At 57.1% G+C, this 57,671-nt stretch carries 50 protein-coding genes (2 of these 50 cut by a window edge); 36 read left to right on the top strand and 14 right to left on the bottom strand.

All coding sequences use genetic code 11. From position 1 onward, the window contains the following. A protein-coding gene (locus ADG72_RS00855; RefSeq protein WP_048711517.1) for a TrkH family potassium uptake protein crosses the window boundary here: on the bottom strand, positions 1-1,091 show its 5' portion. It extends 457 nt beyond the left edge of the window; only the first 1,091 of its 1,548 coding nucleotides appear in the window; it begins with the start codon at positions 1,089-1,091; the stop codon falls past the left edge of the window. A gap of 189 nt (positions 1,092-1,280) precedes the next feature. On the opposite strand from ADG72_RS00855, the gene ADG72_RS00850 reads away from it, so the two are divergent. The 3 genes from ADG72_RS00850 (at position 1,281) to ADG72_RS00845 (ending at position 2,461) form a co-directional block, all read left to right on the top strand. Beyond that, positions 1,281-1,499 (top strand): helix-turn-helix domain-containing protein, encoded by a 219-nt coding sequence (locus tag ADG72_RS00850; protein ID WP_009408561.1) that lies wholly within the window; start codon positions 1,281-1,283, stop codon positions 1,497-1,499. Positions 1,500-1,581: 82 nt separating this feature from the next. Then, positions 1,582-1,680, top strand: coding sequence for a 30S ribosomal protein bS22 (locus tag ADG72_RS08480; protein ID WP_003792170.1), 99 nt, complete (start codon positions 1,582-1,584; stop codon positions 1,678-1,680). A 115-nt stretch (positions 1,681-1,795) separates the two neighbouring features. Continuing rightward, positions 1,796-2,461, top strand: a complete 666-nt coding sequence (locus ADG72_RS00845; protein WP_048711454.1) for a histidine phosphatase family protein — start codon at positions 1,796-1,798, stop codon at positions 2,459-2,461. On the opposite strand, the gene ADG72_RS00840 is transcribed toward ADG72_RS00845, so the two are convergent. The 3 genes from ADG72_RS00840 to ADG72_RS00830 are packed head-to-tail and all read right to left on the bottom strand — an operon-like array spanning position 2,458 to position 5,112. Next, on the bottom strand, positions 2,458-2,841 hold the full coding sequence (locus ADG72_RS00840; protein WP_048711452.1) for a phospholipase: 384 nt from the start codon (positions 2,839-2,841) through the stop codon (positions 2,458-2,460). The genes ADG72_RS00845 and ADG72_RS00840 overlap by 4 nt on opposite strands. A 22-nt stretch (positions 2,842-2,863) precedes the next feature. Further along, on the bottom strand, positions 2,864-3,787 hold the full coding sequence (locus ADG72_RS00835; RefSeq protein WP_048711516.1) for a 1,4-dihydroxy-2-naphthoate polyprenyltransferase: 924 nt from the start codon (positions 3,785-3,787) through the stop codon (positions 2,864-2,866). Next, positions 3,784-5,112, bottom strand: coding sequence for an AMP-binding protein (locus ADG72_RS00830; RefSeq protein ID WP_048711450.1), 1,329 nt, complete (start codon positions 5,110-5,112; stop codon positions 3,784-3,786). Before ADG72_RS00830 ends, ADG72_RS00835 begins: the two co-directional genes overlap by 4 nt. Positions 5,113-5,274: 162 nt before the next feature. On the opposite strand from ADG72_RS00830, the gene ADG72_RS00825 reads away from it, so the two are divergent. Next, entirely contained in the window at positions 5,275-6,720 is a 1,446-nt protein-coding gene (locus tag ADG72_RS00825) for a L,D-transpeptidase family protein (RefSeq protein WP_065427137.1), read from the top strand. A gap of 18 nt (positions 6,721-6,738) precedes the next feature. Here ADG72_RS00825 and ADG72_RS00820 read toward each other — a convergent pair whose 3' ends face one another. Beyond that, positions 6,739-6,999 (bottom strand): helix-turn-helix domain-containing protein, encoded by a 261-nt coding sequence (locus ADG72_RS00820; RefSeq protein WP_009408567.1) that lies wholly within the window; start codon positions 6,997-6,999, stop codon positions 6,739-6,741. 212 nt (positions 7,000-7,211) lie between these two features. Between ADG72_RS00820 and fbaA the strand changes: the two genes are divergently transcribed. Next, positions 7,212-8,237 (top strand): class II fructose-bisphosphate aldolase, encoded by a 1,026-nt coding sequence (gene fbaA / locus ADG72_RS00815; RefSeq protein ID WP_019126915.1) that lies wholly within the window; start codon positions 7,212-7,214, stop codon positions 8,235-8,237. Between the two features lie 153 nt (positions 8,238-8,390). Further along, positions 8,391-9,578: a hypothetical protein gene (locus tag ADG72_RS00810; protein ID WP_048711448.1), complete on the top strand. Its 1,188-nt coding sequence runs from the start codon at positions 8,391-8,393 to the stop codon at positions 9,576-9,578. A gap of 177 nt (positions 9,579-9,755) precedes the next feature. On the opposite strand, the gene ADG72_RS00805 is transcribed toward ADG72_RS00810, so the two are convergent. Together ADG72_RS00805 and ADG72_RS00800 are read right to left on the bottom strand one after the other, a co-directional pair. Next, positions 9,756-11,411, bottom strand: coding sequence for a hypothetical protein (locus tag ADG72_RS00805; RefSeq protein WP_048711446.1), 1,656 nt, complete (start codon positions 11,409-11,411; stop codon positions 9,756-9,758). 223 nt (positions 11,412-11,634) lie between these two features. Next, positions 11,635-12,612: a 1,4-dihydroxy-2-naphthoyl-CoA synthase gene (locus ADG72_RS00800; protein WP_048711443.1), complete on the bottom strand. Its 978-nt coding sequence runs from the start codon at positions 12,610-12,612 to the stop codon at positions 11,635-11,637. A 93-nt stretch (positions 12,613-12,705) separates the two neighbouring features. Between ADG72_RS00800 and ADG72_RS00795 the strand changes: the two genes are divergently transcribed. Then, positions 12,706-14,070 (top strand): family 20 glycosylhydrolase, encoded by a 1,365-nt coding sequence (locus ADG72_RS00795; RefSeq protein ID WP_239667610.1) that lies wholly within the window; start codon positions 12,706-12,708, stop codon positions 14,068-14,070. 101 nt (positions 14,071-14,171) lie between these two features. Here the strand turns inward: ADG72_RS00795 and ADG72_RS00790 are convergent, their stop codons facing one another. Genes ADG72_RS00790 through ADG72_RS00775 form a run of 4 tightly spaced genes read right to left on the bottom strand, consistent with a single transcriptional unit; the run spans position 14,172 to position 17,743 of the window. Next, a complete protein-coding gene (locus ADG72_RS00790; RefSeq protein WP_048711439.1) occupies positions 14,172-15,008 on the bottom strand; it encodes a class II fructose-bisphosphate aldolase in 837 nt (278 codons plus the stop codon). Between the two features lie 22 nt (positions 15,009-15,030). Continuing rightward, positions 15,031-15,957 carry a 1-phosphofructokinase family hexose kinase gene (locus ADG72_RS00785; RefSeq protein ID WP_048711437.1) on the bottom strand — a complete coding sequence of 309 codons (927 nt, stop codon included), beginning with the start codon at positions 15,955-15,957 and terminating at the stop codon, positions 15,031-15,033. Further along, positions 15,954-16,874, bottom strand: a complete 921-nt coding sequence (locus tag ADG72_RS00780; protein WP_048711435.1) for an ROK family protein — start codon at positions 16,872-16,874, stop codon at positions 15,954-15,956. Before ADG72_RS00780 ends, ADG72_RS00785 begins: the two co-directional genes overlap by 4 nt. After that, positions 16,871-17,743 carry an SIS domain-containing protein gene (locus ADG72_RS00775; RefSeq protein ID WP_034251475.1) on the bottom strand — a complete coding sequence of 291 codons (873 nt, stop codon included), beginning with the start codon at positions 17,741-17,743 and terminating at the stop codon, positions 16,871-16,873. Before ADG72_RS00775 ends, ADG72_RS00780 begins: the two co-directional genes overlap by 4 nt. Before the next feature lie 150 nt (positions 17,744-17,893). Between ADG72_RS00775 and gnpA the strand changes: the two genes are divergently transcribed. The 8 genes from gnpA (at position 17,894) to ADG72_RS00735 (ending at position 30,108) form a co-directional block, all read left to right on the top strand. Beyond that, positions 17,894-20,188 carry a 1,3-beta-galactosyl-N-acetylhexosamine phosphorylase gene (gene gnpA, locus ADG72_RS00770; RefSeq protein WP_048711433.1) on the top strand — a complete coding sequence of 765 codons (2,295 nt, stop codon included), beginning with the start codon at positions 17,894-17,896 and terminating at the stop codon, positions 20,186-20,188. Positions 20,189-20,339: 151 nt separating this feature from the next. Continuing rightward, entirely contained in the window at positions 20,340-21,668 is a 1,329-nt protein-coding gene (locus ADG72_RS00765) for an ABC transporter substrate-binding protein (protein WP_048711431.1), read from the top strand. Between the two features lie 98 nt (positions 21,669-21,766). After that, the gene (locus ADG72_RS00760; protein ID WP_048711429.1) at positions 21,767-22,699 is read left to right on the top strand and encodes a carbohydrate ABC transporter permease; all 933 of its coding nucleotides are present in this window, start codon (positions 21,767-21,769) and stop codon (positions 22,697-22,699) included. Beyond that, positions 22,696-23,604 (top strand): carbohydrate ABC transporter permease, encoded by a 909-nt coding sequence (locus tag ADG72_RS00755; protein WP_048711427.1) that lies wholly within the window; start codon positions 22,696-22,698, stop codon positions 23,602-23,604. Before ADG72_RS00760 ends, ADG72_RS00755 begins: the two co-directional genes overlap by 4 nt. A gap of 46 nt (positions 23,605-23,650) precedes the next feature. Then, positions 23,651-25,810: a beta-galactosidase gene (locus ADG72_RS00750; RefSeq protein WP_048711426.1), complete on the top strand. Its 2,160-nt coding sequence runs from the start codon at positions 23,651-23,653 to the stop codon at positions 25,808-25,810. Positions 25,811-25,820: 10 nt separating this feature from the next. Then, positions 25,821-26,882, top strand: a complete 1,062-nt coding sequence (locus tag ADG72_RS00745) for an o-succinylbenzoate synthase (protein WP_048711425.1) — start codon at positions 25,821-25,823, stop codon at positions 26,880-26,882. 23 nt (positions 26,883-26,905) lie between these two features. Continuing rightward, positions 26,906-28,630 carry a 2-succinyl-5-enolpyruvyl-6-hydroxy-3-cyclohexene-1-carboxylic-acid synthase gene (gene menD / locus ADG72_RS00740; protein ID WP_048711423.1) on the top strand — a complete coding sequence of 575 codons (1,725 nt, stop codon included), beginning with the start codon at positions 26,906-26,908 and terminating at the stop codon, positions 28,628-28,630. Positions 28,631-28,674: 44 nt separating this feature from the next. Beyond that, on the top strand, positions 28,675-30,108 hold the full coding sequence (locus ADG72_RS00735; RefSeq protein WP_048711422.1) for a S1C family serine protease: 1,434 nt from the start codon (positions 28,675-28,677) through the stop codon (positions 30,106-30,108). A gap of 1 nt (position 30,109) precedes the next feature. Here the strand turns inward: ADG72_RS00735 and ADG72_RS00730 are convergent, their stop codons facing one another. Continuing rightward, entirely contained in the window at positions 30,110-31,402 is a 1,293-nt protein-coding gene (locus ADG72_RS00730; protein ID WP_048711420.1) for an isochorismate synthase, read from the bottom strand. A gap of 74 nt (positions 31,403-31,476) precedes the next feature. Here ADG72_RS00730 and ADG72_RS00725 point away from each other — a divergent pair, with 74 nt between their 5' ends. Then, positions 31,477-32,193, top strand: coding sequence for a class I SAM-dependent methyltransferase (locus ADG72_RS00725; RefSeq protein ID WP_019126933.1), 717 nt, complete (start codon positions 31,477-31,479; stop codon positions 32,191-32,193). A 130-nt stretch (positions 32,194-32,323) separates the two neighbouring features. Further along, the gene (locus ADG72_RS00720; RefSeq protein ID WP_080978615.1) at positions 32,324-33,505 is read left to right on the top strand and encodes a Gfo/Idh/MocA family protein; all 1,182 of its coding nucleotides are present in this window, start codon (positions 32,324-32,326) and stop codon (positions 33,503-33,505) included. A 62-nt stretch (positions 33,506-33,567) separates the two neighbouring features. Here ADG72_RS00720 and ADG72_RS00715 read toward each other — a convergent pair whose 3' ends face one another. Next, complete coding sequence (locus ADG72_RS00715; protein ID WP_048711418.1) at positions 33,568-34,728, bottom strand: ROK family transcriptional regulator; 1,161 nt, start codon at positions 34,726-34,728, stop codon at positions 33,568-33,570. A 114-nt stretch (positions 34,729-34,842) separates the two neighbouring features. Continuing rightward, positions 34,843-36,540 carry a DUF4832 domain-containing protein gene (locus tag ADG72_RS00710; RefSeq protein ID WP_048711416.1) on the bottom strand — a complete coding sequence of 566 codons (1,698 nt, stop codon included), beginning with the start codon at positions 36,538-36,540 and terminating at the stop codon, positions 34,843-34,845. Positions 36,541-36,687: 147 nt separating this feature from the next. Between ADG72_RS00710 and ADG72_RS00705 the strand changes: the two genes are divergently transcribed. From ADG72_RS00705 to nuoN, 19 genes are all read left to right on the top strand, one after another. Then, a complete protein-coding gene (locus ADG72_RS00705; protein ID WP_239667609.1) occupies positions 36,688-37,695 on the top strand; it encodes a carbohydrate ABC transporter permease in 1,008 nt (335 codons plus the stop codon). A gap of 11 nt (positions 37,696-37,706) precedes the next feature. After that, positions 37,707-38,585: a carbohydrate ABC transporter permease gene (locus tag ADG72_RS00700; RefSeq protein WP_019126938.1), complete on the top strand. Its 879-nt coding sequence runs from the start codon at positions 37,707-37,709 to the stop codon at positions 38,583-38,585. A gap of 31 nt (positions 38,586-38,616) precedes the next feature. Next, entirely contained in the window at positions 38,617-39,972 is a 1,356-nt protein-coding gene (locus tag ADG72_RS00695) for an ABC transporter substrate-binding protein (RefSeq protein WP_048711413.1), read from the top strand. A 131-nt stretch (positions 39,973-40,103) separates the two neighbouring features. Next, positions 40,104-41,600, top strand: coding sequence for a glycoside hydrolase family 36 protein (locus ADG72_RS00690; protein ID WP_048711412.1), 1,497 nt, complete (start codon positions 40,104-40,106; stop codon positions 41,598-41,600). A gap of 186 nt (positions 41,601-41,786) precedes the next feature. Beyond that, positions 41,787-43,067: a geranylgeranyl reductase family protein gene (locus ADG72_RS00685; RefSeq protein WP_048711410.1), complete on the top strand. Its 1,281-nt coding sequence runs from the start codon at positions 41,787-41,789 to the stop codon at positions 43,065-43,067. A 34-nt stretch (positions 43,068-43,101) separates the two neighbouring features. Beyond that, positions 43,102-43,461 carry an NADH-quinone oxidoreductase subunit A gene (locus ADG72_RS00680; protein ID WP_048711408.1) on the top strand — a complete coding sequence of 120 codons (360 nt, stop codon included), beginning with the start codon at positions 43,102-43,104 and terminating at the stop codon, positions 43,459-43,461. Positions 43,462-43,476: 15 nt separating this feature from the next. Further along, a complete protein-coding gene (locus tag ADG72_RS00675) occupies positions 43,477-44,031 on the top strand; it encodes an NADH-quinone oxidoreductase subunit B (protein WP_009408599.1) in 555 nt (184 codons plus the stop codon). Next, positions 44,028-44,723, top strand: a complete 696-nt coding sequence (locus ADG72_RS00670; protein ID WP_048711406.1) for an NADH-quinone oxidoreductase subunit C — start codon at positions 44,028-44,030, stop codon at positions 44,721-44,723. Before ADG72_RS00675 ends, ADG72_RS00670 begins: the two co-directional genes overlap by 4 nt. After that, positions 44,723-46,072: an NADH-quinone oxidoreductase subunit D gene (locus ADG72_RS00665; protein ID WP_048711405.1), complete on the top strand. Its 1,350-nt coding sequence runs from the start codon at positions 44,723-44,725 to the stop codon at positions 46,070-46,072. Before ADG72_RS00670 ends, ADG72_RS00665 begins: the two co-directional genes overlap by 1 nt. Then, complete coding sequence (nuoE, locus tag ADG72_RS00660; protein WP_048711403.1) at positions 46,069-46,767, top strand: NADH-quinone oxidoreductase subunit NuoE; 699 nt, start codon at positions 46,069-46,071, stop codon at positions 46,765-46,767. Before ADG72_RS00665 ends, nuoE begins: the two co-directional genes overlap by 4 nt. Beyond that, the gene (gene nuoF, locus ADG72_RS00655) at positions 46,760-48,055 is read left to right on the top strand and encodes an NADH-quinone oxidoreductase subunit NuoF (protein ID WP_048711401.1); all 1,296 of its coding nucleotides are present in this window, start codon (positions 46,760-46,762) and stop codon (positions 48,053-48,055) included. The genes nuoE and nuoF overlap by 8 nt, the downstream gene beginning before the upstream one ends. Further along, the gene (locus ADG72_RS00650) at positions 48,052-50,616 is read left to right on the top strand and encodes an NADH-quinone oxidoreductase subunit G (protein ID WP_048711399.1); all 2,565 of its coding nucleotides are present in this window, start codon (positions 48,052-48,054) and stop codon (positions 50,614-50,616) included. Before nuoF ends, ADG72_RS00650 begins: the two co-directional genes overlap by 4 nt. Beyond that, the gene (gene nuoH, locus ADG72_RS00645; RefSeq protein ID WP_019126948.1) at positions 50,613-51,935 is read left to right on the top strand and encodes an NADH-quinone oxidoreductase subunit NuoH; all 1,323 of its coding nucleotides are present in this window, start codon (positions 50,613-50,615) and stop codon (positions 51,933-51,935) included. The genes ADG72_RS00650 and nuoH overlap by 4 nt, the downstream gene beginning before the upstream one ends. Next, positions 51,928-52,587 (top strand): NADH-quinone oxidoreductase subunit NuoI, encoded by a 660-nt coding sequence (gene nuoI, locus ADG72_RS00640; protein WP_019126949.1) that lies wholly within the window; start codon positions 51,928-51,930, stop codon positions 52,585-52,587. The genes nuoH and nuoI overlap by 8 nt, the downstream gene beginning before the upstream one ends. Continuing rightward, positions 52,584-53,531 carry an NADH-quinone oxidoreductase subunit J gene (locus tag ADG72_RS00635; RefSeq protein ID WP_048711398.1) on the top strand — a complete coding sequence of 316 codons (948 nt, stop codon included), beginning with the start codon at positions 52,584-52,586 and terminating at the stop codon, positions 53,529-53,531. The genes nuoI and ADG72_RS00635 overlap by 4 nt, the downstream gene beginning before the upstream one ends. Next, positions 53,528-53,827 (top strand): NADH-quinone oxidoreductase subunit NuoK, encoded by a 300-nt coding sequence (gene nuoK / locus ADG72_RS00630; RefSeq protein WP_009408608.1) that lies wholly within the window; start codon positions 53,528-53,530, stop codon positions 53,825-53,827. Before ADG72_RS00635 ends, nuoK begins: the two co-directional genes overlap by 4 nt. 13 nt (positions 53,828-53,840) lie before the next feature. Next, the gene (gene nuoL, locus ADG72_RS00625; protein ID WP_048711396.1) at positions 53,841-55,817 is read left to right on the top strand and encodes an NADH-quinone oxidoreductase subunit L; all 1,977 of its coding nucleotides are present in this window, start codon (positions 53,841-53,843) and stop codon (positions 55,815-55,817) included. 29 nt (positions 55,818-55,846) lie between these two features. Then, positions 55,847-57,385 (top strand): NADH-quinone oxidoreductase subunit M, encoded by a 1,539-nt coding sequence (locus tag ADG72_RS00620; RefSeq protein ID WP_048711511.1) that lies wholly within the window; start codon positions 55,847-55,849, stop codon positions 57,383-57,385. Further along, positions 57,382-57,671, top strand: the 5' end (the start) of a protein-coding gene (gene nuoN / locus ADG72_RS00615; RefSeq protein ID WP_048711395.1) for an NADH-quinone oxidoreductase subunit NuoN. The gene runs 1,282 nt beyond the window's last position; only the first 290 of its 1,572 coding nucleotides appear in the window; its start codon is at positions 57,382-57,384; its stop codon lies off the right edge, out of view. Before ADG72_RS00620 ends, nuoN begins: the two co-directional genes overlap by 4 nt.

Genomic DNA, 57,671 nt, shown 5'->3' with positions numbered 1-57,671 from the left:
AAGTGGGTCTGGGGGCGCATATTCGCCACGTCCAAAGAGGACAGACCCGAGGAGCGGGTGTTGACCCCTGCCAGGAGGGAGTTCAAAAGTCGTGAGGAAATATCAAGATCACCTAGGGTTGCCGAATTCGTCCATTCGGTGAAAGCAAAAGCGATGGTGCCAAAGAAAACCAGAAGAATGTATGTCGAAAGCGTGAGCTTCGTATGCAGGGCCCATCTAGCGGGAGTGCGCCAGTGTTGTGAGAGGTCGGAGATGACAGGAAAACCGATTGCTCCGACAAAGGTTCCCAGAATAATGGGACTGAGCATCCACCAGTCGGTGTGGTAAGGGACCAAGCCGCCGCTCAAAATGACAAAACCGGCATTATTGAACACCGAGATTGCCATGAAGGCCGCATGGAAGAGCGATTCCCATACTGTCTCATGGCCCAGGGTGAGGAAGCGGGGAACGAAGGCGATGGTGAGCAAAATCTGAGCGGTCAATGAGGTTCCGATGACCGCCTTCAGTAGCGCGGTCAGCCGCCCCATGCCGCTGGATTTCGTCTCAACAGTTGCCAGCATTCGCTGTGTCAGCCCAAGCTGCCGAGAAACGGCGTAGCTCAAAATGGTTGCCAGGGTAACAACACCTAGGCCACCGATAAAGATGCCCATAGCAATGACGGTTTGGCCAAAAACTGACCAATATGTCGCGGTATCAACAACGGTCAGGCCGGTCACGCAGACCGCGGAAATTGCAGTAAAGAGGATGTCGACGAAAGGCGCGCGTTCATCAGCTGCTGTTGAGATGGGGAGTGCAAGAAGACAAGTGATGAATGCAATAAGCATGATGAAGACGATAAGCACCAGTCGCGCGGGTGAAAAACGAGCTATGTGTGCAAACCAGATGCGGAAGCGAGTCCACAATCCGGAATCTTCAAGGTTGTAGGGCTTGACTCCGGCGGGATAGACAACGGCAGGTGACGGTCGATCTTCCGAGATAGCTGTTTGTCCGTAGCCTCGGCTTGAGTGAGCGAGTGCGCGACGATGCGACGCAGAGGAATGCTGATCGGATGCCCGACCTGGCGTGCTAGAACGCCGATTTCTACGAGCCATGTCACCTCCAGAATCACTCGCAAGCTTCATCCTAATGCCCTGAAAGTCTATTGGCTGAAACGTATGTGAATAACGTGACACAGGGGACAGCAGTGATTGAAGAAAATTGAAGTGGAGAAAGTTGCCAAATGGGGGGATCTTTCCAGTATCATGAGACGGAATTAATCTTTGCACGTCTGGGAGTCATCAATGGATCAGCACTCTGCCCCGCGTTTTATGACGGTATCTGAGGTGGCGGACATTATGCGCGTCTCGAAGATGACTGTTTATCGTTTGATTCACAGTGGAGAGATGCCGGCGATTCGCGTTGGTAAGAGCTTCCGAGTTCCCGAGTCTGCGGTCGGCCAGCTGATCCGCGCCGGTCTGACTGATCACATCGATGAACGCGTTGCGGGGATTAACGGGTAATATAAACCTGCTGTGCCTTTTGGCACCTGACGTCAGGCGGTAGTCACCTCTGCCGCACCTACACACTCGAGGGAGGAACCCCATGGGCTCCGTCATTAAGAAGCGCCGCAAGCGCATGGCGAAGAAGAAGCACCGCAAGCTGCTGCGCAAGACGCGTCACCAGCGTCGCAACAAGAAGTGATCTTCTTGAAGGGTCCCTCCAATGGTGGGGCCCTTCGGCATATCTCTCGCAACGCATGCGCTGAATACATCGCAGTAGTGCCTCAGCGCAGTGGTACCTCCAGAAAGGCACTGTCATGAAGACTGTTATTCACGTGATGCGCCACGGTGAAGTTGATAATCCCGATGGTATTTTGTACGGCCGCCTACCCGGTTATGGCTTAACGGACCTTGGAATTGAGATGGCCGAGGCCGTCGCTGAGTATTTTGTCGACAGCGGCGCTGATATTACCCACGTCGTTGCCTCGCCCCTGTTGCGTGCCCAGATGAGTGCAGCGCCGACCGCGCTTGCCTACGAGCTTGAGATTGAACATGATCACAACCTCATTGAGGCTGAATCGGTTTTTGAAGGTGTTGCGGTCAATGCGAATCCGTGGGTTCTTGCACGCCCCGAATACTGGCGTTACTACGTGAATCCTTTGCGCCCCTCTTGGGGAGAGTCCTACGCCCATGCTGCTCAGCGCATGACCCGTGCGGTTGCTCGCGCATTGCGTGAGGCGCGAGGACATGAAGCGCTGCTGGTTTCGCACCAAATGCCCATCGTTTCACTTCAGCGTTTGGTCCGTCACCAGCCCCTGGGACACTCACCGCTGTCAAGGCAGTGCTCTCTTGCTTCGCTGACCTCACTCATTTTTGATGATGACGTGCTGGTTGGAATGACCTATAACGAGCCGGCTGCGCACCTGCTGTCTAAGGCCTCGGATATGGTTCCTGGGGTTTCTGAAGCCCAGCTCAAGCGCTAGTTCTTCGTTTGGCCTTCTTCGGGCCCATCCCCTTCATCCTCAGTGGTGGAGGGGTTTTCTTTATTCTTCCGTTCTTCTTCGCGCTTACGCTTCATCTGAAGATCGCGCTCTAAACGGAAAAGGAATTCGGGATCATCGTCTGGGGCGGTTGGGGCTTTGGGAGCGGATTGTGCCTGATGGTCCTCGGCATTTGCGACCATCTTGAGGACGATCCACGCAATTGCTCCAAGAGAAACGAATGGGACTGTCACGACCAAGATGATCAGCCAGGTCATTCGAGAAAGCTTCATAGGCATTCTGTCGGCCGGCGTTGTTGCCCAATCTGAAATTGCATAAATCGATGCGGCGAACCATGCGACGATGAACAGAATACGTACCATGATTTGAGTTTAGAGCAGTTGCTCAGGCAAATGTACTTGAGACCAAGAGAGCGCTAACGAAGAGCGCCCACCCCAAGGTTAAAAAGCCGGTGTGCTTGAGGACAATGATGAGGTCCTTTCCCTTCACTCCGCTCAACACCAAGTAGACCGGCTGGAAGATTGCCAGAATCCACGCAAGCGACGCCAAAATGCAGATGATGACATGGGTGCCGATTGCCGCGGGAAGCGCAAAGAAGACGGAGAGTGGGGCCAATAGGCACAGGGAAAAGAGGATTCGAGAAGCTCGCTGCCCCAAGCGAACAGCCACGGTCTTTTTCCCGGTAGCGCTATCGGTAGGGATGTCGCGGATGTTGTTGACCATGAGCATCGCCACCGACATCAGACCCAAGCATGAGGCCATAAGCCACAGCCACCAAGGTGCTGAAGGGATATGTGTCCATGTCGTTCCAACGGTCGCCATCAGTCCGAAGAAAACGAAGACAAAGACTTCAGATAGGCCGATTCCCATATAGCCGTAGGGGTGTTTCCCGCCCGTGTAGAACCAGGCTGCTGCAACCGCAGCAATACCCGCGGCGATCAGAGGCCAGGTTCCACTGATTGCAACAAGGATCAACCCAAGGACGCCGGCTGCGGCGAAGCAGCCCAGTGCCGCCTTTAAAACAGTACGAGGCCGTGCGAGTCCAGAACCCGTCAAACGTTGGGGACCGCTTCGCTGGTCATCCGTCCCACGGATACCATCGGAGTAGTCGTTGGAGTAGTTCACGCCGACTTGAAGCAATAGAGCGACAAGAAGCGCCAGGACTGAGCGTGCAGGATGAACAGCTCCCAAGGCGAAAGCCGCGGAGGCGCCGACGAAGACTGGAGCCGCAGCAGCAGGAAGGGTGCGCAGCCTAGCGCCTTCAATCCAATCGCCCAGGCTTGCTTGTCGCCTATTTTCAGTGCTCATCGGCGCCACTCAGACTCTGTCCCGGTGAGAGATTCAGCGAGCTGGCGTGCGGCAATGCGATCGACCTTGCCGGAAGAAAGCTGCGGAATCGAAGAAACGAAGATCACGCGACGCGGTGCCTGTGGGCGACCGATCTGGGAAGAAACGGCCTCGCGAATGCGATGCCCCTGTTCCTCAACAAACTCAGGCGGGGGAGGGAAGGAAGGAGCATCCTCGGGGACAACAAGGCAGGACAATGCCTGTCCCCACTTTTCGTCGTCCAAGCCCAGCGCCCACGCGTCCTTGATGCCCGTGACGTTCTTCAGAGCATCCTCGACTCGGATCGGCGGAATGTTGAGCCCTCCGGAAATGATCATGTCGTCGGCGCGCCCCAGAACTTTCAAACGACCACCGGCGTCGATTACACCGGTATCCCCGCTGATAAACCAACGGGTACCGGCCTCGTCGTGGAATGGGGTGTCGCCGACAAGGTAGCGCGTCAGCAAAACGGGGCCGGCGATAGCGATACGGGTGGCGCCCTCCCAATCGAGGGTACGGACCATAACTCCGGGAAGCGGGACTCCGTCATATACGCAGCCGCCGCAGGTTTCGGTCATTCCAAAAGACTCGACGATGGTGAGTCCTGCATCCTCGGCACGTTGGCGCAGCGCGGGATCAAGACGAGTGCCGCCGATCAAGATGGTGTGGAGGCGCGCCAAGGCGCTCACGACTTCCTCGCCGGCGTTCAGGCAATCAACCAATTGGGTGGGGACTAGAGAGAGGTAGCCCGGCAGAGAAGGATCGGAGGTTGCCCCCGCAATCGCGGGAAGCAGATCCTTTGGATTGAAACCATGGGAACAATCAACGATCTGGGGCGAAATTTCGGTCGCGGCAGCGCGCATGAGTACTTGAGCACCTGCGATGTGGTGGGAACTCAGCGCCAAGATCCAGCGCCCCGGTCCTCCTAGAACGGAATGCGTCGCCTTGACCGAGGCCATCAGAGCGTCGATGGAGAGGCCAACTAGCCGCGGTTCGCCAGATGAACCAGAGGAGGCCAAAACCAGATCGACGTCGTCGAAAAGAGCCGGGTCGTCGATGCGCTCGGCAAGCTCTGGGTAGAGCTCGGGTGGGAAGGCTTCACGTGGTGTGGTCGCGGCTGTGCGCAAACTCGATGGGGGAACAAGCTCGGGGTCGCGAATAACAACAACGGTGTGCGGCGCGGGGTGATCGGGGTCTGCCTGACGCTCTTCATACAGCTCTGCGAGCTTGTGTAGCGAGGCATGAGCCATCGCTACAGATGCCGGGGAAGTGCCCCCCGGAACGACAAGAAGACGAAGGTCACTCACGTTTATCCCTCCTGGGGTCCGCCTGCTTTAACGGTACCCCCGACCAGTTGGAATAGGGTAACAGGAAACAATCTTGGCTGTCTGAAGATATGCGGGTCACATAGGTGCGTGCAATCTGTGAATTTCAAGCAAAAATGATGTGAAATCAGTAGGATGGAGGGGATGTCTGAACATAAATCTTCACGGTCACGTAAGCCGCTTGTGATTGGCGTAACGCTTGGATGCGTCCTGATTGCTCTGTGTGCGGCTGGGGTTGCTTATGCCCTGCACTATTCTGCGCGCGCGCTGCCCAATGTCAGTGTGGCTGGCCAGTCGGTATCGGGAATGACCCGGGATGAAATCGCGCAGATGGTTGATCAGCGCGCGAAGGCGATGCAGGTCAATGTTGTAGTCGAGGGGCATTCGACGCCCCTGACGCTTTCCGATATGGGAATAACCGTTGATCCGCAGGGGAGCGCAGACCAAGCGCTCGCCGCGAATTCGAACCTGTTTAATCGGTTCAAGGCGATTTTTGTTCACAATGACGTACCAGCTGCGATCAGTGTCGATGATCTGAAGATGAAGGATGTATCGAACTCGATCGCATCCTCGCTGGGAACTCCGGTTGTTGACGCTACTGTTCGTCCAGCCGAGGATCAAGAGTCCTTTGTTTCAACCAAGTCTCAGGCTGGGCGTGGCGTTCCCTATGACGCCCTTCGCAATTCCTTGGACGAGGCCGCGCGGATGCTCCGCGGGGGAGAAGTGCAGTTGAGCGCAACTAACCTTCTTCCCGTGGTTGATGATGCGAGCGCGCAGACCATCGCCGAGGCCGCAAATAAGCTTGCGCAGATTCCCGTTGAGATTTCCGACGGTGAAGACACGATCGAGGCCAGCTCGAAGGATCGGGTTGGATGGGTGAAGATTGCTCTGGCCGACGATGGTTCCTTGAAGCAGCCTGCGATTGATGAAGAGCGCGTCCGTGAGTGGGTGCGTTCTCAGGGCGAAGAAACCAATCGTGATCCTGTGAATGGTCGCCACAACGTCAACTCTGCTGGCGATATCGTTCAGACTCCGAAGAAGGCTGTTGATGGCCGAAAGGTCAAGGACCTTGATGCGCTCGCGGCCTCGGTGATTACCTCACTCAAGGACAACAAGAAGTTTGAGGGGAACTTCAGCTACGACGTCACTCCGGCTACCTATGAACGCAAGCTCATTGCTGACGGTGCTGAAAATTTGGTTTATCAGGCCGCTCCGGGTGAGAAGTGGCTTGAGATCAATCTGGGAAACAACTCTGTCACCGCCTATGAGGGCGCCACAGTTGTCCACGGTCCGGTCGCGATTGTCCCCGGTTCACCTGGTCATGAGACTGTCACGGGACTCTACAACGTTTACCTCAAGTATCAGGCCCAGGATATGGGGTGCACTCCAGATTGGCCTTACTGTGCGAAGGGAGTGCCGTGGGTGACCTACTGGACTGGCTCCTACGCATTCCATGGTGCCCCTTGGCAGGATTCATTCGGCTGGAGTGGACCCGGTGGTTCACACGGCTGCATCAATATGCCAGTTGAAGAGGCGCATTGGGTGTATCAGTGGTCGGAGATTGGCACTCCGGTCATGTCGCACTACTAAATCGCTGGAGTTTTTAGTTTAGAGTCCAGCCTCGGCAAGGAGCGCAGAGACGCTCATGCCGAGCGCTTGTGCAATGCCGCTGAGTGTTGTCATGCGTGGGTTGGAAGCGCGGGTTTCGCCTTTGCGTCCCGAAGCGCGTCCTGATTCCAGTAGTTGAATTTGGTTTTTCGTTACGCCAGAACGGTAGGCCAGGGTTTCTTGTGAGAGTTCGTGCTCCTCACGAAGTCTGCGGAGAGTGAAGCCAAATTCGCGCGCGTTTGAATCGTTCCAAAAAACCACCCACCTATATTGAGAAAAGGGACAAGAAGAGTACACCCTATATAAAAGGCGTATTTTAGTAGGTCTAAAATTGCTCCCTGATCAGCGTTGAGCAGGGGCAATGATGGGTTCTTCAAAGGACTTTGATCTGAGGGCCAATAGTCCAGTGATGTTCTTCTGCAAATGTGGGACAATATGAAGCGACAAATGTTGTCATCAATTAGGAGGCTCCTGTGCCCATCGCAACCCCTGAGGTTTACAACGAAATGCTCAACCGTGCGCGTGACGGAAAGTTCGCGTACCCGGCAATTAACGTGACCTCTTCTCAGACTCTGAGCGCTGCACTGCGCGGTTTCGCCGATGCCGAATCTGACGGCATCATCCAGGTTTCCGTGGGTGGCGCTGAATACTGGTCAGGTTCCACCGTCAAGGACCGTATCGCCGGCTCGTTGGCAATGGCTGCCTACGCCCGTGAGGTCGCAAAGAACTACGACGTCACCATTGCTCTGCACACCGACCACTGCGCAAAGCAGAACCTGGATTCCTGGACCGAGCAGCTCATGCACATGGAGGCCGAGGAAGTTAAGGCTGGTCGTCTTCCCTGGTTCCAGTCCCACATGTGGGATGGCTCCGCCATTCCGTTGGATGAGAACCTTGAGATCGCAAAGCGCCTGCTGCAGCTTGCCGTTGACTCTCACACCGTCCTCGAGATCGAGGTTGGCGCTGTGGGTGGCGAAGAAGACGGTGTCGTTGGTGAAATCAACGAGAAGCTGTACACCTCGACCGCAGATGCCATCAAGACCGTTGAGGCCCTGGGCCTCGGCGAAAAGGGCCGTTACATCACCGCTCTGACCTTCGGTAACGTGCACGGTGCGTACAAGCCCGGTCACGTCAAGCTGCGTCCTGAGCTCCTGGGCACCATCCAGGAAGAGGTTGCTGCTCACTACGGTCTGGATCACCGCCCCTTCGACCTGGTCATGCACGGCGGCTCCGGCTCCACCGACGAAGAGATCGCACTGGCAGTTGCCAACGGCGTCATCAAGATGAACGTTGACACCGACACCCAGTACGCCTTCACCCGCCCCGTGGTCAACTGGATGATGACCAACTACGAGGGTGTCCTCAAGATCGACGGCGAGGTCGGCAACAAGAAGAAGTACGATCCTCGCGCTTGGGGCAAGGAAGCTGAAGCCGGTATGGCTGCACGCGTTGTTGAGGCTGCTGAGCGTCTGGGCTCGGTCGGCACCAAGATGCGCTGATCGCTTCTGAAACTACTTCAGTAGCACTGAAAGGTGAGGGCACCCAAATGGGTGCCCTCACCTTTTCTGTTGTGATGTGCCTATCGATCGGAAGGACAGGCTAAACTTGTAGCTAGTCGAAGGACGATTCTCAGGGTCTTCGGAAGGATGACAATGATGACTGATACGACATGGACCCGCGTTGAGGGAATGATGATTGCCTCCCAGCTTGATCCCGATCAAGTTGCGCACGTGCTCCGTGAGAGTTCCGTTTTGGCCCAATTGGAGTGGTTTGAGGCAACTCCTCAGCTTCTGGGCCTCAATATTGCGGTCGAGAACGGGCGAGTCGCGACCCTTGCTGAAGGTGCTCAGGATGCGCAAGCAGGAATTACGGTCAGCGAGCTTGCTTCTCAGTTAGCGTCGCACTTCAAAGCAGAGGTGCGTCTGGGCGGAGAACATATCGATGCTCTTCCTCAGGGTGATAGCCCCCTGGCAGATTTCCTTCCCGAAGAGGTCGAAGAGTCAGAGTCGGGAGTTCGCGTCGTCGAGATTGGTCGTACCCCCGCATCTTCGGTTCCTCTCTTGGCCGCACTTGAGGGCGTCGATGTCGCAGATGTCGAGCTGAACAATGGGTATCGCGCACTCTTGGCTGAAATTCCCGAAGACAAGTCAGGATGGAACTTCGGTGATCTTCCGCTGGTTTCCTTGGCGATGACCGATGGTGATTTGCATCTGTACTTGGTGACCGATGATCATCTCGAGCATGTGCTGACCCATAACTGGGGAATGACAACGCGTATCGTGACCGGTTCCGCTTCTGCTGAGTCCGTAGATCCTTCGGTCGTCGACTTAGTGGGAGATCGCCCTGCCCTGCGTGAAATCGCGGCACACGTCCCGGGTGCTGATGTTGAGGCATTGTTGGCCGCTCAGGACCTTAACGGAGTTCATGCGATTACAGCCGTCGTGAAGGCTCTTGCGCTGCCTCACGGTGTTGCAGAGTTCCTCCAGGGTTCGATTGAAGCCGGGGATGTTGAAGGCGCGGTTCTTCACAATGCGCGCGGCATCTCGAACGCCATCGGTCGTAGCGTTGACATCATGATGACCGGGAACAAGGAAGAAGATCCCAGCGCTATTCAGAAGGCCTACATGGCGGTTGTCTCAGACCGTCCGTGGATTCTTTCAGCTCTCGCTTCTATCGAAGCAGCGGCCGGTGCGGCACTGCTGGTTTCTGCGGTGAAGGCTGCGAAGCCGCGTTCGGGATGGAAGATTTTCTCGGGTGTTTTCGGCGGCGCTCTTCTGGTGGATGCCTTCGCTGAACTTGCCTTGGCGCGTGTGATGCGTGCGAAGTTTGGACGCCGCTAAGGTCATTTGAAACGACACAAGCGCTGGGCTGCATCGTCAGCCCAGCGCTTCTTTATCGTCTTGCTCCGGCGCTATTTGCAAGGACACCGTGAAAGAGCGTGCAGAGCTCTTTCGAATGCAAAAGGAAAACTGGCACCTATCAAGTGATAGGCACCAGCGAAAATCAGAGAAAGTATTTCACTTGCCCTTGTGGAAGGTTGCCAGTGCGCCGGCACCGGCAGTGACGAGCAGTGCAGCAACCGCAACCGCGCTATTGGCTTCGACGTCACTCATCAAGCCGCCACGGCGACCGTTCGCGTTGAAACCATAGCTGGAATCAGCCAGCTGCGGGTTGTCTTGGTTCTCTGCAGGAGCCTGTGAAACAACAGGAGTGGCATCGCTGTTCGAGTGAGTGGGAGCGGCGGGTGCGGCATTATTGCGTTGGGCCGCAGCGTTTGCGTTCTGCTGTTGGCGAGCAGCTGCCTGAGCCTGTCGAGCAGCAGCACTGCGACGCGCTGCTTCCTGAGCCGTGGGACGGTTTGGTGAACCGGGAGCGAAGACTTGTACTCGACGAGCCGGGGCAGGCGCAGGACGAGCCTCGTTTTGCCTGCGCCGAGGCTGAACATTCGACTGGCTTTGGTTGATATGCCGGGTCGGAGTTGCCGTCGGTAGGGGCTTTGCCGTCGCAGAACGCGTCTGATCATCACTTGAAGGCGCGGTAGATGTAGGAGTAGGGGACGGAGTTACTGAAGGCGTTGCCGTGGGCGTGGGAGCTGCGCTTGCGCAGGCGATCTTCCCTGTTAGCTCAAGATCAGTCTGCTTTGATTTGTCCGCACCCAAGCGTTTCCAGCTGAAACGGGTAGTTGTCTCGCTGACGGCATCGGGGGTGCACTGAGCGATTGTTTGGCGAAGCTGAGCGGTGATCGTGATCGTGGAGCCCTTTGGCATGTTGATCACGGAATGGAAGGGCGAGAACTCGGGCTTGTCCTGAGTGAGAGTAACGGATTCTGCATACCCATCGGCGCGCTCGGGGCAGGTAGCTCCGCCCTTAACGGAACACTGGAGGCTCCAAATGACCGTACTACTACCGGGGACCTTGCTGGAGAAAACGCCCTCGATCTCGATGTCCTTCGCATCCTTGCCGACATTGGTCAGCTCGAATGTCATGGTACGAATTTGTCCGTTTTGGACCAGGATCTCAGGGGTCGCAAGCGAAGAATCGATGGCGGGAATGCCCTTTTCCTGCAACTCATCGAGAGTTTTAACATCCTGCTCATCGCCTTGCAATTGAGCAATTGAGGTGGCGTTGGCGGAAGGTGTTGCGTTGCTCTCAACCCACACCGCACCTTCGTGACCCTTTAGGTCATTCAAAGAAGGCGTATCGTCGTTGGATGCGGGCTCGGGTTCAAGCTGCTCGAAGGTGACCGCCGGAGTCTGATTGGACAGTGTCGTTTCAGGTGCGAATTCAGCACCTTCAACAATGACCTCTGCCTTTTCATAAGGCGTGTGGACAAACTTCTTTGCCAGCGGGGAACCGCTTTCAAGTACAAGGCGGTCGGGAGTCGACTGCAGATCCTTGACACTGTGAGTTGGGTCCGCGCTGGGAGCTTCAGCCGTAGCGTGTACATCTAGGCTGCCACCGACGTCGTCTAGATGATCAAGGGGATCAGTGGAAACGGTTGTAACGGGCGTTGTGTCTGGATGCGCAGATGCGGATGACCAGGGCAGAGCCAAGAGCGTAAAAGACCCGCCAATCGCGGCAGTTGTGAGAAGAATTAGGGCGCGCGAAACCTTGGAGCCCTGTCGATACGACAGCACCCTTTGGGAGCTTTGCGATCCTAAGCGAATTCTCACATAGGCCCTTTCTTTGAACGCAATTCGTGTGATGGGAGCACGTATTGCTGGAGAGTTCCTGCAGCTGATGGCACTTATAGTTTATAGGTTTTGTCAAGCTAATGGGATACAGAAGTGTATCTTATGGACACTTTTCCCTGATATTTCTGCAGAAATGTCATACAAAGTAACCATGGGTCGAGCTGTGACAAAGCTGATCGACTCCTGAAAGCCAAATTAATAGTTAGAAATAATACGGGAAAGAAGACCAATCTGGCGAGCGGTGTTCAATGAATGCGTCGCGACCTTCCTGAGCCTCATCCGTCATGTATGCCATGCGCGTTGCCTCCCCGGCAAAAACCTGTTGGCCAGCCAAGCCGTCATCGGCCAAGTTGAAAGCAAATTTCAGCATACGGATAGCCTGTGGAGACTTCGTTGCAATGATCCGAGCCCACTCCAACGCGGTTTCCTCCAGCTGAGCATGGGGAACGGCCTCGTTAATGACGCCCCAGCGCTCCGCGGTATCAGCGTCATAGCGCCTGGCAAGGAAGAAAATCTCACGTGCACGCTTATCGCCTGCTTGGCGTGCGAGCAGCGCAGAGCCATAACCGGCATCAAAAGAACCAACATTTGCATCGGTCTGCATGAACGCGGCATGCTCACGAGAAGCAATCGAGAGATCGCACACAACATTCAAGCTGTGGCCGCCACCAGCTGCCCAACCGGGAACCGCTGCAATAACGACCTTCGGCATGGTGCGGATCAGGCGCTGGACCTCCAAAATATGAAGGCGTCCCGCGCGTGCGGGGTCAATTTGCTCGCGTCGCTGTTCCACTCCCGCCGAGGCCTCGCTGCCCTCCACCTCGTAGTGGTAGCCGTCTTTTCCTCGGATCCTCTGGTCGCCACCCGAACAGAAGGAATAACCACCGTCGCGAGGGGATGGCCCGTTTCCCGTCAAAATAACCGCAGCGACATCGCTGGTCATTCGCGCGTGGTCCAGGCAGCGATAGAGCTCATCAACGGTATGTGGACGGAACGCATTGCGAATTTCTGGACGATCAAAAGCAATACGGACCACGGGCAGGTCCGCGCCCTTCTCGGCTCCGTCGCCGGGGCCTCGGGAAATCCCGCGGTGGTAGGTCATATCGGTTAGCTCGAAACCTTCAACCTCACGCCATCGCGAAGGATCAAAGGTATCGGAAACGAAATTCAGTGCGCTCATAGTCCCAACAATAGCGGCCGATGACCACTTGTTGCCCAGAGGGCTAGGATAGGGATGTTCATACAGTTGATGACTAAGCAAAGGAGCTCATCGATGTCCTCCTCTCTGTCCACGATTCCCGGACTTCTTCCACTTCCGGTCTTCATTGAAGAGGCCGATGCGCATCCCGAAGAAGCCACTTGGGCAGAAATTAGCCCCTCTGTTGTACTGAAGACTCCTGAGGAATTTTCGGCGGCAATTGCACCCCTAGCAATCCCCGAGGAATGGCAGTTCGCAGAGGCCTACATCTTGACTATTTCCGCTGGAAGCGCGCAGGTAACTGCTGCTAGCGAATTAGGGCTGTCTCGAGGCCTGCGTCGCCTCAACACATTGGCCATCGCGAATCACAGCCGGGCTCCCATTGCAGTGAAGATCATCGACTACCCCGCTTATAGGCACCGCGGCTTGCATATCGATGTTGCCCGCCATTTCTTCGCCGTTCCCACAATCCTTCGCGTTATGGATGCGATGAGCGAAGTGGGTTTGAATATCTTGCACCTGCACCTGAGTGATGATCAGGGATGGCGCATTGAAATCCCGCAATTCCCCGAACTCATTGAACGCTCATCCGATTGCGCAGTCGGCGGAGAAGAAGGCGGGTACTACACTCTTGATGACTATCAGACCCTGGTCGAGGGAGCGCGCTCGCGGATGATTGCGATCATCCCCGAAATTGATATCCCCGGACACGTCAATGCTGCGCTCCATGCGATTGAAGGACTCAACCCCGATGGGGTCTGTCCGCCCCTTTACGAAGGAACTGAAGTCGGCTTCTCGACCCTCTCAACCAAGGCGCCTGCAACCCAGGCCTTCCTCGAGGCCGTCGTCGAGACCCTTGCTCCCTTCTCTCCGGCCGGTATCCACATCGGTGGCGATGAATCCTTCTCAACAGCCGAAGGTGATTACCCCGCGATTGTCGGAAGCCAAATTGAGCGTATTCATGCCCGTGGGACGCGCGCTGTGGCGTGGGAAGAAGCTGCAGATCTGCTTGGGGATGGCGATCTTGTTCAGGTCTGGCATGACGATCTTGAAGGAGACTCGATCGCTCGTGCCGTCGGACGCGGAGTGAAAGCGATCATGTCGCCCGGTCCGAAGGCCTACTTCGATATGAAGGAATACCCAGAACAAAAGCTCGGCATCACCTGGGCCGGAATCCTTCCTTTGAAGAAAGCCTGGGATTGGGATCCCGAGAGCATCTGTGAGGGCGTGGACCGTAAGGGGATTGAAGGCGTCGAGGCCTGCTTGTGGAGTGAAACCCTGCGCCGAGAGAAGGACGTCTGGGAGATGCTGCTGCCGCGCCTAGCGGGTCTTGCAGAAGTTGCCTGGGCGGGAGGCCCTCGCGGAAGCTGGGAAGACTTCCAAGAACGTTTGGCGGGTCTCGAAGGCCTGTGGCGAGGCCGAGGCTGGTACGTCAAATAAATAGCTGCAGATGAAAAGCCCTCCCACGCGGAAGCGGGGGAGGGCTGCGTGCTACCTCATCGCATTAAAACAAATTGGCAGCGAATGGAGTTCGTTGAGCATTAAGCCTGGGCGTAGAGGCGCATCAGGCGTTCAACTTCTTCCTGGACCAAATGAGTTGCAGGGCCGACATACTTTCGCGGATCAACGATCTTCGGGTTTTCATCAAGAATCTGACGAACGCCCTGGGTGAAGACGACATTCAAGTGCGTCGATACGTTGATCTTGGTCATTCCGGCTTGAATTGCCGCGACCATACCCTCGTCGGGAACGCCGGAAGAGCCGTGCAAAACCAGCGGGACAGGGACGAGCTCATGGATTGCAGCAATCAGCTGATTGTCCAAAACTGCCTCGCGAGTTGCCATCGCGTGAGAAGAACCCACAGCAACGGCAAGCAGATCAACGCCAGTATCTGCGACAAACTGGGCCGCATCTTCAGGATTGGTGCGTGCTGAGGGGTCGTGGACCCCGTTCTTTCCGCCAACTTCACCCAGTTCAGCCTCGACGCTGACACCGTGCTCATGAGCGAAAGCGGTGATCTTAGCGGTAGTCTCACGGTTCTGCGCATCTGGAAGCTTTGAACCGTCGTACATGATCGAGGTAAAACCGAGCTCGACAGCCTCACGGCACAAATCGGTGGATTCAGCGTGATCAAGGTGAACAGAAACGGGAACGGTGGAGGCCTCGGCAAGCTCGATAAGCGCGCGCCCCAGGGGACGCAGACGGCCACCGTGGTACTTCACAGCGTTTTGGGATAGCTGGAGGACCAAGGGTAAACCGGTGTTTTCGGCGGCATCGATAAACGCTTCAGCGTGATCAAGGAGGACCACGTTAAAAGCCGCAAGACCAACCTTGCGGGCGGCGCAATCGCGTGCAAGCACAGCGGTGTCAGCAAGCATAGCGACCTACTTTCTTGACAAATTAGGACAGGCGAACAGGAGAAATACGGGAAAGAAGCTCCTCGCGTAGGGGAAGGTCAATCTCCCCGGCGACGGGCATCGTCACCGCGGCCGCAGAGGTTGCGACGGCCTCGGCAATGGCAGTAGGAATCTCTGACTCAAGGTCATCCCCAGCCTGAGCAAGTGAGCGAGCAAGGGAGGCAACGCAGGCATCGCCGGCACCGGTGGGATTGCCCTGAAGGACAACTCCGGCCTCGGCGTGCCAATGGCTCTCGCGAGAAAAGAGGTCCATTCCCTCTTCGCCTCGCGATACGCACACCCAGCTTGGTCCCTGCTCGATAAGGGCACGCGCGCCCTCTTCGATGGAGGATGCACCCGTAGCGTCGAGAAGCTCCAAGTGATTGGGCTTGAGGACATCGGCCCACGCTGCGCACTCAACCAAGGAGGGACCTGAGGTATCCAGAATGATGCGGCAACCGATCTGACGGACACGGCGCAACACCGGCTCGAGAACCTCAAAAGTGCTACTTCCGGGAAGAGAACCCGAAACCACCAAGAGGTCATCCGCATTCAGGTGGCTTCCCAAAAGATCAGCCATCTGCTTCCAGGAATCAGGATCCAGGGCATGACCGGACTCGTTGTATACCGTGGCGGTATCGTCAATCATTGCGATTGAGCGTCGCGTTTGGAAGGGAACCTCAACCCACTCTGGCGTCACCAGAGAAGTCATTTCCTTCATCAGCGAGGCGATCACACTGCCGGTTGCACCCCCCAAGAAACCTGTTGCATGGCTTGGGACTCCGAGCTGGTCCAAGACGCGAGAGACATTCAGTCCCTTTCCTCCCGGACGCTGGGAATACTCCGTGATGCGGTGAACCTGACCGCGGGTTTGGTCAGGTGCCTGCCACGTAATATCCAGAGCCGGATTGGGAGTGAAGGTCCAGATCATGATTCAACCTCGATTCCGTGGCTCTGGAATGCCAAAGCTGCGGCGCCCAGTGCCTGAGACGAGGAACCCAAAGCAGCGGAGAACAGTGCAGGCGCGGGCATGACTGTGCAGCCTGATTCCAAGCCTTTACGCAGGGGATCGTAAACAAGCGAGCCACCTTTACAGAGGCCACCTCCCAGAACGACGGGAAGCGAGCCAACCTGGTGGCACACCGTTGCAAGAATCCCGCCCAGGAGACTCATCGAGGTCTCAAGGATCTCGCGTGCCTTTCGAGCGTTCTCGCTGGATGAAAGGGCAAGTTCCTCAACTTCGCGGGCCCCGGATCCTTCGGGGATGATTCCGGCCTCGATTGCCCGGCGTGCAATACCGCTGGCCGAGGCAACCTGCTCCACCGGAACAACCTCATAGGGGCGATCGGGGTGCGGAACGGGAACCTGTCCGATCTCACCAGCCCACGGCGGTGCCGGCGCGAGGCGCGAATTGATCACAACACCCGAGGCGATCCCGGTCCCTACTGCCACATACAGGCAGGAGGGACGGCGAACGCCCCACAGGGCCTCGGCAAGAGCGCCCGAGCGGACATCGTGTCCCAGGGGGACGAAGGAACCCAGGGCTTCGGAAAGCTTTTCGCTTAGAGGAGCGTCTTTCCAGCCCAGATTGGCGGAGAAAATGCCAATTCCATGTTCTTCGTCAATAATTCCAGGAACGCACACGCCGACGGGCGCATCGACCGAAGCCTCGCGAAGAGTTCGGGCCAGACGCACGACCGCAGAAACGACATCATCAGCGCCGGTCTGGGGGGTGGCGACGGCCTCGGAAGAGGTAATCACAGTGCCGCGGGTGTCAGCGAGCACCCCCTTGATGGTGGTGCCGCCGACATCGATCCCGATAGCGAGCTTCTGGTCCGAGTTGCTCACTTGAGGATCACCGAGCGGGTCAGGTGGCGCGGGGTATCGGGGTTGAGACCGCGAGCCTCAGCGCGGGCAACGGCGAGGCGCTGTGCGACGACGAGGTGAGCCATGGGGTCACCGTCGAAAGTCACCAATTCGGCGCCAGTTGCGGCAACCTGATCGGCCATGCCCTCGGGAACCGGGCCGAAAACCCAGGTCAGGCGGCCGGGCTGAGCGATAGAGATCGGGCCGTGGCGGTATTCCATTGCAGGGTAGACCTCAGTCCACGACTGGGATGCTTCACGCAGCTTCAGGCCAGCTTCGTTAGCCAGACCAATGGTCCATGCGGTGCCCAGGAAGGTGATCTGGTCGGCATCAACCCAACGCTGGGGGATTTCGAGCTCGAGGGCGCGCTGTGCGTCATCCGCGGCTGCAGCGATATCGTCGCCCAAGCTGTGACGGAAGTATGCAAGAGCAGTGGTTGCAAAACGGGTCTGGACAACGGATTCTTCATCGGCGAAGTCCAGAACAACCTCAACATCTGCGTAGGGGGTTGCGGGACCATTGCCCACAGCGGTGATCAAGACGTTGGGGATGCCGCGATCCTTCAGGCCGTGCAGGATGTCAATAATTTCAGTTGTCGTGCCCGAACGGGAAAGGCACACGACGCGGTCGTAGTGGCGATCCCAGGGGAATTCGGTGGCGGTGAAGGCATCAGAGAGACCCTTGCCCTGGCGCTCGCGGGCAACGGTGTATGCCTGCGCGATAAACCATGATGTTCCACACCCGATGACGGCAATTGCCTCACCATCTTTGGGAAGTGCATCAGTGGGAACGTCAAGAACTCGACGCCACAGCTCAGGTTGGCTGTTAATTTCTTCAGAAGTAAGGGACATCGGTGTCTCCATTGTTATCGGGAATGCATCACCACCTCGGTGTGCTTGTACTATCGTACCAAGAAGGAAATAACTTAGGACTAGCTGGATAAGTGCCCGAAGTTGTCTACCTCTTTGCAATGACGCTGAAATCAACACATCGGAGTGACAATGACTGACAAATCGACCAAGCCAGGTCGTCTTACCCTTCCCATTGAGCGTGGAATTGATGCCGAAGTGCGCGCTCTTGTTGAGCGCCTTGGTGCGGACGCAGTGCGAAATTCCGATGGAACAGAACTTCCCGAATGGGTCGACCGAGCATTTGCCAAGGTGTACTCCACGTATTTTCCTGCGCGTGGTGATGAAGATTGGGCCGACCAGAGCGAAGGCGAGCGCATCCACCAATACCTTTCGTCAAACCCTCATACGGCGCCAGAAAGTGGGCCTTTGAGTATCAATGTCATGGAGGGATGGTTCCAAGCTCAATTCCGTCCTGATACCCAATGCGATACCTCCCGCTGGTGGCAGGTTATTGATCGGACCAGCGGGCAGGCTTTGGATCCCTCGGAGTGGAACGTTCAGGAGGTTGAGCCCTCACCCGTCGTTGATCCCGTGCCGATCGTTGGAGAGCTACCTCCCACCGCGTCGAGCGCGGTGGTGACAATTCACAAGCCGATTCCCTTCCACGTGTACACCGTGAACTTCTTTGCCGTGCAGATGTGGGATTCCACCCAGATGTACAACTACCTGACGAACGACTGGGCGCTTGAAGAAGGCCGCGTGAAGGAGCGCCCCTTCGATGTGGCATTCCCGCGGACCTGGGAGCACGTCAAGGATGCCTTGGCGATCTGGCTTCAGGCCAACCCTCAAGTGGACGTGGTTCGTTTTACGACCTTCTTCTACCACTTCACCTTGGCCTTTGATTCCCGAGGCCGCGAACGCTACGTTGACTGGTTTGGATACTCGGCCTCGGTGTCGATCCCGGCGATGGAAGAGTTCGAAAAGGAATACGGCTATGCGCTGACTCCCGAGGACTTTGTGGATGGCGGCTGGTACAACTGCCCCTTCCGTACACCCACTCCGGTCTTCAGAGACTGGATCGATTTCACCTCCAAGCGAGTTGCCCAAAAGGCGGGAGAACTGGTTCGCAAGGTCCACGAGGAGGGTCGCGAGGCCATGATGTTCCTCGGCGATAACTGGATCGGTATGGAACCCTACGGACCCTACTTCCCTTCGATCAAGATGGATGCGGTTGTTGGATCCGTCGGTTCGGCAGCTACCTGCCGCATGATCTCCGATATTCCCGGTGTGCGCTACACCGAGGGGCGCTTCCTTCCCTACTTCTTCCCAGATGTCTTCCGTGAGGGTGGAGATCCCCTGGGTGAGGCCAACGAATCGTGGCGCACCGCTCGTCGTGCAATCGTCCGTAGTCCCTTGGATCGTATGGGCTATGGCGGCTACCTTTCCTTGGCTTTGCAATTCCCGGAATTTATTGACCGCGTGGAGGAAATCCTTGCAGAATTCCGTTCCCTTCACGAGGCCACGGGCGGGGAAAAGCCCGCGTGTGCACCAGTACGCGTTGCCGTTTTGAATGCATGGGGAAAGCTGCGCACGTGGCAGACCCATATGGTTGCCCATGCCCTGTGGTACAAGCAGATTCATACCTACTTGGGGGTTATCGAAGCCCTTGCAGGACTTCCTTTTGACGTGCGTTTCATGTCTTTCGATGAGGTCATCAATGGGGGAGATTCCTCTTTGGGTGATGTTGACGTGGTCATCAACGCCGGCGCCGCGAATACTGCCTTCTCCGGAGGGGAAGTGTGGGAGGACCTACGACTGCAAGACACTCTGCGTCGCTTTGTCGCCCGCGGTGGAGGTTTCATTGGGGTTGGCCAGCCCACGGCCTCGTTGGGAACTCAAGGACAAGCGGATAGAGGCGGCATCTGCCGCGGAAGCATTTTTGCGCTCGCGGACGTCTTGGGTGTGGATCAAGAAATCTCTTGGTCGCTGTCCAAGGATCGCTATGACGAGGTTGTGCCAGAGCATTTCATTACTGCTGACCTTGATGGAGACTACGTTTTCGGTGAAGACCCCGGAGATGTCGTAGTTACGGATCCTGACACTTCTGTGCTTGTCATGGAGCGGGGGAGTGTGCGAGCCTCGGCGCATGATTTCTGCTCGGGTAGGGGCGTTTACCTTGCTGGACTGACCTGGTCGACTGCCAATAGCAGGCTTTTGCACCGCGCGATTATGTGGGCGGCGCACCGAGAAGATCAATGGGATTGTGTCCTTGCGTCATCCAATCCTGATGTTGAGGTCGCTTGGTATCCCAAGTCGCAACTTGCCTTTATTTACAATGATTCTGATGCTCCATCTTCGAGCGTCATCACTGGTTTTGGACTGGAATGCACCGTGGATCTAGCTCCCGGAGAAGGGCGTTGGACCCAGTGGAAGAAGGAAGATTAAGGCTAGTTATCAAATCGTGACCAAATAGTTGCATTCTCACAGGCCAAAATGTCATCAGACATCTTCTCTGTGAGATAGCATAAAAGAGCAATGAATAAAGCTGACAAAAGGTGTCAACTTTGTAAACGTCCCACAACGGAGAGGGAATAACATGCACATGTCACGCCGCTCCATGAGCGTTGTTGCGCTCATGTCAGTTGCTGCGATGGGTCTGACTGCGTGCTCGGGTTCGGGCGCGAAGACTGACAGCACCGCAAGCTCTTCGGCATCTGCCGATAAGGGCGCAACCATCACGTACCTGCACCGTCTGCCCGACGGTGAGGGAATGACCAAGATCTCGGCTCTCGCTGAGCAGTGGAACAAGGAGCACCCTGATACTCAGGTTCAGGCGGTCAAGTTCGATGGCAAGGCCAACGAAATGATCAAGAAGCTTGAGACCGACGTTAAGGCCGGTTCCGGACCTTGCTTGGCACAGCTGGGCTATGCAGAAATCCCTGAGATGTTCACCAAGGGCCTGCTGGAGGACGTGACACAGTACGCGACCCAGTACAAGGCCAACTACTCCGCTGGCGCCTTCTCGCAGGTTGGCGTGGGTGGAAAGTACTACGGCCTGCCCCAGGACACCGGCCCGCTTGTCTACTACTACAACAAGGCTGAGTTCGAGAAGCTGGGAATCAAGGTTCCCACCAACCTCGAAGAGTTCAAGGCCGCTGCCAAGACCGCAGCAGCTCAGGGCAAGTACATCTCTGCTTTCCAGGCTGACGAGTCGCGCTACAGCCTGTCCGCTCAGGCAGCTGCAGCAGGCGGTGTTTGGTACAAGGCTGAAAACGATAAGTGGACCGTCAAGATCGACGATGCGTCCGCCAAGACCGTGGCAGACTTCTGGCAGTCGATGCTCGATGACAAGACCACTCTCGTCGCCGAGCGCTGGGGAGATTCCTTCACTAAGGCTCTGACCGACAAGACCCTGATCGGCACCATCGGTGCCGCATGGGAAGCACCGCTTATCTCCGGTGATCTGGAGAAGACCGACAACAAGGGTGAATGGGCAGTTGCTCAGCTTCCCGACTTCGGCAAGGGCGCGCTGACCGGCCCCGACGGCGGTTCCGGCGTTGCAGTCATGAAGGGCTGCGCGAACCCCAAGGGCGCCATGGAGTTCAACAACTGGCTGAACACCCAGGTTGACGCTCTGGTCTCCCAGGGCCTGGTCGTTGCAACCACGACCGGCACCATGAAGACCCCGGATTCGGTCAAGGAATTCTACGGTGGACAGGATGTCTTCGCTGAACTGTCGAAGGCAAACGCCAACCTGGCCCCCGACTTCCCCTACATCCCCTTCTTCTCGACCCTCGGCGATCCCATGGCCAAGGCTGCAACCGCAGCTGGTGATGGCTCCGGCAAGGTGATCGACATCTTCAAGGCTGCTCAGACGCAGTCCGTAAAGGCGCTCAAGGATGGAAACCTTCCCGTCGCTGAGTAAGCGCTAATCGCGGAGGGGGTGTGGTTTCTCCGCTGAGGAACCACACCCCTACCGTGTTTAAAGTCCACAATCTGCCAGCAATCGAGGGTGATTGATACATGCAGTCAGACATTCAAAACCGGCGTATCAGAGAGCGGCACGATGCGCGTACCGGATGGGCCTTCATGGCCCCCTTCTTCATCATGTTTCTTCTGGTTTTTGCCGTTCCGATCTGCGTGGCAATCTACCAGTCCTTCTTCCGTCAGGTCGCAAGTGGCGGAGGCCTGTACGGCGGCGGCGAACTTAAAAATCAATTCGTCGGCCTCGAAAACTTCACCATGGTGATCACATCCGGACAATTCTGGTCCGGCATGGGGCGAGTCGTTGTTTATGCGGCCTTCCAGATCCCGATCATGATCATCTCGGCTCTTGTTCTGGCTCTTGTTTTGGACTCATTCCTGATCCGTCGCGTTGGTTTCTTCCGACTGAGCTACTTCCTGCCATTTGCAATCCCCGGCATTGTTGCCGCAATGGTCTGGCTCTACATCTACACCCCTGAGCTTTCCCCGATCGTTAAGTTCTTTGATTCCCTTGGAATCCACATTGACTTCATGGCCGCAGGCGCCCCAATCCTCGCCTCGATGGCAAATATGACGACGTGGACCTACACCGGTTACAACATGCTGATCTTCCTGGCAGCGCTGCAAGCAGTGCCCCATGAGCTGTACGAGGCCGCACGTCTCGACGGCGCTTCCTCGTGGCAGATTGTGCGCCAAATTAAGATCCCCATGGTCTCCGGAGCTGCCCTCCTGGCAGTCTTGCTCTCCATCATCGGCACAATTCAGCTCTTCAATGAACCCGCAGTTATGCAGTCTGCAAATGGGTGGATGGGCAATGCCTACACGCCGATGATGATGGCTTACAACACCATGTTCGGAACTATCTCGCCCGGTGGCGATGGCCCGGCCTCGGCAATCTCAATCGTGATGGCATTGGTTGCTGGTGGACTTGCCGTGATCTACGCGCTCTTGCAAAGGAAGACTCTGCGATGACAACTCCCACTCGCACACTGCCTGACGGACGCGAATACCGCGTTTCGATTGAAGGAATGCCCCCGCGCACCCTTGCTCCCAAGAAACTTGCTCGGATCGTCACCATCGTTGCGCTGACGATCACCATGGTTTACTTCATTCTGCCGATCATCTGGGTGATGTTCTCGGCAACGAAGTCGAACGCAGATCTCGTCTCTACTAATGGCTTCTGGTTTGGTCACTTTGAGCTGGCGGAAAACTACACGAAGCTCATGGGATGGACCCAAGGTCTGTTCTGGCGCTGGGTGCTCAACTCCCTCTTCTATTCAACAGCAGCAGGGATCATCGGAACTTTGATTTCGGTCGCAGCGGGTTATGCAATGGCGAAATTCGTTTTCCCGGGGCGAAATGTCTCCATGGCCATGATCATGGCAGGCCTGCTCATGCCGGTCGCCCTGCTCACGATTCCCCTGTACGTGGTCTTCCATAACTTGGGTCTGACCGATACGGTCTGGGCGATCCTCATTCCCAGCTGCGTGTCTCCCTTCGGTGTGTTCCTTGGCCGGGTCTATGCGGATTCTTCGGTTCCGACAGAGCTCATCGAGGCCGCGCGCATCGATGGGGCCTCAGAAGCTCGAGTCTTTTTCACGATTGTCTTGCGTCTACTGGCGCCGGCAATGGTGACGATCTTCCTCTTCATCTTCGTGGCAACCTGGAACAACTTCCTCTTGCCCTTGATGATGGTATCCACTGCCGAACTCAAGCCCGTCACTCTGGGCTTGTACGGAATGATGAGTTACTTTACTCCTCAAAAGGGCGCAGTCATGCTGGGCGCGCTCTTGGGTGTTTTGCCACTCATCGTGCTATTCCTTGGCTTGCAGAAGTACTGGCAATCGGGCCTGGCTGCTGGCTCTGTGAAGGGATAGTCAGCCCGCTGTTGAGCAACCTTGAGGTGCTGGGAAGGATACGGATATGGACGCGATTGCCTACGGGGGCGATTGGAACCCTGAACAGTGGGACCGCGACACCAACCTGCGCGACATTGAACGCATGGTCGAGGCCGGAGTCAATCTGATATCTCTAGGAATCTTTTCCTGGGCATCCCTGGAACCCGAAGAAGGGCACTACGATCTGGAGTGGTTGGCGGATCTCATTGATCAGCTCCACAGCGCTGGAATTGGCGTGGATCTGGCCAATGGGACCGCTTCCCCTCCGGTGTGGATGGCTCAGCGCTACCCCCAAACCCTTCCCGTTGATTCTCGAGGCGTGCGTTTAGGATTCGGCTCGCGCCAGCAGTACAACCCCTCAAGCGAGCTTTTTTGCCGCAAAGCTTGCGAGTTGACCGAGGCCATGGCGCGCCGTTTTGGCGACCATCCCGGCGTCGTCATGTGGCATATTTCGAACGAATACGCCTGTCACACGGCAGAGAGCTTCGATGATGAGTCCGCTGCGGCATTTCGACGCTGGCTCGTGGAGAAATACGGGGATCTTCAGGCGATCAATCGGGCCTGGGGAACTGCATTTTGGTCCCAAACCTATAGGGATATCCAAGAAATTCAGCCTCCCCGTGCAATGCCCACCTTCTACAACCCCGGGCAAATGCTGGATTGGCGTCGCTTTAGTGACTACGCTCTGCGTTCACAGATGGAACGTGAACGAGAAGTGATTCGTCGCTATTCGGACCGACCAATCACGACGAATTTTATGGGGACCTTCCCGCTTCTCGACTACCGCAAGTGGGCACCACTGTGTGACATCATCGCTGATGATTCCTACCCGGACCCCGCAGATCCTCAGGCTGCACACGACATCGCATGGCAGGGTGACGTCATGCGCGGCCTCGGCGATGGTGCTCCCTGGCTGCTGATGGAACAGAGCCCCGGCGCGGTGCAGTGGCGACCCCAAAACTCTCCCAAGCGCCCCGGACAGTTCCTTTTGTGGACCATCGCAAGGCTCGCTCACGGAGCGGATGGAATCCTCCAATTCCAATGGCGCCAATCCGCCAAGGGGTCGGAAACCTTCCACTCTGGAATGGTCCCGCATTCGGGTGAGGACTCGCCGATCTGGACGGATGTTGTGAGCACCGGTCAAGCTCTAAAGTCTTTGGCGCCTATTACGGGGACTCGCATGAGTGCCCGCGCTGCAGTTGTCATTGACTGGGAGAGCGAGTGGGCACGCCACTATGCGATCGGTCCGATTAGTTCTGAAAATCCCACAGATTCGTGGGGGAACTTCGCGCCCGCTAAGTCCTGGCACCAAAGCCTGTGGGAAGCGGGAATCGCGACCGATGTCGTGGGTGTCGATAACGACTTCACCTCCTACGATCTCATCGTTGTGCCGGCAGTCTTCATCGACTACGCCAACATGGCGCACTCTTTGCGCATTGCCGCCGAGCGCGGCGCGCAGGTAGTGATCACCGCCCCAAGCGCCGTTGTGGACAGCCAGTGCGGTGCGATCTTGGGCGGATACCTGGGCTCTCTTGCAGACCTTGCCGGAGTGAAGGTTGTCGAACACTCGACCTTGACCGGGCCCGCTCAGGGGCGCACTTACGATGCTCGCGAGAGTAGTGCTTACAGGATTTCCGGTGCCGTAGAAACTCCCGCTGCCCTGAACTGGTGCGGAATCGATACCGACAACGAGGCTCTCAAGCGAACCATTGAGCTGGTTGGAGACGCTGCCAAAGACCTGCGCTCGGGACGCTGGGCCGAAAAGATCGTTCCCGCCGGCGAACATGAGTGGCGAGGCCTCGGTGAAGGATATTCCTCGGCCGGCGTTGAGTGCGTGGCCTACTTTGATGGCCGAGGTGGTGGCCTCGACCTTGCCGGTCTTCCTGCGCTTACCCGTAGGAAAGTTGGCCGCGGAAGTGTCTGGTATGCAGCTGCGGACTTTGACGCGCTGACTCGTTCGGTCCTGCTGCGCTTGTGGACAACCTACACGCGAATTCGCCCTGTGGTCCCAGACCTTCCCGAAGGTGTGGAAGCTCAAGAACGTGAAGGCTTCCTCTTCATTCTCAACCACTCTGATCGTGCGGTTGAACTCGCTGGAATTGTGGGCCAAGATCTTCTCAGCGGAGCTGAGTGTACGGGACACGTTCTTCTTGCCCCGCGATCAGCGATGGTTATTGAACGATAGGAGAAAGCCCGTGGGGGATACTGGCAGCGCGTCTTCAGCTGTTCACCTCCACGAACTTTCTGTGGATTCGCTTCCCACCAAGACTCGAACGGTCTTAGAAGGCATCGATCGTCTGCTGGTCTACTCAATTCCGATGCGCGTGCGGTTTCGCAATATTGACGTCCGCGAAGGTCTTCTTTTGCACGGCGGATACGGGTGGGGAGAATGCGCACCTTTCTGGGATTACGACCCACGCGAATCCTCGACGTGGCTTGCTAGCGCATTGGAAGCTGCTCGAGTAGCGCCACCCTGGCCTCGGCGCGAAAAAGTGCCGCTCAACGTGACAATTCCGGTGGTTTCGGCCGAAGATGCGCGCAAGCGAGTATTCGATAATCCGGGTTGTGCGACTGCAAAAGTTAAGGTTGCCGATACACGTTCTGACCTTGAGCGCGATTGCCAGCGTGTCGAGGCCGTCGCTGAGGCTCTGGTTGAATTGCACGCCTCGTCTGCGAAGGTGCGTGTTGATGCCAATGGTGCTTGGGACAGAGAAACTGCTCTGACATGGATTGCGCGTCTGAATCGCGCAGCCCAAGCCGCGGGTGGCCTGGAGTACGTTGAACAGCCCTGCATGGCCGTTGAAGACCTTGCGTGGCTGCGGCGCAAACAAGATGTTCCTCTTGCAGCCGATGAATCGATTCGCCGCGCGGAAGACCCACTCAAGGTTGCTCGCCTTGAGGCGGCTGACGTTGCCGTCATCAAAGTTGAACCTCTGGGAGGAGCGCGCGCCGTTCTCCAGTTGGCAGAGGAACTGCCCATGCCTTTGGTGATCTCTTCGGCCTTGGAAACCAGTTTTGGTTTGGATTACGCGGCTCGGGTGGCCTGCGCTTTAGATCAGGAACCACGTGCATGCGGTCTGGGCACGGCCTCGCTATTGAACGGCGATACCGCGCTCTCACCTGTGCGCGTAGTTGGTGGCAATATGATTCCCACCGATCTTGCTGTGAACGAAAGTCTGATCACGCCCTCAGCCCCCGATTCTCAGCTCTGTGAATCCTGGGTGAATCGACTAAATGCAATGGCATCCCACCGTTAAAGATCACGAATAGAAGTAGAAGTATGTACCCCTCACAAGCTTTGGCTGAGTGCATCATTGATTCCCTGATTGCCGGTGGAGTTCGCGATTTTGTGTACTGCCCCGGATCGCGAAATGCGCCCTTCGCCTATGCGCTTGCGCGGTATGACTCTTTGAGTGAGAGCCCAATCCGCGTGCACGTTCGCCTAGATGAACGCGCGGCTGCGTTTTTTGCCCTCGGACTCACGCTGGGGGAAGGCAGTGGCTCCCTGGCCGCGCGTGCCTGCGTGATTACGACCTCGGGAAGTGCCGTTACGCATCTTTATCCTGCGATTAGCGAGGCGTTTTACTCTCGTCTTCCTCTTGTGGCTATTAGCGCGGATCGTCCCGCTGAATTGCATGGCGTCGGGGCATCCCAAACCATGAGTCAGAAGGGAATTTTTTCCGATCACATCGTGGAAGAATGGGATTTTTCATCGGACAGTGCTGAACTGGCTAGTGTTCCCGGCCGTATTGCGCGTGCGCTTGCAGCTGCCGCTGGTCATCCCTCCGGAACTCCAGGTCCAATCCACTTCAACTGTGCCTTCCGTGATCCGCTTACTCCCAGCGACGAGGCCGAGGCTCCTGAAAGCCTTCAACTTATGGAAAATCGCGGAGGGGGAGTCGAGGTCTATCCGTCCCAGATTGTGCGTGAACCAAGTGCAGAGGGGGTGCTCAAACCCGATCTTGCAACGGTTGTGATTGCCGGTCACGGTGCACAGGACACGGTGTTGCGCTGGGCTGAGCGCTCGCGGGTACCGGTTTTTGCCGAGCCTATGGTTACCGGCGTGAGCAGTGAAGTCCTCGTTCCCTTCCAGCAGACTCTGTGTGCGGATCCTGATGTTGTCGCACGAATCGGTCAAATTGTTGTCACTGGGCGTCCAACATTGTCGCGTCCGATCCAGAAACTTCTGGCTTCTGATAAGCGCGTCATTGTTGTCTCTCCCTATGCAGCGTGGACGGATCTGCATGGCATGGCAAGCTGCGTTGTTTCGTCGCTCACCCAATCCGATCGCGTGGATGCAGCCATCCAAAGTTCTTTGTGTGAAGACTTGTCTGCGCGTGCTCAATCGGTGGCTCGCGGGGTTGATGAACTGATCAATTCCTATGGTGATGAGCTCAGCGAAATTGGTGTTCTTGATGCCCTATGGCAAGACTGCTCCCATATTTTCCTTGGCGCGTCTAATCCCGTCAGGGTTGCGGATCTCATTGCCGGACGCCAAGGCTATGATCCGAAGGGGAATTCTGAGTGCGGTCCGCGGGGTCCCCTGCGGGTGTGGTCGAGCCGAGGCCTTGCGGGAATTGATGGAAATGTGTCGACCGCTCTTGGCTGGGCGCGCGCATTGGAAGAATCATATGAATGCCCGCCAACGGTTCATGCCGTAATGGGGGACTTAACTTTCTTGCATGATGCCTCTGGGATGGGAATGCCTCTCGGAGAGGAATTCCCCCGATGTCGGGTCATTGTCCTGGATGACCGGGGAGGCTCGATTTTTAAGAGTTTGGAGCATGGTCAGCGCGCTTCGAAGGCTGTGTATGAACGCTATTTCGGAGTCGCTCAGCGCGTGGATATCACTGCGCTTGCTCAGGCGTATGGGGCGAAGATTCGCCGCGTGAGTTCAATGCTGGAGCTTCGAGCGATTTTGAATACAGAAGCTGATGGGCTGGAAGTGCTGTACCTCTCCATTTCACGGCCAACGGAAGATATTGCATTTTTGCGATCGTTGTAGGATGCTAATGTAACGATTTGATAACGAAATGAGATGGGTTGGTCATGAATCCAGAAGAAACCACTCCTCAAGGTGATGCGCGCTTTCAACCTGGCGCGCAAGAACCCGCCCAGCAACCGGCCGCGCAAGAGGTCGGCGCGTCTGTGCCGATGCAGCACGAAACTGCGCCGCTCCCTGCAGTAACTCCCGTCACTTCTGAAAGTGGAGCAGCATATACTCCTGGTTCTGCTCAGCCCCCTTTATCCGAGGCCTCGGCAGAGGGAGAAACTCTAGCTGGAGTTCCCGCAGGTCCGACCCCCACTCTTCTTGAGACGCATAACCCCCGCCGCGGGCCCGGCTGGGGAGCGCTTGTCCTGGCGATGGCCTGTACCGCAGGCTTGGCCATCGGAGGAACCTTGGTCATCGGGCAAAACCTGCATTCTTCAGTGACAACCCCGCTGGTCAGTCAGACCTCCGCACCCGCTCAGAGTAGTTCCGCTGGAACCGCAGTTGATTGGGAGAACGTCGCACAAACCGTATCTCCCGCTGTCGTCACTATTTCTGTTTCGGCTCAGAATTCCTCGGGAATTGGTTCGGGTGCGATCGTTGACTCCTCTGGAAACATCGTCACCAACTACCACGTCATTTCCTCGGTTGTTGATGGAAGTGGACGGATTCAAGTCACCCTAACTGATGGCAGAATCTACGAAGCAAAGATTGTTGGTACAGATAAGAGCACTGACCTCGCGGTAATTCGCTTGGTGAATCCGCCCTCAGATCTCGTTGCTGCCCAGTTTGGGCAATCCTCTGATCTCAAGGTTGGTCAGCCCGTCATGGCCATTGGTTCGCCTCTTGGCCTCTCGAATACGGTGACAACGGGTATTGTCTCTGCTCTCAATCGTCCTGTTCAGGTGCAAGCCTCGGAATCGCAAAACCAGGACAACTCTAAGGACCCCTTCGGTCAGCTTCAGCAACAGGGAAATCAGAGCCAATCGATCACAACGAATGCCATCCAGGTTGATGCCTCGATCAACCCGGGCAACTCCGGTGGTCCGCTATTTAATGAACATGGCCAAGTGATCGGTATTAACTCCTCAATTGCATCGCTCTCCTCATCGTCGAACTCTGAGGCGGGATCGATCGGTCTGGGATTTGCGATTCCTTCTGACCTGGTTGTTTCGGTTGTCAATCAGCTCATTCAAAACGGAACAGTTGACCATGCTCGGTTGGGCGTCACTGTCAGTACCGGTGCCGCGCGAGTAGGAAATGACACCCGTGCGGGCGCGCAGATTTCTGGTGTGAGCCAGGGGTCTGGAGCTGAAGCTGCAGGTTTGAAGGCCGGGGACGTGATTACCAAGATTGATGGGAACACTGTCACCTCGGCGCAGTCCTTGGTCGGTTATGTCCGTCGCTACACGGGCGGCCAAGAAGTGAGCGTCACTTACGTGCGTGATGGCGTTGAGAACACTGCAAAGGTCACGCTTCAGTCAGAGCACTGAGCTAAAGGTTTAATACCTCGAGCAACGGCCGCATCTTGGTCTGGGTCTCCTCCAATTCGCTGCGGGATAATGAATCTGGCATGATTCCGCAGCCGGCGAAGATCCTCAAGGTGCGGTCGTTGTTCTCTAGTTGACCGCAGCGCAGAGCAATGCCGAATTCCCCATTTCCCGCACCGTCAATCCAGCCAACCGGGCCTGAATAACGTTCGCGTTCCGTGCGTTCGTAGGCGTGGATGAGCTCCAGCGCGTCATCAGTTGGAGTTCCGCACACCGCGGCAGTGGGATGCAGTTGTGCCACCGCATCAAGAACGCTTCCCTGGGGGAAAGTTGCGTATACATCAGAACTGAGGTGGGCAATATTGGGAAGAATCAGTACATCGGGACGTGCGGGCGCTTGAACATCCTGCGCTACAGAAAGAAGTGCAGCCACGACGGACTCGACTGCAAAGAGATGTTCGGAACGATCCTTTAAAGATAGTGGGAGCGAACCTGCATCCTCGGGTTTGCTGCTTCCTGCAAGGACGCGCGAATGGAGCTTTCCCTGGTGAAGGGAGACCAGCATTTCTGGGGTCGCACCAATTAAGCCTGCAACGGCGAAGGTCCAGGTTTGGGGGTAACGCTGATGCAGATGCTCAATCAAAGCAGCCTGATCAAAGGGAGAGTCAGAAATGATCGTCATGTCGCGGGCCATGACAACTTTTCCTGCCTCTTCATTACGAAGGGCATCGATGATTTCATCAAGCGCGCCACACCATGCCTTCTCACTCATGGCACCTGGGCCAATACTCAGCGTTTCGGCAGCTGGGAGTTGGTGATCGACAATTTTGGCATCAAAAACAGGCTTGTCACGCGAATCGATTGAGCTCGTCACCAAGAAACGTGTCGAACCTCGAGTGATGATGAGAAAAGTCGGTACAACCAGAACACGTTCCCCGTCGTCCTCAAAAGCGCAAGATGCAAAAGCAATCGGAAGAGCGGGTAAATCAGGGCCCCATGCATCGCGCGTGCCTTCAGCCCAGTGGATCAGCGCTTTCTCGCGAACTAAATCCCACACTCGCGCAGCTTCGGTAATCGCTGCGTTCTCCCCGGCCTCGACAAGGGGAGGACGGTCCTTCCCGCGCTGCCAACGCCACGCTTGCCCCCAGCCGACCATGGCCTCGTCGCGAATCCATGCGCAAAGTTCAGAGGTGGGAAGGAAAGAAGTCAATGGAAGATGCCCGTGAGGGGAGGAAGGATCGATGCGCTCAACCCAGCAGTACAGGGTAGGGATCGGCGAAAAGTGTCCGGAGGGCATGGTTCAATGCTAGTGCTTTGCGTGTGCTTCCACTTAAGTGTGCCGATGTGGCGCGTAAATGGGAAAATGTATGCATGAGTGAACAGACTGCCTCCCAGCAGCGTCGAGCAGATCTTGGAAAGTCTCAAGATCAAGTGGCCGCAATGTTTGATGATGTCTCTTCGCGTTACGACGTGATGAATGCACTGCTGAGCGGCGGAATGAATTTTGTCTGGCTGAAGGCTTTGACCAATGCGCTGGCGCCGAAGCCCTCGGATCGGATTTTGGACCTAGCAGCTGGAACGGGTGCCTCCTCTGCAGAGATTGCGCGCAGCGGTGCGCGCGTTGTTGCCTGCGATCTTTCCGCCGGCATGATCGAGGTAGGACGCAATCGTCACCCCGACATTGAATTCGTCCAAGGCGACGCGATGGATCTTCCTTTTGAAGATCAGTCTTTCGATGCTGTCACCATTTCCTACGGTCTGCGAAATGTTCCAGATCCCAAGCGTGCACTGGAGGAAATGGCTCGCGTTGTGCGCCCCGGCGGGCGACTGGTCGTCTGCGAATTTTCGACGCCGACCTCTGTGCCTCTGCGTGCGGGGTATTCCTTGCACCTCCAGTATGTGATGCCGCTGGTTGCTCGCCTAGCTTCTTCAGATGACGTCGCCTATGACTACTTGGCGGAGTCGATTCGCGAGTGGCCCGATGCTCCCGAAGTTGCACACTTGATTGCCGAGGCCGGGTGGAGTGACGTCCAATACCGTTACCTGACGGGTGGGATCGTTGCTCTTCATCGCGCTGTGAAGCACTGAAGTTCCGCAGGTTTTTGCTCAAGTGAGGAGTTGGAGCTTCTCGCTTGGGGACTTTGTCAAGACCTTTGCATAAGTGGGGTAGAGGGCGCATAATAGGGGTGTCAAAGATGACCCCTGAATGGAGCTAAAAATGTCTGCACCCCTACGTGTTGGCGTGATTGGTTTGGGCGCACGGTGCGTCATTGCCGAGAATTGCCACAAAGCCACGATTCCTGCAGAACTGGTTGGAGGATGCGATCCCAATCCCGCGATGCGCCAGCGCGCGACAGAAGTTTTGGGTGATTACCCGTGGTTTGAAACCCTCGATGAGCTGCTGGAACTGGGCATTGACTGCGCAATTGTTACCAGCCCTGATGACACTCACGAAGACATCACCTGCGCGCTTTTGGAAGCGGGGGTTGCGGTCTATCTGGAAAAGCCGATTGCGATCACTATTGAGGGTTCTGATCGTGTTCTTGAAACCGCGTACAGGACCAAGACTCCGCTCTATGTGGGCCACAACATGCGACACATGGCGGTTGTGCGCATTCTGCGTCAAGTCGTCCAAGATGGTCTGATTGGTGAGGTCCGAGCAATTTGGTGCCGTCACTTTGTGGGCAATGGCGGTGACTATTACTTCAAGGATTGGCATGCAGATCGCAGTCGAACGACTGGGCTGCTGCTTCAGAAAGCTGCGCACGACATTGATGTCATGAACTGGCTGTCTGATTCCGTCCCCGAGCGTGTCGTTGGCATGGGAGATCTCATGCTCTACGGAAAGCTCACTGATCGCAGCGGGCAGAAGTCTGATGCGGTCATGAGTGACTGGTTCTCTTTCGATAACTGGCCGCCCGCGTCTCTCACCGGTCTTAATCCCGTGATTGATGTCGAGGACGTCTCCATGCTCATGATGAGGCAGGCTTCTGGCACTCTGATTTCCTACGAACAGTGTCACTTCACTCCCGATTACTGGCGTAACTACACCGTGATTGGAACCGAGGGGCGAGCGGAAAACTTCGGCGATGGTGAAGGCGGGGTTGTTCGCGTATGGAAGCACCGCAGTGGATGGGAGCCCACTGGCGATATCGAGATCCCCATTAAGGGTGATGCTGGCGGACACGATGATGCCGATGTCGCAACGATGGACGAGTTCTTGCGCTTTGTTGCCAAGGGTGATCGGACCGATACGACGCCGCTGGGGGCTCGCGAGGCCGTTGCTGCGGGAGTGCTGGCCACCAAGTCACTGCGTGAGGGTTCTCTTCCCTTTGATGTCCCGCGTGTCAGTCCTGAATTGACGAGGTACTTCGAGAATAACCAGGATCGAGGAGCCTGAGATTCAGGTGAAAAGTGGGGGGTGGCTGCGGCCACCCCCCAATCTTTTAGGACGCGATCAATTTAGGAGACGATCTGAATAACTTCCGATGCGGGGAGCAATTGCTCTCCGCACGCGTGGGCTGTAATTTGGTCGATTCCGCGGCATACAGCACCTTGGACCACCCCGCGTCCGCCGAGCTGAGAGACGCGGATTTCGGGCATGTGGATCGTGAGTTCTTCGAGGCGTGAAGAAAATTCATCCTTCCACAGATCTGCGGATGCCGAGATGCCTCCGCCAAGGATGAGAACTTCTGGGTCAATCGTCAGAATCAACGCCGCTGCTCCAAGGGCAAGGTCTCGCGCGAATTCTTTGACAATTCGCGTTGCTTCTGCGTCGCCATCCCTCATCCGGTCGCACACCCACCGTGCTGCTGCGCGATGAGAGAGGTCAGCAGGAAACTGCGAGTGTGTGAAGAAATGTGCGGGCGTTTTGTACCAATTGAGATGGGGGAGTGCACCGATTTCTCCGGCTGCACCGGCTGAACCCCGACAGACCTTTCCGTCGATCATGAAGGATGCGCCAATTCGTGCGCCGGCCATGATGTAGACGGCAGAAGAAACATCTTGCGCCTGACCGAGGTGTGACTCTGCATCCAGAGCGCATTTACAGTCATTCTCAACGGTAACTGGGCGTTTGTAACATGCCTGAAGCTCTTGGACCATTGGCACGCTCTCCCAACCGGGAAGAGGACCGCCGAAAGGCATTCTGCCGGCCTCGTCAACGGGGCCGGTAACTGCGACAGAAATCAGTGCCAGGCCGTCACGGTAGGACGGGTTTTTCTCAAGAGTGTGGGAAATGGTGTGCTGAACAGCTTCCATTCGCCTTGGCGCAGCCGACGAAGGAGCCAGTTCGGTTTCTTCTGAGCACTTTTCTTCACCGCATAGATCGGTCAAGGAGGTTGCGATTCGGTTTGCCCCGATATCGATACCCAAGACGAAACCCGACTCTGAGCGGAAACGGTAGCGCTTTGCGGGGCGCCCGGTAGGAGGTGAGGTCGGTGGTAGGGATTGGACCCATCCCAAACGCTCAAGATCAGTGATCGTTGCATTGACCGAAGTGCGTGAGAGGCCCGTTGCGGCAGCAATTTGAGAGGAGGTTGTGTCCTCAATAGCGCGCAGGTACGCGAGCACCGCGAGGGAATTCATTTCCCTGATGCGGTCGGGGCCGTAGGTCTGAGTCATGGCTCTCTCTTCGTTGGGATGAGACCAATTCAGCGTAGGCCCAGGAAGGAAATCCTGAGCCTACGCTGATAGGCGAGTCGAATAATTCTGAATATTCGACAGATGCGACGCCTATCAGGCGCGCGTGCGGCGAATCAGAAGGGCTCCAAGCCCAAGTGTGCCCGCTGCGATTGCAAGGACAGTGCCACCGACGGTGCCGGTACGTGCCAGCTTTGTCTTGGGAGCTTCTGCACTCTTCTTTTCAGAAGAGGTGCTAGCTGCCTTGACTTCAGTGGAAGCGCCGGGTGTGTTCGAGTCATTGCCCTTCGGTGTGGAAGGCTGAGCCGGAAGCGAGCTTCCCAAAGACACCGTTCCCAAGCTCAGGTAGCCGGGAAGGGTTGTGCCCATTGCTTCGTTTGCAAAGGCTACAGGTGCACCATTGGGCAGCGGATTGACAACACGTAGGACTGCGCTGAGATCTCCGCTTACTGGGGCGGTAGCTGCCTGGGCGGAGCGTTCTCCAGCACCACTGCTCAGGTCAAGCGTGGCCTCGACAATCGTTGAGGATCCGGGCTCAACGGAGGGAAGCGGGGACTCAATGGTCTTGGAAACGACCTTCTCTCCCTTGCTGTTCACCAGCGCGATCTCAATCGGCCAATTTGCGTAGAAGGGGGCGAGGCCGGTGTTGGCGATCTCTGCTTCGACGGTGACGGAGGAATCCTTCACGGTTGTCCGGGCTTTCTTCGCGCTCAGGGTGTAACCCATGAGAGCATTTGCTTCCTTTGCTCGCTCTAGGTCTGCGCCCTTGTATCCGACGAGGAAAGCCTTGTGGTTGATGAGCCAGGTGGCATGGGTGGCCTTGATGGACTCAATCATGTCGAAATTACGGCCCTGTGCCTTTTCTGCTTCTGCGCCCGGGCAGTTCAAAGGCTGAGAGAAGATGCAGGTCTGCAATGGCGGGTAGACCTCGCCACCGATCGGAACGTTCTGCCATGCCTTGTCCTCGCCCTGATTCTTCATGTGTGCCATGAAGTGCCAGTCAACATTGTCAAGGGTTGAGTAGGCGAAAGAGTCATCGTGGTAGCCCATGTGGTGGGCCTTCGTTGCCTCGGTGGGAAGGCGGTACAGAATGTGGGTGTCGTTGAACGCGCTGTCCCATGCGGCCACCAGCTTGGCGCGGAATTCGTCGCTGGGCATCCAGTTTTCACCCTTGGGGTTGTCGGCGCTCACTTCGCCGTTCATGGGCCACGTGTGGTCTTCTCCCCAGAAACCGATGAGTCCGGCGGTCAGATAACCCACGCGCGCATCGCCGTCATACTTTTCGCCCAGTGCCTTGACGAAGTCAAGCATCATTTCCTGAACACGGGGGTCGTTGTAGTCGGGCGAGAATGATACGCGATTGTTATCAAAGACCGTGTAGGTACGGGAAGTGTTGATTCCTTCATCGATGAGATACTGCGGAACTCCGGACTTCCTGGTGGGGTAGTCAAGGTAGAAACGGAACACTGCTTGGTGGCCGCGGGAGGCAATAGCATCGAGCATCTTGTCGACCTTGCTCCAGTCGTAGACGCCCTTTGCAGTGACAACGTCACTGACGGGGAAGTAAGTCCATTCCATCGTGTAGGGGAGCGCGCCTTCTGCGGCAGGCAACTCGCTTCCATCGTCGGGCGCGAAGGGGAAGAAACCCTTGAGAGGGTTGGAAACGGGGGCCGGGGCGCTCTTGAGTTGCGTCCATTCCCCATTTCCTGCGTCCGAGGCCGTGGCCGGCAGGGCGGCAATCGTCAGTGCCGTCGCGAGTGCGCCTGAGAGAAGAAAAGCTGGTGTTTTTCTCATCGTCGAGAGTCCTTTCGGGCGATTGAGCTCTGTCATTGAGCTCGTGACAAGTAGTGAAGCAGAGCGGGATCAGCTTTGTCAATGGTCTTGACAAACTTTGTTCAAGGTGTTTAATTAGTGCCTGTCACAGCAATGGAGGTGTACTCAATGAAGAGCCCCACACTTGCGGAAGATCGGTCAGGGACCGGTTCTGATTCGCAGAAAACCAGTGCGCAACAGGGAGCGCAGCTGGCAGGCAATAAGCAGGGTCTGCGCTCGAGCGCAGATGCGGCTGGAACTCGCACGCTCAAGCGTCGCGATGATCGCCGGGCAGCAGCTATCTTCCTCATTCCAACCTTCATCGGTTTCTTCATCTTCTACGTCTACCCCGCACTTCGGGGCCTGTGGTACTCATTCACAGACTTCAACCTGATCGGCGAGGCCAACTGGGTTGGCCTGGACAACTACAGCAAGGCAATTGCGGATAAGGAAGTCTGGAACGCCTTCAAAGTCACCATTGCTTACGCGCTGTACAACATCGTGGGACAGACTTTCCTCGGATTGCTTCTTGCAGCACTCATGCAGCGATTTGCTCGCGCAACCTGGGTTCGCTCGCTCTTGCTCTTGCCGTGGCTGGTTCCCAATGTCGCCATCGCGCTGATCTGGGGATGGCTCCTCGATTCAAATATCGGTTTTGTTACTCACCTACTTTCAATGGTTGGTGTTGATGGCGTGACTTTCTACAACGCCAACGCAGCAATGCCGATCGTCGCCGGAATTAATATCTGGGCCTACACCGGATACACCGCACTGCTTTTATACGCAGGCATGCTGCAGATCCCCGGTGAACTCTATGAAAGTGCGTCGCTAGATGGCGCTGGTGAGACGCGAATGTTCTTCGGAATTACGCTTCCGCTTCTGCGTCCTGTTTTGGTTCTGGTCCTCGTCATGGGTCTGATTGGATCCTTCCAGATCTTCGATACGGTTCAGATCGGTTACGCCGGACACCCAATTCCCGCAGTTCGCGTCATTTACTACTACATCTACCAGCAGGGCTTCACCTTCCTGAAGATGGGCTACGCCTCCGCCGTCGCAATGCTCTTGGTTGTCGTCTTGGCAATCTTCACCGCAATTCAATTGCGCCTCATGCGCGCCGGCTCATCGGATCTGGCCTAAGGGGACCAATCATGCTCAAGAAATTCCAACCTTCCAAAGTTGTCGCGTGGGCAATCATCGCGATCGCAGTTCTTGTCACGGTTTTCCCCTTCTATTGGATGATCCGCACGGCGATCACTCCGCAGGCCGATCTCATTGCCGAATCAACGAGGCTGTGGCCATCACACCCGACGATGATCAATTTCAAGCGAATTCTTGGACTGGTTTCTGTTGAAGAGGCCATGGCAGCCGGTGGTAGTGGAGCAACGATTAACTTCGCTATTGCAACAACAAACTCGCTGATTTACGCGGGCGGTATTGCTATCATTCAGACCTTCTTCGCTTCATGCGCGGCCTACGCTTTTGCCCGTTTGAAGTTCCCCTTCAAAAACGCGCTCTTTGCGTGCGTCATTGGTGCGCTCATGATCCCCGGGATCTTCTCGCTTCTGCCGAACTACGTGTTGATTAAGCAGCTTGGTTGGCTGAACACGATGCAGGGCATGATGCTTCCCGCACTTTTCATGGCACCCTTCTCGATCTTCTTCCTGCGGCAGTTCTTCCTCTCCCTGCCTCGGGAAGTGGAGGAAGCGGCAATGCTTGACGGATTGGGACCCGTCCGCCGTTTCTTCAAAGTAACCATCCCCATGTCTGCAGGACCAATCATGACGATGACCCTCATTACGATCATCGGCATGTGGAAAGACTTCCTCTGGCCGCTGCTGACCGGGCGCGAAGGCGCTCAGCTCCTCACCGTTGCTCTGGGAATTTTCCAGCAGCAATCGCCCAATAGGGCACCCGACTGGACCGGACTCATGGCAGGGTCAACGCTCAGCGTCATCCCGGTCCTGATCCTCCTGATTCTCATGGGACGCAAGCTGGTTGAGTCCCTGAACTTCTCTGGAATCAAATAGCACGAAAGTGCCTGAAGAGAAAGAACCACACATGAAAACTCGTACCGTAGTCTCAGCGGGGATTGTCGCAGCAATGGCGCTGTCCCTGGGCGCGTGCAACGCCAACTCCTCGAGCACCTCGAGTTCCTCGGCATCGGGCGACGGTGTGACCGTCAGCTACTGGCTGTGGGATGACCGTCAAGCTCCTCTGTACCAGAAGTGCGCTGACGACTTCCATGCAGAAAACCCGAACATCACCGTCAAGATCACCCAGACCGCATGGGGCCAGTACTGGGATACGCTGACCACTCAGCTGGCAGCATCGAACGCGCCCGACACCTTTGTCGATCACTCCACGCGTCTTCTCCAGTTCATTGATTCCAAGCAGATTTTGGATATCACTGACAAGGCAAAGGAAGCTGGAATCGATGATTCCATCTACCAGCCTGGACTTGCTGATCTGTCGAAGTTCGAGGGCAAGCGTTACGGCCTGCCCAAGGATTGGGACACCATGGGTCTGCTCTACGACACAGAGGTCGCAAAGGAAGCTGGCTACACCAAGGAAGACATGGCCAAGCTGACCTGGAACCCCACCGATGGCGGTACCTTCCAGGAATTCGTTGCAAAGACCACTGTTGACGCCAATGGCCACAACGGACTTGACCCGGCCTTCGATAAGAACAACGTCAAGCGTTACGGCTACTACCCCGAGTGGGCAGACGGCGCAATCGGCCAGAACGGTTGGGGCGAATTCGCCGCTTCCAACGGCTTCACCTACGGCGATAAGACCGTGAATCCCACCAAGTTCAACTTCGCCGATAAGAGCCTGGTCGACACCCTCGCTTGGGAACGTCAGCTCATCGAGAAGGGCTATGCCCCCAAGTTCGATAAGCAGTCCTCGCTGGGCACCGACGCAACGATGAACGCCGGTATCGCCACATCCACCATCGCAGGTTCGTTCACCACCTCCTCCTACCTGGGTGCAGATGCGCAGAAGAAGTTCGCCTACGCACCTCTTCCGATCGGCCCCGTTGGACGTCGTAGCGCCATGAATGGCCTGCACGATGTCGTGTGGAGCGGCTCGAAGCACCCCGATGAGGCATTCAAGTGGATCGCCTACATGGCTTCGGACAAGTGCCAGATCAAGGTCGGCGAGTCCGGCGTCATCTTCCCCGCCAGCATCAAGGGCACCGAAGCGTCCCTGAAGGCACGCGAGGCAAAGGGCCAGGACAACTCGGCATTCACCACCGTCGTTGAGAACAAGGAGACCTTCTCGGTTCCCGTCTTCTCACACGGTGACGAGGTCAACGCTCTGATCCAGGACGCTATCCAGGAGGTCGCCGGTGGCGCTGATCCTCAGGCGACCATGACCGCGGCCAACGAGAAGGCAAACGCCCTGCTCAAGTAAGCCACTGAGCGGGTCCCGCCTCCGTCGATTACCCAATCGCAGGTCAGCGGGACCCGCTTTCCACACCCAAACCCATAACTTTCCTTTCCTTCTGCGCCGCTTCCCACGGCCTCGTCAATGAAAGAACGATCATGCAACGTCTGGTACTTTCCCTTCCTAACGCCACTTTGAGCGCGTCAGCTGATGCTCAGCTCATCGAGCAGGGTGACAACTTCGCAATCATTGACGCTAGCCGTGTCGCGCTGCTCCACGGAATGGAAAGTGGCCAGTACTACCGCAGTGGGCACAATTCTTGGTCGCCCTCTGGGTGGAATTTGCTGAGTGAAGCACCCCTGCGAGTTCCCTCTGATGAACGTCGGACAACCGCCGATGACCCTGGGGCAGATGACACCGTCCGTCATCACGGTTCGTGGATGGGCGCGGTTGTTGAAGAAGAGGGCGGCGCAGGTTTCCTCATTGGTGCGCTCGCGGGTGGACACCCGAAGGTGCGCGCTGATGAAGATGTTTTTGTTGGCTTCGATGAGATTCGTCCGGCTCGCTGGTTTGTGAGCTGGGGCAGTGAAGCGGAGATTTTTGAGGCCTATGTTGAGCAGCTGCGCCCTCGACGTCGCAGCCCCGGTCAGGCACCGCGTGTGTGGTGTTCTTGGTATTCCTACTACGAAAATGTTTCCTGGGATGTTCTTGCCGGACAGCTTCCCGGGCTTGCAAAACTTGGTTTCACTGCCTTGCAGATCGATGATGGATGGCAGCTAAATGTAGGCGATTGGCGTCCGAATGCGAAGTTTGGACACGATCTTGCTGCCTGTGCTCGCTACATTTCCGATCTCGGTGTGACTCCCGGTTTGTGGATTGCACCCTTCATTGCCCGAGAAGGGACACCTTTCCTTCAGGCGCACCCCGAAGCTTTCGTCCATGCGGAGGATGGAAAGCTCGCTATCGCCGGATACAACTGGGGTGGTCCCTACTATGCGCTGGATACAACGCATCCCCTGGCGCAGGAATATCTGCGCGACACCATCGAATACCTGCTTGACGCGGGAATCCGCTATATCAAGACTGACTTTATTAACGCAGCGGCCATTGAAGGCGTGCGTTTTAATCGCGAAGCAAGTCCCGATGATGCGTTTATTTTGGGTTCGCAGATTTTGCGAGAGGCGGCAGGGGAGGATACCTACCTTCTGGGTTCTGGTGCCCTGATCATCCCCGCGATCGGCCTCTACGACGGAATTCGAGTGGGCTGCGATGTCGCTCCCATTTGGAAGAACTACGCGACTGATGATCGTTCTGACGCAGAAGCGCGCAATGCTTTTATGGGTTCTGTATCGCGTCTGTGGCTGCGTGAGCTCATTGATGTTGATCCCGATGTCATCTTCTTCCGTCACATGAAGAATCTGCTGAATGATCAGCAGATCGGGTGGCTCCAGGATGTTGCCGCGGTCGCTGGTTTTAAGTCATCTTCCGATCCCTTGGTATGGCTAACGGAGCAGGAACAGGCAGAGCTGAGCCAGTGGCTTGCTCGCCACGAGGACGTCCAACAGATCTCGCGAAATGTCTGGTCTTTGGACGGTCGCGAGGTTGACTTTGGCCCCGGTTTGAAGGAGCCGGAGCACTGCTACCCGGTTTCCTAAGGATTTCCGCGCGGATTAACGCAACAAACATATGTGCAAATTGAATACGGGTGTGTGCTCGCTCACGCCCCTAAAGTGTTGTTCTCACGGACTTTTTGGCGTGCTTTCGCGGCTTCGTATACCGGTGACTATGGTCTGAACTGGACCCCGATATGGGTTCATCGTTGCGTGGAGCGTGAAGGAGGCATGGTGAGCCAACAGGCCCAAGACATGAACGCTGATGTCGTTATTGTCGGCGCTGGCCCAGGTGGTGCATCTACCGCCTATCATTTGGCAACCCTTGGTATTGACGTCCTTCTTGTCGATAAGGCACGTTTCCCGCGCGACAAGATCTGCGGTGATGGCCTGACTCCCGCCGCCGTTCAAGAGCTCATCCTCATGGGTGTTGATACTTCTGGTTGGGCACGAAACCGCGGTCTGACTGTCATTGGCGGTGGCCATACCATTCACATGGAGTGGCCAGATCAGGCTTCGCTTCCGGGATACGGAATGACTCGCGCGCGTATGGACCTTGACCACGCATTGGTTCAGCGTGCACAGAGTGCGGGAGCTCGCCTCGAAGAAGAACTCACCGTAACCGAGGCACTCCAAGACTCCACACATCGAGTCTGCGGTGTTCGCGCGCGCCGAGGCCGTGGCAAGAATGCCCAAGACGTGACGATTCACTCCAAGCTGGTTGTGGATGCCGGTGGCGTCTCTGCAAAGGTTTCCACCCGCCTCGGAATTGAAAAGAATCCCAAGCGTCCCATGGGCGTTGCGGCACGCACCTACTTCCGTTCCCCTCGTGGCAACGAAGAATGGATGGAATCGCACCTGGAACTCTGGGCGGGCGAACCCGGGCACTCGGATCTACTTCCTGGATACGGTTGGATCTTCCCCATGGGGGATGGCGTCGTCAATGTCGGACTGGGCTCTGTGGCCTCGACGGCAAGTGCGACGAACCTGCCCTATCGTCAGGTTTTCGAACAGTGGATGGCCAACCTTCCCGAGGAATGGGGATTTACCCCAGAGAATCAAATCGGTGAGCTCCGCAGTGCAGCTTTGCCGATGAGCCTTAACCGTCAGCCCCACTACACCAATGGATTCGTCATTGTCGGCGATGCCGGCGGAATGGTTTCTCCTTTTAACGGAGAAGGAATCGCACCCGCGATGAAGGCTGGACGCTACGCGGCCGAGGCCATGGCTCAGGCTCTTGCCCGCACACACCGCGCTGGCGTTGACCGAGCGATGAGCGCCTATCCCCAACGGATCCGCGACGAATACGGCGGCTACTACCAGTTGGGACGCATCTTTGTTCGTCTCATTGAAAATCCGCGAATCATGCGCCTGTGCACGACCTACGGTCTGCCCATCCCGCGCCTGATGACCCTGGTTCACAAACTTCTGTCGGATGGCTTCGAACGCCAAGGCGGCGACTTCGACGACCGACTGATTACGACCCTATCCAAGATGGTGCCATCAGCATGATGGCTACGAAGGTACACCCGATGTGGGAGGAACGATGACAAATCCCTATGTTCCACTGCTGATCATGGCTGCAGCCGCCATGGTCTTGGCGCTGGGCGGGCTGGGCGCATCCGCAATTCTGGGACCAACGCGCAAGAATCGCACGAAGGCCGATAACTATGAATGCGGAATCGACCCCACGGAGCAGCATCTGGAGCATGGACGCTTTCCTGTGCGCTACTACCTGGTAGCCATGACCTTCATTGTCTTCGACATTGAAGTCGTGTTCATGTACCCGTGGGCCGTGAGCTTCAACCAGCTGGGACTTTTCGGATTGATTGCCATGCTGACCTTCATCGCGGTGATCACCGTCCCCTATATCTACGAATGGCGCCGCGGCGGACTGGACTACTGAGGTAAGAGGAAAACAATGGGAATTGAAGAAAGCCTGCCTGCAGGCATTGCCCTGGCAAGCATGGAGAAGATCCTCGGTCTTGCTCGAAAGCACAGTCAGTGGCCAGTCACCATGGGCTTGGCGTGCTGCGCAATTGAAATGATGGCAGCCGGAACTCCCCGTTTCGACATGTCGCGTTTCGGTTTGGAAGTCTTCCGCGCATCGCCGCGTCACTCCGACCTCATGATTGTCTCCGGACGTGTTTCCCACAAGATGGCTCCCATCGTGCGCCGCGTCTATGACTCAATGGCCGACCCCAAGTGGGTCATCTCCATGGGGGCCTGCGCATCTTCGGGCGGTATGTTCAACAACTACGCCGTCGTCCAGGGATGCGACCACATTGTTCCCGTCGATGTGTACCTTCCCGGCTGCCCGCCTCGTCCCGAGGCCTTGATTCACGCAATCCTTACACTGCGTGAGCAGATCGGAAGTGAACCGCTGGGCGCACACCGTCGCGAAATTGCTCGCAAGGCTGAAGCAGCAGCACTTGCTGCGACCCCGACTCACGATTTGAAGGGATTGCTGGCATGAGCGAAGAAATTAATCGTTTCGGTGCCGAGCAGCCCGAGGTCATCAAAACCCGTCAGGGTCTGTTCGGAGCTCCGGATCAAGGTGATACCACGGGCTTCTCGCAGCAAGTAACTGTTGCGCGCACTGCGCCCGCAGCGCTGCGCCCCTATGGTTCGTACTTCGATCAGATCGTTGACATCCTCGAGGAATTGATTGCCGCCGATGGACTGGCAGTTGCGGATGTCATTGAGAAGGTCGTCGTTGAACACGGCGAACTCAGCATCTTCATCCCGCGTGAGCACATCCGCCGCGTCGCGCGCTACCTGCGTGATGATCAGGATCTGCGTTTCGAGATGTGCCTGGGAACTAACGGCGTGAACTACCCCGAAGATCAAGGCCGCGAGCTCCACGCGATCTACCCCTTCATGTCGATCACGCACAATCGCATGATCCGTCTGGAAGTAACCTGCCCGGATTCGGATCCGCACATTCCCTCGATCGTCGATATTTACCCGGCGAACGACTGGCAGGAACGCGAAACATGGGACCTCATGGGAATTGTTTTTGATGGGCATCACTCGCTGACACGAACCGCTATGCCTGATGACTGGGTAGGTCACCCGCAGCGTAAGGACTACCCCCTGGGTGGTATTCCCGTGGAATTCAAGGGTGCAGTCAACGCCCCTGCCGACACTCGGAGGTCGTACAACTAATGACTACTCCTTCACTTCACGCTGCAGCATCAAGTGCAGGCCTGGATATTGACGAGGTTCCCGAGGTTCTTGCCCAGGGCGGAGACTGGAACGACGTCATCGCTGAGATCGAGCGCATCAACCATGAGCGCGTCGTACTCAACATGGGTCCTGTTCACCCCTCAACCCACGGCGTTCTTCGCCTGATCCTTGAGCTGGATGGCGAAACCGTTCGCGAAACTCGCGTTGACACGGGCTACCTTCACACCGGTATCGAAAAGACCATGGAATACCGCACGTGGACCCAGGGCGTTACGCTGTGCACTCGTATGGACTATGTGGCTCCCTTCTTCCAAGAAGTGGGTTACTGCTTGGCCGTTGAGAAGCTCCTGGGGATCACGAATGATGTGCCGGAACGCGCAAACCTCATTCGTATCCTGATGATGGAACTCAACCGCATCGCCTCGCACATCGTTGCAATCGGTACCGGCGGTAACGAGCTTGGCGCGACGACCATGATGACCATTGCCTTCAGGGGACGCGAAGAGATTCTGCGAATCTTCGAGCGCATTACCGGTCTGCGTATGAACCACGCATACATCCGCCCCGGCGGTGTAGTTCAGGACCTTCCCAGCGGCATGGTCCCTTACATCCGCGAAAAGCTCCCGAAGGTGCGAAACGATATCGGTGAGCTCCAGGACCTGGTTCTGGCAAACCCGATCTTTAAACAGCGCTTCATTGGCGTTGGCTACATGCCTCTGTCAGCAATGATGGCCCTAGGCTTGACCGGTCCGTCCCTGCGAGCAGCCGGCTTGCCCCAAGACCTTCGTAAGGATCAGCCTTACTGCGGTTACGAGAATTTCGAATTCGACGTTCCCACCTATGACTCGAACGACGCTTACAACCGTGTTCGCGTGCGTTTCGATGAGTGCTACCAGTCGCTGCGTATTGTCGAGCAGGTCCTTCGCCGCTTGGAGGCAACTGAAGGCCAGCCCGTCATGGTTGCCGACCCGCATATCAAGTGGCCCGCACAGCTTTCAGTTGCAACGGACGGCCAGGGTAACTCCGCCGAACACATTGCGAAAGTCATGGGAACTTCAATGGAATCCCTGATCCACCACTTCAAGCTGGTCACCGAAGGATTTAGGGTCCCCGCCGGCCAGGTCTACCAGACCGTTGAGCACGCAAAGGGCATTTTGGGTGTCCACCTGGTTTCTGACGGTGGAACTCGTCCCTTCCGCGCGCACTTCCGCGACCCTTCATTCGCAAATCTGCAGTCTCTGGCCATGATGACGGAAGGCGGCCAGCTGGCTGATGTCGTTGTCTCACTGGCCACTATCGACCCCGTTCTGGGAGGCGTTGATCGATGAGCTATCCCGTGGAAACCTATGAGCGCCTTGCAGGTGAGGCACGCGAGATCATCGCGCGCTACCCCCAGGGCCACGCTCGTTCCGCACTGCTTCCCATGCTTCACCTAGTCCAGTCTGAAGACGGCTATGTGAGTGCAAACGGAATCGCACTGTGCGCTGAACTTCTGGGTATCACTCGCGCAGAAGTTTCTGCAGTTGCGACCTTCTATACCCAGTACAAGCGTCACCCCACGGGTGAATACCTCGTGGGTGTGTGCACCAATGCTCTATGCGCCGTCATGGGTGGCGATGAAATCTGGGAGGCCGTCAGCGAAAAGGTTGGTGTCGGAACCGACGAAACCAACGAGGCTGGAACCATCACCCTTGAGCGCCTCGAATGCAACGCGGCCTGCGATTACGCTCCCGTTGTCATGGTGAACTGGGAGTTCTTCGACAACCAGACCCCCGAATCCGCATGCGCCCTCATTGATGACATCGAGGCCGGTAAGCCCTTGCACCCCACCCGCGGAAGTGCTGTGCTGCCGACCTTCAAGGAAACCGAGCACGTCCTTGCCGGCTTCCTTGACGGACACGAGAACGAAGGGCCCAGTGCTGGCGAGGCCTCGACGCTGGGACTGAGGATCGCCGAAGAACGCGGCTGGAGCTCTCCGGCTGACGTTCCTGCGGAAGAAGGAAAGGAGAAGGACGGTGAGTGAAACAACCGTGGCCCTGACCCCGATTCTGACCCGCGGATGGGGGAGCGATCGCTCGTGGACTTTAGAGTCCTACCTGAGCCGTGGCGGCTATGAGGGACTCAAGAAGGCCAACACCATGGAGCCCGCTGAGATCGTTGAGACCGTTAAGGCCTCTGGCTTGCGAGGCCGTGGTGGTGCTGGATTCCCCACGGGCCTCAAGTGGTCCTTCCTTCCGCCCGATGACGGTTTGCCCCGTTATCTCGTGGTTAATGCCGATGAATCGGAACCGGGAACCTGTAAGGATATCCCGACGATTATGGCAAATCCCCATGTGCTGATTGAAGGTATTGCGATCACCTCGCGCGCCATCAATTGCCACCACGCATTTGTCTACCTTCGCGGCGAAGTTGTTCACGTCTACCGCCGCCTGATGGCTGCAGTTAAGGAAGCAACAGAGGCCGGCCTGCTGGGTGATCTTCGCATCACCGCTCACGCAGGTGCGGGTGCGTACATCTGTGGTGAAGAAACTGCTCTTCTGGATTCTCTGGAAGGCTACCGAGGCCACCCGCGTCTGAAGCCTCCATTCCCCGCTGTCGCAGGTTTGTATGCGCGTCCGACTGTTATTAATAACGTCGAGTCGATCAGCCAGGTGACCGGAATCTTCCAGCACTCCGCACAGTGGTACTCCTCGATGGGAACGGAAAAGTCCAAGGGACACGGTCTGTTCTCAATCTCAGGTCACGTGAAGAATCCGGGCCAATTCGAGGCTCCCTTCGGAATCACCATGCGTGAGCTCATTGATCTTGCCGGCGGTATTCGCGAAGGACACCAGCTGAAGTTCTGGACTCCCGGTGGCTCTTCGACCCCGATCTTCACCGAAGCCGAACTGGACACGCCTCTGGATTACGAATCCGTTGGCGCCGCCGGTTCGATGCTGGGTACCCGTGCATTGCAGGTCTTCGATGAAACGACCTCCGTGGTTCGCGTCATTACCCGTTGGATTGAGTTCTACCAGCACGAATCCTGCGGTAAGTGCACGCCCTGTCGTGAAGGAACCTACTGGCTCAAGCAGATCATGCTCCGCCTGGAAGCAGGTAAGGGCCAGGAAGGCGATATCGATCTTCTGGACGAGATCGCACACAACATTTTTGGCCGAAGCTTCTGTGCTCTGGGCGATGCGGCAGCAACCCCGATCATGTCGGGAATTAAGAAGTTCCGCGAAGAATTCGAGGCCGGGCTGACCACGCCCGCGCGCGAATTGTTCCCCTACGAGGCCTCGAGCAACTTTGCCAAGGGAGGAGTTCGATGAGCGAGAACCTAGTGAAGGTCACAATCGACGACGTCGAATTGGACGTTCCCGCAGGCACCCTGGTGATCCGTGCGGCCGAGCAGGCCGGAATTCGTATCCCGCGTTTCTGTGATCACCCGCTGCTTGAGCCTGTCGCCGCGTGCCGCCAGTGTCTTGTTGAGGTTGGAATGCCCGATCGCAACACCGGCGAGCTGCGATTCATGCCCAAGCCTCAGCCTTCATGTGCTCAGACTGTCACCCCGGGCATGGTGGTCAAGACTCAGCACACCTCCGAGGTTGCCCGTCGCGCTCAGGAAGGCGTGATGGAATTCCTGCTGATCAACCACCCGCTTGATTGCCCAATCTGCGACAAGGGTGGCGAATGCCCCCTGCAGAACCAAGCGATGAGCGAAGGCCGCGAGAGCTCGCGCTTCATCGATGCAAAGCGCACGTATCGTAAGCCTTTGAAGCTCACCTCGCAGATTCTGCTGGACCGCGAGCGTTGCATCCTGTGCCAGCGCTGTGTGCGCTTCGGTAAGGAAATTGCGGGCGACCCCTTCCTTGATCTTCAGGGACGAGGCGGTGGCACCGCGCCGACCGAGCACCATCACTTCATGGGTGAGCAGGTTGGCTCCTTTGATACCGCGGTCTTGGATTACTTCAACCCGCAGGAAAAGGACAATGTCAAGGCGGGTATTTCGGGACCTTACGGTCAAGAAGGCATTATCGGCTCCCTCAATGAAGGCGATCTTGCCCCCAATGATCGTGATGTTTCGGGACGCGCATTCGCCTCGTACTTCTCGGGCAACATCATTCAGATCTGCCCGGTTGGTGCTCTGACCTCGAATGATTATCGCTTCCGCGCACGCCCCTTCGACTTGGTATCTACCGCTTCGGTAACCGAGCACGATGCTTCCGGTAGTGCGATCCGCGTGGATATTCGCCGCGGCGAAGTTCTGCGCCGTCTGGCTGGAAATGATCCCGAGGTGAACGAAGAGTGGATCACTGACAAGGATCGCTTCGCATTTAAGTGGTCGGGTGTCCAGCGCCTCAACACTCCTTTCGTTCGCGAGAACGGCCAGCTTGTTCCGACCTCGTGGTCGGATGCCTTGGACCGTGTCCATCGTGCGCTTGCCGGCCTTTCCGGCGACCAGGTTGGTTTCCTTCCCGGTGGCCGCCTGAGCTTCGAAGATGCTTGGGCATGGTCGAAGTTTGCGCGTTCCGTTGTTGGATCCGATTCCATCGATATGCGTTCGCGCAGCCACAGTGAAGAGGAACGTTCATTCCTTGCTGCCCACGTTGCAGGTAGCGGATTGGGCGTCACCTACTCGCAGCTTGAGAGCGCCGGCCAAGTCCTCTTGGTTGGACTCGAACCCGAGGATGAGTGTGGTGCGATCTTCCTGCGGATGCGCAAGGCCACTCGCAAGGGCAAGCTCCGCGTTGCTTCTTTGGCTCCGATGACTTCCCGAGGCCTCGCCAAGCTTTCTGGAGAGCTGCTCCGTTGCGCTCCCGGAACCGAGGTCGAGGTTGCCGCTGAGATCCGTGAGGGTGGTGAGTTCGCTGATCTCGCCTCGCGTCTTGACGGGGGAGTAATCCTGGTTGGCGAGCGCGCAAGCCGCACGCCGGGTCTGCTCAGTGAAGTTGTTCGACTGGCAGAGCGCACTCACTGCCGTATTCAGTGGGTCCCTCGCCGTGCCGGTGAGCGCGGTGGAGTGGAAGCCGGTCTTCTTCCCGGTCTTCTGCCTTTCGGCCGTCCGCTTTCCTCTCAAGAGGCTCGCGAGTCGCTGGTATGGGGAGAGATTCCCGCTCAGCGCGGTCTTGATGCCACGCAGATGCTGGAAGCTGCAGCTGATGGTCGCGTTAAGGCACTGGTTGTCGGTGGCGTTGACCTTCGTGACTTCGATGATCCGGCTGCCGCGCGAAAGGCGCTTGATCAGGTTGATTTCTTGGTGAGCCTTGAGGTTCGTCGCAGTGAGGTGACCGATCGTGCAGATGTGATCTTGCCGGTCGCACCTCCGCTGGAAAAGAACGGAACCTTCATCAACTGGGAAGGCCGCCTGCGTCCCTTCGGCCAGGCCATCGCCTCGCGTTCACAGACCGATCGACTGGTCTTCGATGCGCTTGCCAGCGAGTTTGGCGTGGATCTCGGTCTGCACGACCTCGTGGGTCTGTACGACCAGGTGAATCCGCTCATGCAGTGGAACGGTCAGCGTGAAGAATTCGTTCCGGCGACGGCCTCGGAATTGGTTGAGGTCGGCCAGGGCGAGGCACTTCTTGCCACCCACAAGCCGATGCTTGACGCAGGTCGTCTGCAAGACGGCGCAACCATGCTGGCGGGAAGCGCACGCCGTCCAGTCGTCTTCGCCTCGCGCGCAACTGTTGCGGGCCTCGGCATTGACGAGGGCGAGGAACTCACGCTCAGTACCCAGCGCGGAAGCATCACGCTTCCCCTGCAATTTGCTGATCTTCCCGACGGGGTTGTCTGGGTGCCCGAGTGCTCCCAGGGATCTATCGTCCACGAATCATTGGGGAACTTCGGTTCTTCTGTCACCTTGAGCGCAAAGGGGGAGGTGGCCCGATGAACCTGATCCCCCTGGATGTTCCCACGTACACCGCTGCGGACTTTACGCAGGAAACCTGGTGGTTGACAGTCCTCAAGGCCGTTTTCATCATCGTTTTCCTGATTCTCAACGTTCTGCTTGCCCTGTGGGTTGAACGTCGAACGATCGGACGCATGCAGACCAGGCCCGGCCCGAATGTTGCCGGTCCCTTCGGCTTGTTCCAAGCAATCGCCGACGCCGTGAAGCTGCTCTTCAAGGAAGACATGTGGACGCGTAAGGCCGATAAGTTCATTTATCTGCTTGCGCCCTCGATCTCGGCATTTGCAGCATTCTCGATCTTCGCTGTAATCCCGATGGGACCGAATGTTTCGATCTTCGGGCACTCCACGCCGTTGCAGCTGGCGGATATGCCGGTCGCGGCCCTGTATGTTCTGGCAATTTCTTCGCTGGGACTGTACGGCATTGTGCTGGGTGGTTGGTCCGCGTCCTCGACGCTTCCGCTCTACGGCGCGGTTCGTTCCTCGGCACAGGTGATCTCCTACGAGCTTTCCATGGGAATGTCGCTGGTTGCGGTCTTCTTGATGGCCGGCTCGATGTCGACCTCGCAGATCGTGGCCTCGCAGGCACAGACCTGGTGGTTCCTGCCCCTGGCACCCGCCTTCGTGATCTACCTGATCTCCATGGTCGGTGAAGTCAACCGTCTTCCCTTCGACCTCCCCGAGGCCGAAGGTGAGTTGGTCGCCGGTCACATGACCGAGTACTCCTCGATGAAATTCGGTTGGTTCTACCTGTCTGAATACGTCAACATGTTCAACGTTTCAGCGGTAGCGACGACCATGTTCTTCGGCGGCTGGCACGCCCCCTGGCCCCTCTCGCACATTGAGTTCCTCAATGGCGGCTGGTTCGGAATCCTGTGGTTCTTCCTCAAGATGTGGTTCTTCATGCTTCTCATGATCTGGACACGAAGCACCCTGCTGCGTTTCCGTTACGACCAGTTCATGCAGCTGGGCTGGAAGCGACTGATCCCGATCTCGCTGGCCTGGCTGGTCATGGTTGCCATTATTCGGGCAATCACCCAGTGGGTGTCTTTGACCCTGCCGCAGCTGATCGGTGGCGTTGCTGGAATCTTCGTTATTGCATTGATCGTCATGTGGTTCGCCGATTCGCGCGATGCGCGAAAGGAAGCCCTTGCGCAAGCTGAGAAGCAAGAACGCTTGGCGAACTTTGATCCCATGGCGGATGGCTTCCCGGTACCTCCGCTTCCGGGACAACAGCTTCCGCCCTCGCCGCGCGCAAACCGCGTGGTCACTGCTGCCGCATTGGAGGAGACGAATGACTGATCAGAACGACAGCCAGAATCTGCGTTACGAGCAGGATCCGAAGGGGCCGATCGGTCAGTTCTTCGCTCCTTTCGCGGGCTATGGAGTGACCCTGTCCTCCTTCTTCCGCCCGACCGTGACCGAGCAGTACCCCTTCGAGGGACCCTTCGTCGAGCCTCGTTTCCATGGACGTCACCAGCTCAACCGCTACGCGGATGGCTTGGAAAAGTGCGTGGGTTGTGAACTTTGTGCGTGGGCGTGCCCCGCGGACGCCATCTACGTCGAGGCCGCATCGAACACTCCCGAGGAACAGTACAGCCCCGGTGAGCGCTACGGTCGCGTCTACCAGATCAACTACCTACGCTGCATTTTCTGCGGATTCTGCATCGAGGCCTGCCCGACTCGCGCCCTGACCATGGGGCACGATTTCGAGTTGGCTGAGTATCGCCGCGCTGATGACATCTATGAGAAGGACCAGCTTCTGGTTCCGCTCTCAGAGGGAATGCTTCAGCCTCCGCACCCGCAGGTGGAAGGCTTTAGCGATGGTGACTACTACCGCGGCGCGGTACAGGGCCCCACACAAACTCAGATTGATTGGGTACGCGAGCATCGTCCAGATGATCCCTCCCTTGCAACTGCCCGTCCCGTCAATGAGGAGGCGCGTCAGGCATGACCTTAATGAATTGGCCTGAAATGGCATCGACGGGGGAGGCGATCCTCTTTGGCTGCGTAGCGGTCTTCATGGTCGCATGCGCCCTGGGCGTCCTCTTTTTCAAGAAGGCCGTTTACTGTGCGATCTGCATGGTCGGAGTCATGCTCGGCCTTGCGATCTTGTACCTCATGCACGGGGCAGCATTCTTGGGCACGGTCCAAGTTGTCGTCTACACCGGCGCAATCATGGTCCTCTTCCTCTTCGTCATCATGATGATCGGCTTGAGCGCCTCTGATAACTACGCGCGTCAGTCGCGTGGACGCATCGTCACCTCGGTGCTGATGGCCCTTGGTCTGGGTGCGATCCTCATCGGAGCAATTGCTCGCTCGCGCACCGCGGGAAGCTCGGCTTCGCTCAGTGACGATCCCTACTCGAACGCACCGATCACCGACTTGGCGGCAACGCTGTTCTCGCGCTACTGGTTCTCAATGGAACTCGCGGGAATTCTGCTGATTACCGCAGCAATCGGCGCGATGCTACTCACTCACTCCGATCAGCTCGGTCCGGTACTCACCCAGCGCACGACAGCAGAAGCGAAGATGCGCGCCTTCAAGGCCTCGGGACGTCGAATTGGACAGCTCCCGGCCCCCGGTGTGTACGCCCACTCCAACGCGGTCGATGTTCCCGCACTTTCGGGTGAAACCCACGAACCTGTCGAAGACTCGGTTCCCAGGGTTTTGCGTGTGCGTGGCTTGGATCGCGTTGTTGGTCAGGTTGAGCCTGAGGTCGCACAGTCGCTGGCATTGGCCAAGGGCGGCTCCCTCGACCACACGATCTTCGATCCAGCCCACCCCAGCACTCGCGAGCGTTCTCAGGCATGGGGTATGCCGGGTGCCGCAGCTCCCACTGGTCTGAAGCAGCCGCAGGCTCCCCAGACCGCTGATGAAGGGAAGGAAGAAGAATGAGCCTTGCAGCCTACTTGGTGCTCTCGGGGATCCTCTTCGCGATCGGAGCAGCCATTGTTCTGGTCCGTCGCAGTGCGGTGATCTCCCTCATGGGAGTCGAGCTCATGCTCAACTCCGCCAACCTTGCCTTCGTGACCTTCGCACGAATCCACGGAAATGTTAGTGGCGAAATCATGGCCTTCTTCGTCATGGTCGTTGCTGCCGCGGAAGTTGTTGTCGGCCTGGCAATCGTCGTGTCCATCTTTAAGTCACGCGTCACTACAAACGTTGACGACCTCGATCTGCTGAAGAACTGAGGAGTAAGCCGGAATGACATTGACACTTTTCAGCACCGCGGCACAGGTCGCAGCTCCTGGCCAGCCCACGGGAATCATTTCCTTGGCATGGCTCATGATTGCGATCCCCGCCGTTTCCAGTGCGCTTCTCCTCGTATGCGGACGCCGCTGCGATCGCTGGGGCCATCTTCTGGCTACTCTGGCATCGTGGGCATCCTTCGCTGTTGGACTCGGCGTCATTATCGCCATGCTCTCCGCAGCCCCCGACACGCGCCGCTTTGAACTCCCACTTTTCTCGTGGATTCCCGCGGGCGAGTTCTCGGTGAACTTCGGATTGATGATCGATCCTCTGTCGATGACCTTCGTCATGCTGGTCACCTTCGTCGGTTCGCTCATCCACGTCTACGCCATCGCCTACATGGCTCATGACGAAGCGCGTCGTCGTTTCTTCGCCTACCTCAACCTCTTCATCGCTGCCATGCTCATCTTGGTGCTTGCAGACTCCTACGCGGGTCTCTTCGTCGGATGGGAAGGCGTGGGCTTGGCCTCGTACCTGCTCATCGGTTTCTGGAACTACGTTCCCGCCAATGCGGTTGCCGCGAAGAAGGCATTCGTGATGAACCGTGTCGGTGACATGGGCCTGCTCATTGCGATGATGGCGATGGTCGCTAACTTCTCGACCGTCAACATCGAGGAAGTGAACGCTGCGGCTGCCTCGGTTTCTCCCGTTCAAGCAACCATCATTGGTTTCTTCCTTCTGGTGGGCGCTTGCGGTAAGTCGGCGCAGTTCCCCCTGCAGGCTTGGTTGGGCGACGCAATGGCAGGTCCGACCCCGGTATCCGCGCTGATCCACGCGGCGACGATGGTCACCGCCGGTGTCTACCTGATTGTTCGTTCGGGTGCGATCTTCCAGGCGTCACCGATCGCCGCTACCGCGGTTGTCATCGTCGGTGCGATCACGCTGCTCTTTGGCGCGATTGTTGGTTGCGCCAAGGATGATATGAAGAAGGTTCTTGCGGCCTCGACCATGAGCCAGATCGGTTACATGATGCTGGGCGCAGGTCTTGGACCCATCGGTTGGGTCTTCGCGATTTTCCACCTCTTCACTCACGGTTTCTTCAAGGCGCTTATGTTCCTTGGCGCGGGTTCCGTCATGCACGGAATGAATGACCAGGTCAATATGCGTCGCTTTGGTGCCCTGCGCACCGCCATGAAGGTCACTTGGCTGACCTTCGCCTGCGGCTGGTTGGCAATCCTTGGTATTCCTCCCTTCTCGGGATTCTTCTCCAAGGACAAGATCATCGAAGCAGCATTCGGTGCGACCTCCTTCGCCGGTCACGAGGCCGTTTGGGCAGGTTGGGTCTTCGGTATCGTCACCATGGTTGGCGCTGGCATTACCGCCTTCTACATGTCGCGACTCTTCTTCATGACCTTCCACGGCACTGCTCGTTGGACCACCGAGGCCGAAGGAAATGGTGTCCACCCGCATGAGTCGGGTCCGCTGATGACTATCCCGATGGTGATCTTGGCGATCTGCGCCGCTGTGGTCGGTGGCCTCCTATCAATTGGTGATGTCTTCACGACCTGGCTTGAGCCTTCGCTTGGTGTTGCTGAGCACGCTCACCCGGTTGCTCCTGAGATTGCCATCCAGATTGTCACTTTGCTTCTGGTACTTGCCGGCGCGGGAATTGCCTGGGTTATGTACGGTCGCCGTGAGGTTCCTACCGCCATCCCGGCAGGCAATGCGCTCACGCGTGCTGCTCGCGTTGACCTTTACCAAGACACCGTTAATGAAGCGCTCTTCATGACTCCGGGTATCGCCCTGGTAAAGACCGCCACCCTTGGTGATAACAAGGCGATCGACGGTGTTGTCCACTTGGTTGAAGCGGCATCCACCGGTACCGGCCGAGCGGTTGGTTTCACTCAGTCCGGTCGCGTGCGTACCTACGCCTCTTACATTCTTGGCGGGGTCGTGTGTGCCCTTGCCGCTGTCCTGGCATTTTCGCTGTGAGGAAGTAAGGATCTATGCAGATGTCTCAAATGCTCAGCGCGCCACTACCGTGGCTGTCGATTCTTGTTGCACTTCCCGCACTGGGTGCCGTGCTTCTTCTGGCGATTCCATCCCTGCGCCGAGCCGGGCGTGCCTTCGCACTCATTCTTTCGCTGTGTGAGCTGGTCGTGGCCATCGTTGCTGCGGTTGCATTCGACTGGTCGCATTCCCCCACCTACCAGCTTTCCGAGGCCTATTCCTGGATTCCCCAGATTGGCCTGAGTTGGGCGCTGGCCGTGAATGCCCTTGGCCTGGTGATGATCCTTCTGGCCGTCGCCTTGGTTCCCCTGGTGGTCGTGGCCGGATGGAATGAGGACGAGGATCCGGCTCGTACCGGTGCTTACCTCGGCTGGGTTCTGTTCTTGGAATCCTTCATGGTGCTGATCTTCGCCGCTTCGGATGTCCTGCTCTTCTACCTGGCATTTGAAGGAATGCTGGTTCCGCTCTTCGTGATGATTGGTCGTTACGGAGTTGGTGAAAAGAAGGCGCGTCAGCGTGCAGCAATGAAGTTCTTGCTCTTCTCGCTGGCTGGCGGTCTGGTCATGCTCGGCGGCTTGGTTGCTATTTGGGCCCTGGCTGCTCGCCGTGGAGACACGCTCTTCATGATCGATACCCTCTCGTCCGGAACCGTTCGCCTTCCCGTGGGAATCCAAGTTGGTCTTTTCGCGACCTTCTTCATTGCCTTTGCGATTAAGGCTCCAATGGTTCCCCTTCACACCTGGCTGCCTGACACCGCTGAAAATGCCCGTCCGGGCACTTCGGTGTTGCTTGTCGGCATCCTGGATAAGGTCGGTACATTCGGCATGATCACCCTGTGTCTGCGTCTGTTCCCGTTGGGAGCCGCAAGCCTGCAGTGGTGGATCTGTGGATTCGCTGTACTGTCAATCCTCTGGGGCGGTTTGGCTGCCATCGGCCAAAACGACATCATGCGCCTGGTTTCCTACACCTCGGTTTCGCACTTTGGCTTCATGGTTCTGGGCATTTTCATCGGCTCGCAGATCGCGCTGACCGGTGCCATGGTCTACATGGTCGCCCACGGTGTCTCAATCGCCGCGATGTTCCTGCTGTCCGGCTGGCTGTCAAGGCGAGGCGGAACCCAAGACATGCGCCAATACGGCGGTATGCAGCGCGTGAGCCCCATCTTGGCTGGCCTGTGGCTCTTCTCTGGCTTGGCCTCGGTTGCGCTTCCCGGCCTCTCGGGCTTCGTCCCCGAGTACTTGGTTCTGATGGGCACGTGGAAGGTTTCGACCCTTCTTGCACTCTTTGCAGTGCTGGGAGTGGTCCTGGCCGCGCTGTACATGCTCATGCCCTACCAGCGAGTCTTCACCGGCCCTCCGCGAGAGGATAAGAAGCATATTGCTGATCTGAACGGACGTGAAAAGACCGTTATGACCCCGCTGGTCATTGCAATGCTTGTTCTGGGTATTTGGGCGGCGCCTCTGGTTTCTGCTCTGGCACCCATCGCCGATGAGGGTTCACATCTCCTCACCGCAGCGACCGCAACTTTGAGTGAAGGGAGCGCACAGTGAATTCTGTTGCAACGGCCGTTAACTTTACGGTCCCCGAGATTTCCTGGGCCGCGCTTGCACCGGTTCTGTGCGTTCTTTGCGGCGGGATCCTTGCGGTACTGGCCGAGTCCTTCGTGCCGGTGCGTGCACGCCGCGCCTCGGTCTTCGGAATCGCCGTCGTCGCGCTGATCGCTTCTGCAGTCGCTCTGGTTATGCGTTGGGCTGCCGTTCTTGGATCTCCGCAGTCCCTGGGGGAGTACATTGAAGATCCTTTGGCGGTTGCAGCTCAAGGAATCTTGGTCCTGAT

The sequence above is a fragment of the Trueperella pyogenes genome (assembly GCF_001070855.1).
Classification (GTDB): domain Bacteria; phylum Actinomycetota; class Actinomycetes; order Actinomycetales; family Actinomycetaceae; genus Pauljensenia; species Pauljensenia pyogenes_A.
Note: the sequence above shows the minus strand (reverse complement) of the source record. Positions and strands in the feature narration are given on the sequence as shown.

Bases quoted from the DNA above. Each gene is read 5' to 3' on its own strand.
- ADG72_RS00850 (WP_009408561.1), top strand. From the start codon at position 1,281: ATGGATCAGCACTCTGCCCCGCGTTTTATGACGGTATCTGAGGTGGCG.
- ADG72_RS08480 (WP_003792170.1), top strand. From the start codon at position 1,582: ATGGGCTCCGTCATTAAGAAGCGCCGCAAGCGCATGGCGAAGAAGAAG.
- ADG72_RS00845 (WP_048711454.1), top strand. From the start codon at position 1,796: ATGAAGACTGTTATTCACGTGATGCGCCACGGTGAAGTTGATAATCCC.
- ADG72_RS00840 (WP_048711452.1), bottom strand. From the start codon at position 2,841: ATGGTACGTATTCTGTTCATCGTCGCATGGTTCGCCGCATCGATTTAT.
- ADG72_RS00835 (WP_048711516.1), bottom strand. From the start codon at position 3,787: ATGAGCACTGAAAATAGGCGACAAGCAAGCCTGGGCGATTGGATTGAA.
- ADG72_RS00825 (WP_065427137.1), top strand. From the start codon at position 5,275: ATGTCTGAACATAAATCTTCACGGTCACGTAAGCCGCTTGTGATTGGC.
- ADG72_RS00810 (WP_048711448.1), top strand. From the start codon at position 8,391: ATGATGACTGATACGACATGGACCCGCGTTGAGGGAATGATGATTGCC.
- ADG72_RS00800 (WP_048711443.1), bottom strand. From the start codon at position 12,612: ATGAGCGCACTGAATTTCGTTTCCGATACCTTTGATCCTTCGCGATGG.
- ADG72_RS00795 (WP_239667610.1), top strand. From the start codon at position 12,706: ATGTCCTCCTCTCTGTCCACGATTCCCGGACTTCTTCCACTTCCGGTC.
- ADG72_RS00790 (WP_048711439.1), bottom strand. From the start codon at position 15,008: ATGCTTGCTGACACCGCTGTGCTTGCACGCGATTGCGCCGCCCGCAAG.
- ADG72_RS00785 (WP_048711437.1), bottom strand. From the start codon at position 15,957: ATGATCTGGACCTTCACTCCCAATCCGGCTCTGGATATTACGTGGCAG.
- ADG72_RS00775 (WP_034251475.1), bottom strand. From the start codon at position 17,743: ATGTCCCTTACTTCTGAAGAAATTAACAGCCAACCTGAGCTGTGGCGT.
- gnpA (WP_048711433.1), top strand. From the start codon at position 17,894: ATGACTGACAAATCGACCAAGCCAGGTCGTCTTACCCTTCCCATTGAG.
- ADG72_RS00765 (WP_048711431.1), top strand. From the start codon at position 20,340: ATGCACATGTCACGCCGCTCCATGAGCGTTGTTGCGCTCATGTCAGTT.
- ADG72_RS00760 (WP_048711429.1), top strand. From the start codon at position 21,767: ATGCAGTCAGACATTCAAAACCGGCGTATCAGAGAGCGGCACGATGCG.
- ADG72_RS00755 (WP_048711427.1), top strand. From the start codon at position 22,696: ATGACAACTCCCACTCGCACACTGCCTGACGGACGCGAATACCGCGTT.
- ADG72_RS00750 (WP_048711426.1), top strand. From the start codon at position 23,651: ATGGACGCGATTGCCTACGGGGGCGATTGGAACCCTGAACAGTGGGAC.
- menD (WP_048711423.1), top strand. From the start codon at position 26,906: ATGTACCCCTCACAAGCTTTGGCTGAGTGCATCATTGATTCCCTGATT.
- ADG72_RS00735 (WP_048711422.1), top strand. From the start codon at position 28,675: ATGAATCCAGAAGAAACCACTCCTCAAGGTGATGCGCGCTTTCAACCT.
- ADG72_RS00730 (WP_048711420.1), bottom strand. From the start codon at position 31,402: ATGCCCTCCGGACACTTTTCGCCGATCCCTACCCTGTACTGCTGGGTT.
- ADG72_RS00725 (WP_019126933.1), top strand. From the start codon at position 31,477: ATGAGTGAACAGACTGCCTCCCAGCAGCGTCGAGCAGATCTTGGAAAG.
- ADG72_RS00720 (WP_080978615.1), top strand. From the start codon at position 32,324: ATGTCTGCACCCCTACGTGTTGGCGTGATTGGTTTGGGCGCACGGTGC.
- ADG72_RS00715 (WP_048711418.1), bottom strand. From the start codon at position 34,728: ATGACTCAGACCTACGGCCCCGACCGCATCAGGGAAATGAATTCCCTC.
- ADG72_RS00710 (WP_048711416.1), bottom strand. From the start codon at position 36,540: ATGAGAAAAACACCAGCTTTTCTTCTCTCAGGCGCACTCGCGACGGCA.
- ADG72_RS00705 (WP_239667609.1), top strand. From the start codon at position 36,688: ATGAAGAGCCCCACACTTGCGGAAGATCGGTCAGGGACCGGTTCTGAT.
- ADG72_RS00700 (WP_019126938.1), top strand. From the start codon at position 37,707: ATGCTCAAGAAATTCCAACCTTCCAAAGTTGTCGCGTGGGCAATCATC.
- ADG72_RS00695 (WP_048711413.1), top strand. From the start codon at position 38,617: ATGAAAACTCGTACCGTAGTCTCAGCGGGGATTGTCGCAGCAATGGCG.
- ADG72_RS00690 (WP_048711412.1), top strand. From the start codon at position 40,104: ATGCAACGTCTGGTACTTTCCCTTCCTAACGCCACTTTGAGCGCGTCA.
- ADG72_RS00685 (WP_048711410.1), top strand. From the start codon at position 41,787: ATGGTGAGCCAACAGGCCCAAGACATGAACGCTGATGTCGTTATTGTC.
- ADG72_RS00680 (WP_048711408.1), top strand. From the start codon at position 43,102: ATGACAAATCCCTATGTTCCACTGCTGATCATGGCTGCAGCCGCCATG.
- ADG72_RS00675 (WP_009408599.1), top strand. From the start codon at position 43,477: ATGGGAATTGAAGAAAGCCTGCCTGCAGGCATTGCCCTGGCAAGCATG.
- ADG72_RS00670 (WP_048711406.1), top strand. From the start codon at position 44,028: ATGAGCGAAGAAATTAATCGTTTCGGTGCCGAGCAGCCCGAGGTCATC.
- ADG72_RS00665 (WP_048711405.1), top strand. From the start codon at position 44,723: ATGACTACTCCTTCACTTCACGCTGCAGCATCAAGTGCAGGCCTGGAT.
- nuoE (WP_048711403.1), top strand. From the start codon at position 46,069: ATGAGCTATCCCGTGGAAACCTATGAGCGCCTTGCAGGTGAGGCACGC.
- ADG72_RS00650 (WP_048711399.1), top strand. From the start codon at position 48,052: ATGAGCGAGAACCTAGTGAAGGTCACAATCGACGACGTCGAATTGGAC.
- nuoH (WP_019126948.1), top strand. From the start codon at position 50,613: ATGAACCTGATCCCCCTGGATGTTCCCACGTACACCGCTGCGGACTTT.
- nuoI (WP_019126949.1), top strand. From the start codon at position 51,928: ATGACTGATCAGAACGACAGCCAGAATCTGCGTTACGAGCAGGATCCG.
- ADG72_RS00635 (WP_048711398.1), top strand. From the start codon at position 52,584: ATGACCTTAATGAATTGGCCTGAAATGGCATCGACGGGGGAGGCGATC.
- nuoK (WP_009408608.1), top strand. From the start codon at position 53,528: ATGAGCCTTGCAGCCTACTTGGTGCTCTCGGGGATCCTCTTCGCGATC.
- nuoL (WP_048711396.1), top strand. From the start codon at position 53,841: ATGACATTGACACTTTTCAGCACCGCGGCACAGGTCGCAGCTCCTGGC.
- ADG72_RS00620 (WP_048711511.1), top strand. From the start codon at position 55,847: ATGCTCAGCGCGCCACTACCGTGGCTGTCGATTCTTGTTGCACTTCCC.